The sequence below is a fragment of the Fodinibius sp. genome (assembly GCF_034521915.1).
Taxonomy (GTDB): Bacteria; Bacteroidota; Rhodothermia; order Balneolales; family Balneolaceae; genus Fodinibius.
Window position 1 is genome coordinate 1 of sequence record NZ_JAXHLU010000016.1, and the last position, 57,671, is coordinate 57,671.

General features: G+C 43.5%; 58 protein-coding genes and 1 pseudogene (1 of these 59 running past the window's edge). 45 read left to right on the forward strand and 14 right to left on the reverse strand.

Annotated features, from left to right (window positions below; all coding sequences use genetic code 11):
- Window positions 1–437 (forward strand): DUF456 domain-containing protein (locus U5J89_RS11165; RefSeq protein ID WP_322575714.1); only part of this gene is annotated, 437 nt, incomplete at its 5' end.
- A gap of 193 nt (window positions 438–630) precedes the next feature.
- Here the strand turns inward: U5J89_RS11165 and U5J89_RS11170 are convergent.
- Together U5J89_RS11170 and U5J89_RS11175 are read right to left on the reverse strand one after the other, a co-directional pair.
- Window positions 631–1,020 carry a VOC family protein gene (locus tag U5J89_RS11170; RefSeq protein ID WP_322575715.1) on the reverse strand — a complete coding sequence of 130 codons (390 nt, stop codon included), beginning with the start codon at window positions 1,018–1,020 and terminating at the stop codon, window positions 631–633.
- A gap of 42 nt (window positions 1,021–1,062) precedes the next feature.
- A complete protein-coding gene (locus U5J89_RS11175; RefSeq protein WP_322575716.1) occupies window positions 1,063–1,722 on the reverse strand; it encodes a class I SAM-dependent methyltransferase in 660 nt (219 codons plus the stop codon).
- A gap of 120 nt (window positions 1,723–1,842) precedes the next feature.
- On the opposite strand from U5J89_RS11175, the gene hutH reads away from it, so the two are divergent.
- Window positions 1,843–3,342, forward strand: coding sequence for a histidine ammonia-lyase (hutH, locus tag U5J89_RS11180; protein WP_322575717.1), 1,500 nt, complete (start codon window positions 1,843–1,845; stop codon window positions 3,340–3,342).
- A gap of 44 nt (window positions 3,343–3,386) precedes the next feature.
- On the opposite strand, the gene U5J89_RS11185 is transcribed toward hutH, so the two are convergent.
- Window positions 3,387–4,625, reverse strand: a complete 1,239-nt coding sequence (locus tag U5J89_RS11185) for a hypothetical protein (protein ID WP_322575718.1) — start codon at window positions 4,623–4,625, stop codon at window positions 3,387–3,389.
- A gap of 194 nt (window positions 4,626–4,819) precedes the next feature.
- On the opposite strand from U5J89_RS11185, the gene hutI reads away from it, so the two are divergent.
- Window positions 4,820–6,034 (forward strand): imidazolonepropionase, encoded by a 1,215-nt coding sequence (gene hutI, locus U5J89_RS11190; RefSeq protein ID WP_322575719.1) that lies wholly within the window; start codon window positions 4,820–4,822, stop codon window positions 6,032–6,034.
- A gap of 81 nt (window positions 6,035–6,115) precedes the next feature.
- Here the strand turns inward: hutI and U5J89_RS11195 are convergent, their stop codons facing one another.
- Window positions 6,116–7,198, reverse strand: a complete 1,083-nt coding sequence (locus U5J89_RS11195) for a hypothetical protein (RefSeq protein WP_322575720.1) — start codon at window positions 7,196–7,198, stop codon at window positions 6,116–6,118.
- A gap of 257 nt (window positions 7,199–7,455) precedes the next feature.
- On the opposite strand from U5J89_RS11195, the gene U5J89_RS11200 reads away from it, so the two are divergent.
- The 4 genes from U5J89_RS11200 to U5J89_RS11215 all read left to right on the forward strand — a co-directional run bounded on the left by U5J89_RS11200 (window position 7,456) and on the right by U5J89_RS11215 (window position 10,598).
- Window positions 7,456–7,854, forward strand: coding sequence for a VOC family protein (locus U5J89_RS11200; RefSeq protein WP_322575721.1), 399 nt, complete (start codon window positions 7,456–7,458; stop codon window positions 7,852–7,854).
- Window positions 7,855–7,974: 120 nt separating this feature from the next.
- On the forward strand, window positions 7,975–9,054 hold the full coding sequence (locus U5J89_RS11205; RefSeq protein WP_322575722.1) for a calcium/sodium antiporter: 1,080 nt from the start codon (window positions 7,975–7,977) through the stop codon (window positions 9,052–9,054).
- Between the two features lies 1 nt (window position 9,055).
- Window positions 9,056–9,991, forward strand: a complete 936-nt coding sequence (locus U5J89_RS11210; protein WP_322575723.1) for a formimidoylglutamase — start codon at window positions 9,056–9,058, stop codon at window positions 9,989–9,991.
- A 151-nt stretch (window positions 9,992–10,142) separates the two neighbouring features.
- Window positions 10,143–10,598, forward strand: coding sequence for an SRPBCC family protein (locus U5J89_RS11215; protein ID WP_322575724.1), 456 nt, complete (start codon window positions 10,143–10,145; stop codon window positions 10,596–10,598).
- Between the two features lie 158 nt (window positions 10,599–10,756).
- On the opposite strand, the gene U5J89_RS11220 is transcribed toward U5J89_RS11215, so the two are convergent.
- Window positions 10,757–11,911, reverse strand: coding sequence for an Mrp/NBP35 family ATP-binding protein (locus U5J89_RS11220; protein ID WP_322575725.1), 1,155 nt, complete (start codon window positions 11,909–11,911; stop codon window positions 10,757–10,759).
- Between the two features lie 457 nt (window positions 11,912–12,368).
- Here U5J89_RS11220 and gcvT point away from each other — a divergent pair, with 457 nt between their 5' ends.
- The 15 genes and pseudogenes from gcvT to U5J89_RS11295 all read left to right on the forward strand — a co-directional run bounded on the left by gcvT (window position 12,369) and on the right by U5J89_RS11295 (window position 25,571).
- On the forward strand, window positions 12,369–13,463 hold the full coding sequence (gene gcvT / locus U5J89_RS11225) for a glycine cleavage system aminomethyltransferase GcvT (protein ID WP_322575726.1): 1,095 nt from the start codon (window positions 12,369–12,371) through the stop codon (window positions 13,461–13,463).
- A gap of 78 nt (window positions 13,464–13,541) precedes the next feature.
- Window positions 13,542–14,273, forward strand: coding sequence for a 2-phosphosulfolactate phosphatase (locus tag U5J89_RS11230; RefSeq protein WP_322575727.1), 732 nt, complete (start codon window positions 13,542–13,544; stop codon window positions 14,271–14,273).
- Window positions 14,266–15,447: a DNA translocase FtsK 4TM domain-containing protein gene (locus U5J89_RS11235; protein ID WP_322575728.1), complete on the forward strand. Its 1,182-nt coding sequence runs from the start codon at window positions 14,266–14,268 to the stop codon at window positions 15,445–15,447. The genes U5J89_RS11230 and U5J89_RS11235 overlap by 8 nt, the downstream gene beginning before the upstream one ends.
- A 19-nt stretch (window positions 15,448–15,466) precedes the next feature.
- Entirely contained in the window at window positions 15,467–16,813 is a 1,347-nt protein-coding gene (locus tag U5J89_RS11240; RefSeq protein WP_322575956.1) for a DNA translocase FtsK, read from the forward strand.
- Window positions 16,788–17,423: an outer membrane lipoprotein carrier protein LolA gene (locus U5J89_RS11245; protein WP_322575729.1), complete on the forward strand. Its 636-nt coding sequence runs from the start codon at window positions 16,788–16,790 to the stop codon at window positions 17,421–17,423. The genes U5J89_RS11240 and U5J89_RS11245 overlap by 26 nt, the downstream gene beginning before the upstream one ends.
- A 17-nt stretch (window positions 17,424–17,440) precedes the next feature.
- Entirely contained in the window at window positions 17,441–18,472 is a 1,032-nt protein-coding gene (locus U5J89_RS11250; protein WP_322575730.1) for a lysylphosphatidylglycerol synthase transmembrane domain-containing protein, read from the forward strand.
- A gap of 194 nt (window positions 18,473–18,666) precedes the next feature.
- Window positions 18,667–19,947 carry a hypothetical protein gene (locus U5J89_RS11255; protein ID WP_322575731.1) on the forward strand — a complete coding sequence of 427 codons (1,281 nt, stop codon included), beginning with the start codon at window positions 18,667–18,669 and terminating at the stop codon, window positions 19,945–19,947.
- Window positions 19,940–20,371 (forward strand): hypothetical protein, encoded by a 432-nt coding sequence (locus tag U5J89_RS11260; protein ID WP_322575732.1) that lies wholly within the window; start codon window positions 19,940–19,942, stop codon window positions 20,369–20,371. The genes U5J89_RS11255 and U5J89_RS11260 overlap by 8 nt, the downstream gene beginning before the upstream one ends.
- A 5-nt stretch (window positions 20,372–20,376) precedes the next feature.
- Window positions 20,377–20,568 (forward strand): HU family DNA-binding protein, encoded by a 192-nt coding sequence (locus U5J89_RS11265; protein ID WP_322575733.1) that lies wholly within the window; start codon window positions 20,377–20,379, stop codon window positions 20,566–20,568.
- Window positions 20,569–20,576: 8 nt separating this feature from the next.
- The gene (locus U5J89_RS11270; RefSeq protein WP_322575734.1) at window positions 20,577–21,731 is read left to right on the forward strand and encodes an SPOR domain-containing protein; all 1,155 of its coding nucleotides are present in this window, start codon (window positions 20,577–20,579) and stop codon (window positions 21,729–21,731) included.
- 23 nt (window positions 21,732–21,754) lie between these two features.
- Window positions 21,755–22,489, forward strand: a complete 735-nt coding sequence (locus U5J89_RS11275; RefSeq protein WP_322575735.1) for a MotA/TolQ/ExbB proton channel family protein — start codon at window positions 21,755–21,757, stop codon at window positions 22,487–22,489.
- 26 nt (window positions 22,490–22,515) lie between these two features.
- Window positions 22,516–22,590: pseudogene (locus U5J89_RS11280) on the forward strand (biopolymer transporter ExbD); the annotation flags it as partial.
- 10 nt (window positions 22,591–22,600) lie between these two features.
- Window positions 22,601–22,900 (forward strand): biopolymer transporter ExbD, encoded by a 300-nt coding sequence (locus U5J89_RS11285; protein WP_322575736.1) that lies wholly within the window; start codon window positions 22,601–22,603, stop codon window positions 22,898–22,900.
- Between the two features lie 54 nt (window positions 22,901–22,954).
- On the forward strand, window positions 22,955–23,743 hold the full coding sequence (locus U5J89_RS11290; RefSeq protein WP_322575737.1) for an energy transducer TonB family protein: 789 nt from the start codon (window positions 22,955–22,957) through the stop codon (window positions 23,741–23,743).
- Between the two features lie 136 nt (window positions 23,744–23,879).
- The gene (locus U5J89_RS11295) at window positions 23,880–25,571 is read left to right on the forward strand and encodes a potassium channel family protein (protein WP_322575738.1); all 1,692 of its coding nucleotides are present in this window, start codon (window positions 23,880–23,882) and stop codon (window positions 25,569–25,571) included.
- A gap of 153 nt (window positions 25,572–25,724) precedes the next feature.
- Here the strand turns inward: U5J89_RS11295 and U5J89_RS11300 are convergent, their stop codons facing one another.
- Window positions 25,725–25,913, reverse strand: coding sequence for a winged helix-turn-helix transcriptional regulator (locus U5J89_RS11300; protein WP_095605425.1), 189 nt, complete (start codon window positions 25,911–25,913; stop codon window positions 25,725–25,727).
- Window positions 25,914–26,003: 90 nt separating this feature from the next.
- On the opposite strand from U5J89_RS11300, the gene U5J89_RS11305 reads away from it, so the two are divergent.
- The 11 genes from U5J89_RS11305 (at window position 26,004) to U5J89_RS11355 (ending at window position 36,171) form a co-directional block, all read left to right on the forward strand.
- Complete coding sequence (locus U5J89_RS11305) at window positions 26,004–26,618, forward strand: LexA family transcriptional regulator (RefSeq protein WP_322575739.1); 615 nt, start codon at window positions 26,004–26,006, stop codon at window positions 26,616–26,618.
- 148 nt (window positions 26,619–26,766) lie between these two features.
- Window positions 26,767–28,083, forward strand: coding sequence for a choice-of-anchor B family protein (locus tag U5J89_RS11310; protein WP_322575740.1), 1,317 nt, complete (start codon window positions 26,767–26,769; stop codon window positions 28,081–28,083).
- 24 nt (window positions 28,084–28,107) lie between these two features.
- On the forward strand, window positions 28,108–28,716 hold the full coding sequence (locus U5J89_RS11315; protein ID WP_322575741.1) for a hypothetical protein: 609 nt from the start codon (window positions 28,108–28,110) through the stop codon (window positions 28,714–28,716).
- Window positions 28,717–28,903: 187 nt separating this feature from the next.
- Window positions 28,904–29,656 (forward strand): CsgE family curli-type amyloid fiber assembly protein, encoded by a 753-nt coding sequence (locus tag U5J89_RS11320; RefSeq protein WP_322575742.1) that lies wholly within the window; start codon window positions 28,904–28,906, stop codon window positions 29,654–29,656.
- Between the two features lie 2 nt (window positions 29,657–29,658).
- The gene (locus U5J89_RS11325) at window positions 29,659–30,117 is read left to right on the forward strand and encodes a curli assembly protein CsgF (protein ID WP_322575743.1); all 459 of its coding nucleotides are present in this window, start codon (window positions 29,659–29,661) and stop codon (window positions 30,115–30,117) included.
- Window positions 30,118–30,444: 327 nt separating this feature from the next.
- Window positions 30,445–31,296 carry a hypothetical protein gene (locus U5J89_RS11330; protein WP_322575744.1) on the forward strand — a complete coding sequence of 284 codons (852 nt, stop codon included), beginning with the start codon at window positions 30,445–30,447 and terminating at the stop codon, window positions 31,294–31,296.
- Window positions 31,297–31,428: 132 nt separating this feature from the next.
- On the forward strand, window positions 31,429–32,325 hold the full coding sequence (locus U5J89_RS11335; protein ID WP_322575745.1) for a curlin repeat-containing protein: 897 nt from the start codon (window positions 31,429–31,431) through the stop codon (window positions 32,323–32,325).
- Between the two features lie 107 nt (window positions 32,326–32,432).
- The gene (locus U5J89_RS11340) at window positions 32,433–33,803 is read left to right on the forward strand and encodes a CsgG/HfaB family protein (protein ID WP_322575746.1); all 1,371 of its coding nucleotides are present in this window, start codon (window positions 32,433–32,435) and stop codon (window positions 33,801–33,803) included.
- Between the two features lie 63 nt (window positions 33,804–33,866).
- Entirely contained in the window at window positions 33,867–34,292 is a 426-nt protein-coding gene (locus U5J89_RS11345; protein WP_322575747.1) for a hypothetical protein, read from the forward strand.
- A gap of 170 nt (window positions 34,293–34,462) precedes the next feature.
- Window positions 34,463–35,101 (forward strand): carboxypeptidase regulatory-like domain-containing protein, encoded by a 639-nt coding sequence (locus U5J89_RS11350; RefSeq protein WP_322575748.1) that lies wholly within the window; start codon window positions 34,463–34,465, stop codon window positions 35,099–35,101.
- Window positions 35,102–35,355: 254 nt separating this feature from the next.
- The gene (locus U5J89_RS11355; RefSeq protein WP_322575749.1) at window positions 35,356–36,171 is read left to right on the forward strand and encodes a curlin repeat-containing protein; all 816 of its coding nucleotides are present in this window, start codon (window positions 35,356–35,358) and stop codon (window positions 36,169–36,171) included.
- Window positions 36,172–36,226: 55 nt separating this feature from the next.
- On the opposite strand, the gene U5J89_RS11360 is transcribed toward U5J89_RS11355, so the two are convergent.
- On the reverse strand, window positions 36,227–37,198 hold the full coding sequence (locus U5J89_RS11360) for a DUF4097 family beta strand repeat-containing protein (protein ID WP_322575750.1): 972 nt from the start codon (window positions 37,196–37,198) through the stop codon (window positions 36,227–36,229).
- 163 nt (window positions 37,199–37,361) lie between these two features.
- Here U5J89_RS11360 and U5J89_RS11365 point away from each other — a divergent pair, with 163 nt between their 5' ends.
- The 6 genes from U5J89_RS11365 (at window position 37,362) to U5J89_RS11390 (ending at window position 43,731) form a co-directional block, all read left to right on the forward strand.
- Entirely contained in the window at window positions 37,362–38,213 is an 852-nt protein-coding gene (locus U5J89_RS11365) for a proline dehydrogenase family protein (protein ID WP_322575751.1), read from the forward strand.
- 6 nt (window positions 38,214–38,219) lie between these two features.
- Window positions 38,220–38,594: a MauE/DoxX family redox-associated membrane protein gene (locus U5J89_RS11370; protein WP_322575752.1), complete on the forward strand. Its 375-nt coding sequence runs from the start codon at window positions 38,220–38,222 to the stop codon at window positions 38,592–38,594.
- An 81-nt stretch (window positions 38,595–38,675) separates the two neighbouring features.
- Window positions 38,676–40,829, forward strand: a complete 2,154-nt coding sequence (locus U5J89_RS11375; RefSeq protein ID WP_322575753.1) for a hypothetical protein — start codon at window positions 38,676–38,678, stop codon at window positions 40,827–40,829.
- A gap of 48 nt (window positions 40,830–40,877) precedes the next feature.
- On the forward strand, window positions 40,878–41,435 hold the full coding sequence (locus tag U5J89_RS11380; protein ID WP_322575754.1) for a DUF3267 domain-containing protein: 558 nt from the start codon (window positions 40,878–40,880) through the stop codon (window positions 41,433–41,435).
- Complete coding sequence (locus U5J89_RS11385) at window positions 41,432–42,100, forward strand: nitroreductase family protein (RefSeq protein ID WP_322575755.1); 669 nt, start codon at window positions 41,432–41,434, stop codon at window positions 42,098–42,100. Before U5J89_RS11380 ends, U5J89_RS11385 begins: the two co-directional genes overlap by 4 nt.
- A 128-nt stretch (window positions 42,101–42,228) precedes the next feature.
- Window positions 42,229–43,731: a sensor histidine kinase gene (locus tag U5J89_RS11390; protein WP_322575756.1), complete on the forward strand. Its 1,503-nt coding sequence runs from the start codon at window positions 42,229–42,231 to the stop codon at window positions 43,729–43,731.
- A 4-nt stretch (window positions 43,732–43,735) separates the two neighbouring features.
- On the opposite strand, the gene tyrA is transcribed toward U5J89_RS11390, so the two are convergent.
- Entirely contained in the window at window positions 43,736–44,869 is a 1,134-nt protein-coding gene (tyrA, locus tag U5J89_RS11395; protein WP_322575757.1) for a bifunctional chorismate mutase/prephenate dehydrogenase, read from the reverse strand.
- A gap of 313 nt (window positions 44,870–45,182) precedes the next feature.
- On the opposite strand from tyrA, the gene uvrB reads away from it, so the two are divergent.
- The 3 genes from uvrB (at window position 45,183) to U5J89_RS11410 (ending at window position 47,863) form a co-directional block, all read left to right on the forward strand.
- On the forward strand, window positions 45,183–47,234 hold the full coding sequence (gene uvrB, locus U5J89_RS11400) for an excinuclease ABC subunit UvrB (protein ID WP_322575758.1): 2,052 nt from the start codon (window positions 45,183–45,185) through the stop codon (window positions 47,232–47,234).
- A 76-nt stretch (window positions 47,235–47,310) separates the two neighbouring features.
- On the forward strand, window positions 47,311–47,703 hold the full coding sequence (locus tag U5J89_RS11405; RefSeq protein WP_322575759.1) for a hypothetical protein: 393 nt from the start codon (window positions 47,311–47,313) through the stop codon (window positions 47,701–47,703).
- On the forward strand, window positions 47,672–47,863 hold the full coding sequence (locus tag U5J89_RS11410) for a hypothetical protein (protein ID WP_322575760.1): 192 nt from the start codon (window positions 47,672–47,674) through the stop codon (window positions 47,861–47,863). Before U5J89_RS11405 ends, U5J89_RS11410 begins: the two co-directional genes overlap by 32 nt.
- Before the next feature lie 278 nt (window positions 47,864–48,141).
- Here the strand turns inward: U5J89_RS11410 and rplS are convergent, their stop codons facing one another.
- The 5 genes from rplS to ffh all read right to left on the reverse strand — a co-directional run bounded on the left by rplS (window position 48,142) and on the right by ffh (window position 52,271).
- On the reverse strand, window positions 48,142–48,576 hold the full coding sequence (gene rplS / locus U5J89_RS11415; protein ID WP_416208523.1) for a 50S ribosomal protein L19: 435 nt from the start codon (window positions 48,574–48,576) through the stop codon (window positions 48,142–48,144).
- Window positions 48,577–48,588: 12 nt separating this feature from the next.
- Window positions 48,589–49,284 (reverse strand): tRNA (guanosine(37)-N1)-methyltransferase TrmD, encoded by a 696-nt coding sequence (gene trmD, locus U5J89_RS11420; RefSeq protein ID WP_416208526.1) that lies wholly within the window; start codon window positions 49,282–49,284, stop codon window positions 48,589–48,591.
- A 3-nt stretch (window positions 49,285–49,287) separates the two neighbouring features.
- Window positions 49,288–49,827: a ribosome maturation factor RimM gene (gene rimM, locus U5J89_RS11425; RefSeq protein WP_322575762.1), complete on the reverse strand. Its 540-nt coding sequence runs from the start codon at window positions 49,825–49,827 to the stop codon at window positions 49,288–49,290.
- Window positions 49,828–49,879: 52 nt separating this feature from the next.
- Window positions 49,880–50,791: a 30S ribosomal protein S16 gene (rpsP, locus tag U5J89_RS11430; RefSeq protein ID WP_322575763.1), complete on the reverse strand. Its 912-nt coding sequence runs from the start codon at window positions 50,789–50,791 to the stop codon at window positions 49,880–49,882.
- Window positions 50,792–50,915: 124 nt separating this feature from the next.
- Window positions 50,916–52,271, reverse strand: a complete 1,356-nt coding sequence (gene ffh / locus U5J89_RS11435) for a signal recognition particle protein (RefSeq protein ID WP_322575764.1) — start codon at window positions 52,269–52,271, stop codon at window positions 50,916–50,918.
- A gap of 223 nt (window positions 52,272–52,494) precedes the next feature.
- On the opposite strand from ffh, the gene U5J89_RS11440 reads away from it, so the two are divergent.
- From U5J89_RS11440 to aat, 3 genes are all read left to right on the forward strand, one after another.
- Complete coding sequence (locus tag U5J89_RS11440) at window positions 52,495–53,340, forward strand: enoyl-ACP reductase (RefSeq protein ID WP_322575765.1); 846 nt, start codon at window positions 52,495–52,497, stop codon at window positions 53,338–53,340.
- A 338-nt stretch (window positions 53,341–53,678) separates the two neighbouring features.
- Window positions 53,679–56,147 carry a zinc-dependent metalloprotease gene (locus tag U5J89_RS11445; protein ID WP_322575766.1) on the forward strand — a complete coding sequence of 823 codons (2,469 nt, stop codon included), beginning with the start codon at window positions 53,679–53,681 and terminating at the stop codon, window positions 56,145–56,147.
- Window positions 56,144–56,737 carry a leucyl/phenylalanyl-tRNA--protein transferase gene (aat, locus tag U5J89_RS11450; protein ID WP_322575767.1) on the forward strand — a complete coding sequence of 198 codons (594 nt, stop codon included), beginning with the start codon at window positions 56,144–56,146 and terminating at the stop codon, window positions 56,735–56,737. Before U5J89_RS11445 ends, aat begins: the two co-directional genes overlap by 4 nt.
- A 59-nt stretch (window positions 56,738–56,796) precedes the next feature.
- Here the strand turns inward: aat and U5J89_RS11455 are convergent, their stop codons facing one another.
- Window positions 56,797–57,671, reverse strand: partial view of a hypothetical protein gene (locus U5J89_RS11455; RefSeq protein ID WP_322575768.1) — the 3' portion only. The gene runs 319 nt beyond the window's last position; 875 of the gene's 1,194 nt are visible here — the last part of the coding sequence; its start codon lies beyond the right edge, outside the window; it ends in the stop codon at window positions 56,797–56,799.

Genomic DNA, 57,671 nt, shown 5'->3' on the forward strand with positions numbered 1-57,671 from the left:
TTGTTGCCGGATTTCTGGGCTCATTTCTGCCCGTGTTGCCCGGCACGCCCATTACCTACTGCGGATTGTTAGTGCTGCAGTTGGCCTCTCAGCCATTTACCGCCACCTTTCTTATTGTGTGGGCGCTTATTGTCGGTGCGATTATGCTGCTGGATAACGTGATTCCCGCCTACGGCACAAAAAAATTCGGCGGTTCAGCTTACGGTATCTGGGGTAGTTTGGTAGGATTGTTTATCGGGGTCTTTTTCTTTCCACCTTTCGGCATGATTATCGGACCGCTTGCTGGCGCGTTTGCGGGAGAGCTCGTCGGTGGAAAAACCTCGGATCGTGCGCTGAGATCTGCCCTTGGATCATTCGCCGGACTGCTGGTCAATACGGTGATGAAAGTGATCGCCAGCGGAGTGATGGGGTATTATTTTGTAGTGAATGTGTTCTAAATCATCAGTAGGTGTCATCCGGAACTTGCCGGAACCCGATTTTCTGGATTTCAGGAACTGTCACCTTCAGCAGAAGGAAAGAATTGTTTTTTTTGGAGGTTTACTAATCCTTTGAATCAAATTTTGCTTACGCCAGTAACATGATCGGGATATATCTGAAGCAAACCGTATGCTGTTTGTAGGGTTACGAATGTTAAAGTATGCACGCCTCATTGACCTCAATCCAGTAGCCATCGGGATCGGGGAAATAGACTTGGCGAATGCCGTCGGCCCGGGTGGTAATACTTTCGGGTTTACCCTTTGAATTATGAGGAGTAACGCCGTGTGATTTCAGCTGATCGATAAAAGCGTCAATATCAGACAGCTTAAGGGCCAGATGTACGCCAACGTTGGTCTGTATTTGTTCCGTTGGTCCCTCTACCACGTGGAGTTCACAACCGTTGCCCAGGGAAAACCACCGGATATGGGGCTTTTCCGTACGATTTTTAATTTCATTCAGACCGAGCACATCGCTATAGAAAGAAGCACTTGTTTTAAGATCCGCTACTTTAATGGTGTAGTGATCAAAAGATAAGTCAGGCATAATAGAGATGAATATCTTTGAGTATTAAAAGCAATAACAATCTTATTCAGGTTTCTGAAAAATAATTACCCGGTCAGCGGGAAAATCGACCGAGGCATTCCAGTGATCGGCCAGCCAGCGAAAGGTCTCTTTGGTATAAAAAGTAACGTGTGTGATATCCAGCCGGTAATGCCAGTCGGCAAAGAAATCGATGTCGTCTTCTGCAATTTTGGTCATAATGCCCAGGTAGCCGCCGGGACGCAGGCATCCCCACAGCCGATCTAATTCTTGGCCCGGATTAAACAGGTGCTCAACAACTTCGGTGGCAGTAATAAAATCATAGGTTTCCTCAAATACAGAAGGATCATCATCATAAAACGAGTCGTAAATGCGCATCTGGTGCCCGGCTTCCTCAAACATAATATTGAGCGTGGGACCCGGACCCGACCCGAAATCGAGTCCATAGCTTTCCGGTTCCAGCAAGTTATTTAAGGGATCAAAAAGCTGGCTCAGAAAATTGCGATAGCCTTCGTCTTCGGGATCGTTTTCATGCGTTTCGTAGCGGGCAAATTCTTCATTGCGGTCGGGGCGATCTTTGGGCGGGGCAAAAATAAGTCGGCAATTTTGGCACTGGTAGTAATCTGAGGCATAGTGTTCGGAAGTGTCCTCATAGAAATGTGTAATGTCAGAACTGTTGCAAAGTATGCAGGTGTCGGGTAACAAGGGGCAGAATGTTGTTTTAACTGTTGAAATTTTAAACTAAAGATACAAAAATTGCAGTTGGGATGAGGTTACAGACCTCGTATTTTTAGCTAAATTACCGGGAAAGAAAATCTCAGCACAGTGAAAATAGAGATAGCCAATTTATATAACGACCTTTCTAATAGTATCGCCCATCTAAAAGAGGATAAGTCTCCCATTCAAGGTGCAAGATCAATAGTTGATAAGGCACTCAACCGCGATGAGCCGATGTATGGTATTAATACCGGCTTTGGGGCTCTAGCTAATAAGCGAGTGAGTGGTGAAAAGCTCAAGCAGCTGCAGCGTAATTTAGTGCTATCGCATTCGGTGGGCGTTGGAGAACTTATCCCTAAAGATATTTCACGGTTAATGCTACAGCTTAAAATCCATGCGTTGGGATTGGGCAACTCCGGAATCTCTGAAGAAACCTTCGACCGGCTCATTTACTTTTCCGATCACAACCTGATACCCGCCATGCCTGAAAAAGGGAGCGTGGGCGCATCGGGCGATCTGGCTCCACTGGCTCATATGTCGCTTCCGCTGCTGGGATACGGATTATTTTGGAATGAGGAAGGCACCGACACTATTGCCGCCGAAGAAGTCTTGAACGAGCATGACCTGGAACCTATCGATCTACAGCCGAAGGATGGCTTGTCGCTGATCAATGGTACGCAGCAGATGGGAGCGTATGGAGCTTATGTGCTCGAGAAATCAATCAGTTTGTTGAAGAGCGCTGATTTGATTGCGGCGATGAGTTTGGAGGCGCTACAGGGAAGTATCAAGCCGTTTGATGAGCGCATTCACGAAATTCGTCCACATAAAGGACAGCAGGAAGTGGCCCAAAATGTGCGCAATCTGCTGGTTGAGAGCGAAATTTTGGAATCGCACCGCGATTGTGGGAAAGTACAGGATCCGTACTGTCTGCGCTGTGTGCCTCAGGTGCATGGCGCCAGCCGCGATGGTTTGCGCTATTGCCAAAAAACAGTTGAAACAGAGTTGAATTCGGTAACGGATAACCCGCTGGTTTTTGAAAACGGGGATATCATCAGCGGGGGAAATTTCCACGGTCAGCCGCTGGCATTGGCACTTGATCACGCAAAGATTGCGCTGGCAGAACTGGCCAGTATTTCTGAGCGACGAACATATTTGCTGCTCGAAGGTCATGATGGATTGCCGGAATTGCTAATGGAGGAGACAGGTATCAACTCTGGATTTATGATTCCGCAATACACTTCGGCGTCATTGGTATCAGAAAATAAGGTGCTGTGTCACCCTTCGTCGGTGGACTCTATTCCCACCAGTCTCGGACAGGAAGATCACGTAAGTATGGGCAGTATCAGCGCGTTGAAGCTGCTGGAAGTGTATCAAAATGTGGAGCAGGTGCTGGCGATTGAGTTATTTACGGCGGCGCAGGCGCTTGACTTTCGCAAGCCGCTAAGGCCGGGTAAGGGTGTAGAGATTGCCCATAAATTTATTCGCGATGCTATACCGCATGCCGAGGAGGATCATTATTTTAAGGATGACATCAGCAAGGCGGTAGAGTTGCTGGAGAACCGAAGTATGGTTGAGGAAGTAGAAACGAAGCTTGCACAACTGTCGTAAATAACTAAGTAAAAAAGGATACGGATCACCGTATCATTTTAAGATTAGTGCACCACCTTCAAATCCTCAAAATCAATATGTAGATTAACCGGCCGTGGAAAGGAAATTATATAGGCATCTTCGTGAAAGTCGGTCATGATTTGCTGGATGTTTGACGCATCACTGAATTCGGTTAAGACGCCAATTAAAACCTCGTAATACTGTTTTCGCTTGATGATGAAAATCTTTTCTTCGACATCTTGTAGGGAGTTATCCAGTCGATCTATTGCATAATTTCTAACCCGTTGCGCAATCGGCAAGTGATAGGTGGCAAATATTTGCACGTAATGTCCGGCCGGGAGGAGCTCAGCCAAACCGGTTTTCTGGTCTACTGTAATGGGATTAATTTGTCCCTGTATTTTGGAAAGAGCCATTTCAAGATCAGCTAACCGTAGCTCGAGTCGGTCCATACGAATTTTCAGAGAATCAATTTCTGATCTATTTTTGTCGATAGCAATATCGAATTGTTGATGGTTTTCCTTGTTTTGCTTGTCTATTTCATCAACTTTGTTACTCAATGCCTTAATACGATCGCCCTGTGCCATGATAGCCGTATAATCCGAACGGCTTAAATCCATTGGGAACGGTTTCCATGATGGATGAATAGCATTCGGCTTTCCAAAGTTAATACGAATGCCTCCGGTCAGTGAATTAATTAGATCAGATCCCCAGCCTTCGGTTTCGTTATCCATTTCATTTGATCCAATATGAAAATCGTAGTGAGTAAACAGATCTATGGTATTCGATATTTTATATGCGATCCCGGCTCCAAGATTATAGCTTGAGTTATGGTAATAAATTTTCTCATTGGGATTTCGGTAGTTATACAGGTCGTATCCCACACCGGCCGTTAAAAAGGGATTTATGCGCTCGGTAATTAAGTTAATTAACAGCAGTTGATTGAGATTAATAATATTTTTAAATGAGATCATATTCATCTGCGTCTCAAAAGGGGTATCTAACCCTTTAATATTCGTCCGTTGATAACCGAGTTCGAGTGACCAAGCCGGAGTTAAGGCATATTGAAGGGCGCCTCCAAATGAGTAAGTGTCTTTTGTATTTGTGCTGAAATTACTCGACAAGAAGTATTCGTTTCTATTGGTATCTCCCAGACTTGCACCACCGTTAAAAGTGAGGCTGAAATTTCGAAATTCATATCCGGGATAATTTTGCGAATAACCTAAGATTGGAATAAAAGCTATGATGAATAGAAATAGGAACCTCTTGCTGATTAAATAAGTCATAATATTCTCACTCCTTAAAAGCCGCTTATAATATTTTTGTGTTACCCTCTCTTTGTTATATAACAAACTATAATAGATAAGCTACATAGAAAGCGAGATATAGTCATGTTTGAATCTTCTAATAAATGGGACTATTTGTTATTATCATGACAGTGATTTAGAAATAAAAAATTTGGCTAACGAATCAGAAAAATATGCCTGTATTAACAAACATCGGGTTTTTAGCAACTTGTAAAGATGAAGGGCAGCAGGGGGAGATCCATCCAATAAAAGAGGCGGCTATTGCCTGGCAAAATGATACCATTTCGTGGGTAGGGCAGGAATCGGATCTACCTTCAGAATTTAAGAATGAAGATGCGTTTGATGCCGATGGGAAAATGGTGGTTCCCGGTCTCATTGATTGTCACACGCATCTTGCATTTGGGGGATGGCGTCCCAATGAGTTTGCGATGCGCGTGCAGGGTAAAAGCTATCTCGAAATTGCTAAAGCAGGTGGTGGAATCCTGTCGACGGTTAGGGAGACACGAAAGGCCAGTGAAGATGAACTCTATGAAAAAGCATCCGGATTTTTAAAAGAAATGGCTAAGCTTGGGGTTACCACCGTTGAGTGCAAGAGTGGCTATGGGTTGTCGGTGGAGGATGAGCTAAAAACGCTGCGCGTATATCAACGATTGGGCGAAGATCAACCGATGCATATTATTCCCACTTTTTTGGGAGCACATACGATACCCCCGGAATACAAAGATAATCGTCAGGCGTATATCGATTTGGTGATTGAGGAGATGATCCCGAGGGTGGCCGAGGAAGGTGTAGCTGAGTTTTGCGATATTTTTACCGAGGAGTCTGCTTTTACGATTGATGAGTCGCGACGTATTCTTAGGACTGCAAAAGCAGCGGGACTAACGCCCAAGCTGCATGCCGATCAGCTAACCTCGTGTGGAGGAGCTGAACTGGCCGCGGAGCTGGAGGCTGCCAGTGCGGATCACCTCGAAAAGATCTCGGATAAAGGAATCGAGGCTATGGCAGAAGCCGGTGTTGTAGGCGTGACGCTGCCGCTGGCATCTCTCTATACGCAGGAGGAGTTTTTGGATTGTCGCCGATTGGTTGAAGGCGGTGTAGATGTGGCGGTGGCTACGGATTTTAATCCCGGCTCGGCGCCCAGCTATGATCTTCCGCTGGCAATGATGTTGACCTGTAATCTGGGACGACTTAGTCCTGCAGAAGTGCTAAAGGGAGCTACAATCTATGCAGCCAAGGCGATTAATAGGGATGTTAACCTTGGGTCTATCGAAAAAGGAAAATCTGCTGATTTTGCAATTATTGATGCTCCCGATCCCGACTTTTGGATGTATCATTACAAGGGGGCGAATTGTACAGGAGCCTTTGGGAAAGGAGAGAAAATATATTAATGCTTAAACCCTGAAAGGGTTCAGAACCCTTTCAGGGTTTAAAGACCAATCCTAATCCCGAATACCCTGTCTATCGGTTCTTTATTGGGATGAGCAGGCCGGTGCACCTTCGCCGGCGCTGTTGTTGTACTGATCGACAAAATTTTCCAGCAGTTCTGGCATTCGTCCCACATCTTGATTCTTGTCTTTGGCCTTGCCCATCATACTTCGGGTGTTGTTAATAATATCACACGCCTTGTCGAAATTGGCAACTTCTAAATAGGCTTCGAATAGCCAGCGATAAGAGTGGAAGTCGCGGTTTTTGAGCGGACGATCGGTCTTTGTTTGCCAGTCCACGGAGGCCTGCCAAGCGCTTATATTCGACTTGATAACGCGATCCCACATTTCGAGTTGTTTGTAAATATGGCTGGGCATGTGAATGGCATGGGATGAGGAATAAGCGACATTCGCATAGTCGTGGGCGGGACGTAAGCCGAGTTCGGCAAATTTCTCATTATCATACAAGTGGATCAGGTAGTGCATGCCCCCGGGATGCTCGGGATTTCGCTGGTAAAGTTGCTCGAGTTTTGAAGCGATAGGAACTACATCACGCACATCGGGATTGCTATAATTATGGCTGGGAACGGTCATCGATGCCAAGGCCGCAAATGCCAGCGTTTCGTCACTGGGATATTGTTTATACAGCTGTTTCATCGCCTGTGCATATTTTTTCCGACGTTCATCCATACTGAGCTCATTATTATAGAGAATACGAATAGCCTCGATGTACGCCTGTTTACGACCCGACCATTTAATATCTTCGTTTTTAATTTCCCGATCCAGCTGTTGTAATACTTTAAGGCCGGCTTCTTGGTTATGCTGTTTCCAGATCGGATGGTCGTGGGTCATCGCTTCACCCCAATAAGCCATGGCAAAATGGGGGTCCAGTTCCCGCGCCCGCTGAAAGTGCGTACGAGCTTCGGGATACCAGAAACTGTGTAGCGCCAGTACTCCCGTCAGAAATTCTTGCTGGGCTTTGCCGCTTGCAGACGTAGGAAAATTGATAGAGCCCAGGGAGAGATCCTCGGGACTCGTGGATTGCTGCTGGGCAGTTGCGCTGCTGAATCCCAAAAATAACAGTGTGCAAAGTACAGTGGGAAAGAAGCCGGAATTAGATAAATGCATGACTGAATATGTTGAATAGAAAAAGTGTATTGTTTAAGGTAAAATAATTTTAACCAGATGAACACAAAAAACATTGACCAACAACGCCTAACAGGTTTTATGTTTGTATCCCTAAAAAAACAGTGATTTATTCGTCACATTTTGGTAGTGGGTGATCGCAATTTGTTGTAATATCGGGTTTGATTGTGTATGAAAGTGATCAATAAAAGTTATGATTGTACATACAATATGCAATTAACCTAAAAGAGGAGAGTATTATGGCACCCAAAACAATGAGAAAGATGAAGAACGCTGTTGCTTGGTTTGAAATTCCTGCCAAGAAATTGAGCAGAGCAAAGAAGTTCTATGAGTCTATCTTTGATATTAAGATGGAAGATATGGAGATGGATAATGATCTGAAGATGACCATGTTTCCTGTTCAGGAAGGAGGAGTGGGTGGAGCAATATGTGAACACAAGGAGTTTTATAAACCCAGCCATAAAGGTACACTCGTATATATCAGTGCTAATCCAGATCTACAAAAAGTCTTAGATAAAGTACAAGAAAGTGGTGGTAATGTGCTTCAGAAAAAGACCCTAATAACCGATGACTATGGTTATATGGCTATTATCGAGGATACAGAAGGTAATCGCATAGCCCTACATTCTGAGCATTAGTTAACAAAAGTAAATTGCTGAGTATAAAAAATGCTGCCGGCAAAAAGTTGGCAGCATTTTTTTGTTAAAGAAATAGTATCGTTAGTATTAACGGAATCATTAGCTATAAGAACGTTTGTTGTGATTACTACGATACTCTTTTTCGTTGCTGGACTTTTATCACTAATTGGCGGAGCCGAACTGCTGGTCCGTGGTGCATCCGCGCTGGCTGGTCGCTTGGGTATGACCCCACTCGTTATTGGATTAACGGTGGTAGCTTTTGGTACCAGCGCTCCGGAACTTGCCATCAGTTTGCAGTCGGGGATTGCCGGAGAAGATGCTCTGCTGTTAGGCAATGTGATTGGCAGCAATATTTTTAATGTGCTGTTTATCTTAGGGATCTCAGCTATACTTGCTCCATTAATCATATCAAAGAATCTAATTAAGCTTGATGTTCCACTGATGATTGGGGCTTCAATCCTGCTTTATTTTTTCGCTTGGAATGGAGCAATAAGCCCGGTTGAAGGGGGGATCCTGTTTATTTCCCTATTAACATATATTGGGTTTTTGATTTATGACGCTCGAAAACAGCACAATGCCCAATTAAAAGATGAAAATACCCAAACCGACGCATCAAAAAGTCGCTATTGGCTTTGGGATGTAGGATTTGTTTTTGCCGGCTTTGTCCTCTTAGTAATTGGAGCCCGATGGCTGGTTAACGGTGCCGTAACTTTTGCTGAATATCTGGGAGTGAGCAGTCTTGTTATTGGTTTAACGATCGTTGCCGCAGGAACCTCTCTGCCCGAGATTGCCACATCGATACTGGCAAGTATAAAAGGAGAACGTGATTTAGCCGTCGGTAATATCGTGGGCAGCAATTTATTTAATATTATGTGCATAATTGGTTTAACCGCCATAGTGCTGCCCGGTGGCATCGCGGTGCAGCCGGGGGTAGTTGGATTTGATATCCCCGTGATGATTGCAGCCTCTCTTGTATGTTTGCCTATTTTTATTACGGGCAGTTTGATCAGCCGCTGGGAGGGTATCTTCTTCTTGGGATACTATATTGCTTTTACGGTATATTTGGTTTTAACAGCTACCGAACATCATTTGCTGCCTTATTTTAATGCTGCTATGGGATGGTTTGTATTGCCCATGACATTAATTACGGGGCTTTTTATGTTGGTCAGAGAATGGAAAAACGGAACAAAGGTTTCTTAAAATGTCACTATTAAAAGAAGTATCTATAAATATCCCTAAAACAGCAGATAACGATCCGAGAATTGGTCAATTAATTGAATCGAATCTCGGAAAGAATGATACGCCCCGGGCAGTTATTATTGGTTTCCCATCGGATAAAGGGGTAACCATAAATGGAGGTCGTGCTGGCGCTGCGGATGCCCCCGAGGTTATTCGGGAGCTGTTATATAAGCTCACGCCCAATCCGGATAACTATAGTACCTTTGTAGATTTAATTGGTGCCACCAAAGATATAGGGGATATAAATATTCGTTACGAAGTGGAGGAGGATCAGCGAAATCTGGGTAAGGTTGTAGCAAGATGTTTAGAGCAGGGAACAATTCCCATTATACTCGGCGGTGGTCACGAAACTGCTTTTGGTCATTTTTTGGGATATGCTGAAGCAGGGTTAAAAACAGCAATCTTTAATTTAGATGCTCATACAGACGTGCGTCCCCTAAAAGATGGGCAAGCGCATTCCGGATCGCCTTTTCGCCAGGCTATAGAGCATGAAAACGATTGTGAAATGTATTTGGTAGCGGGATTGCAACCCCAATCTGTAGCACAATCTCATCTGCAGTATATAAAAGAGAGCGGCGGCGAATATATGTTAAGAGATGAAACCAATATCACCTCCATTTCGGGATTATTTCATCAACACGAGAGCGAGCGGTTGATGGTCACTTTTGATATGGATGCCGTTGATCAGTCTCAGGCGCCGGGCGTAAGTGCCCCTTGCGTAAATGGTTTGCCTTCCGATTTATGGTTGACCGCCGCGTATTTGGCCGGACGAAACGAGCAGGTCACCTCCTTTGATTTGTCGGAAGTAAATCCGCGTCACGACCGTGATACGCAAACGGCAAAGCTGGCTGCGGTCACGATCTGGAATTTTTTGCTGGGATTAAGCGAGCGGGAATAGAACACGTAGAATAAATTTATGTCTTAGATAAGGTCCCCGGAGTTTTGGAAATTCCGGAGACCTACTTATTCATCTTTGAATGGAACCTTTGGTTAGGGATAATCGGTTTGTACTTATCTCTCAGATGATCCCAATCATATAAAAGATTTTCATGTACACATTACGGCAAGAGCAGATCCTGAATATTTCTGCGGAAGAACTATGGCAATTTATATCCCATCCGGCAAATCTTAATACAATTACTCCTCCGGAACTCGACTTTACGATCATCAGCGACATTCCGGATAAGATGTATAATGGTTTGCTGGTAGAATATGATGTAAAACTACCTTTGTTAGGACATTCGGAATGGGTAACCGAAATTAAGCATATTGTTCCGGGCAAAGAGTTTGTCGATGAGCAGCGGATAGGCCCGTACCGATTTTGGTATCACCACCATAAAATTGAGGAGATGGAATCGGGAGTAAGGATGATTGATGAGGTAAATTACGTGCCTCCTTACGGGATACTGGGTAGAATTGTGAATAAATTGCTGATCAGAAATAAGCTGCGGGATATTTTTGAATACCGAAAGCAGGTGCTGAATAAGCGTTATAATGAAAATTAAAAACGCTGTGTCATGCTGAACTTGTTTCAGCATCTATAATTTATGATGCTGGAATAAGTTTTTTCATTATCACGGATAAATCCGGGGACTAAATGATATTGGAAGCTCGTTTAAACGAGCTTATTATTATTTTAGCCTGCTGATTCATCTTCAGGCTATTACGGCCTAATTTTAATATCAATTTTTTCCGTGGGATCCTGCTCTTGGTTGCGAATTGCAAGCTGCTGAATCACATTGTTGGAGAGTTCTACAAATTTTTGAGCTGATTTCGTTTGCATATCCCCCAAAACAATAGGTTTGCCTTCATCACTGCTTTCGCGCACTTTTTGCTCCAGCGGGATTTCGCCAAGAAAATTCGCCCCCATGCGCTTAGCTAAATTGCGAACACCGTGTTTGCCAAAGATGTAATATTTCTTTTCCGGCATATCCTCGGGAATGAAGTACGCCATATTTTCAACCATGCCTAATACAGGCACATTTACTTTTTTGAACATAGCCACTCCTTTTCGGGCATCATCAAGCGCAACATCTTGTGGGGTAGATACGATAACAGCACCGGTCAACGGAACGGTCTGTACCAGTGTCAATTGAATATCGCCCGTTCCGGGAGGGAGATCGAGTACCATATAATCCAGCTCGCCCCACTCCACCTCGTTCATAAATTGTTTGACCGCACTTGTTACCATCGGTCCGCGCCAGATCATCGCCTGGTCGGGATCAACAAGCATGCCCATCGATAGAAAGCGGACGCCGTATTTTTCTTTGGGGATGAGTTTCTTTTGGGTTGTTATATTGGGTCGGCCGTGAGCATCCATCATGGTAGGAATGCTGGGACCGTAGATATCAGTATCTAGTAAGCCAACTTTGGCGCCGGTGCGTGCCAATCCACAAGCGAGGTTTACGGCTACGGTAGATTTCCCAACGCCGCCCTTGCCCGACGCAACTGCGATAATATTCTTAACGCCTGAAAGGACTTCCTCATCCTGATCTTGCTGCTGCTCTTTTTTCTTTCGATGATCTTGTCCCGGGAATTCGCCCTTGTCCTCGTTATTTCGAAACTTTGAGATATTTACGGCCGTCGTTATATCAAGAACAGCATCTTTATCCACGAATTTACGAATCGCATCTTCGCACATATCCTTAAGCTTGGATTCCAGCTTAGGATCTTTTTCAGGAAGATCAATTGTGAAGGTGATAAACGAATCTTGAACAATGATATCCTCGATCATATCAAGGGTGACCAGATCTTTTTCCATCTCAGGATGCATCACGTGGGTAAGTGCTGTACGTACTTGTTGCTTATTAATGGCCATTGAGGTAAAAGGGTTCTGTTTGGGCTAAATTTTTCAGTCCTGAAAGATAAGGATTAAATCACAGATGTTAAACGGTTTCTATGGTAAAAGAATTCGGTTTCAAGGGAGGGATATTATGCGGATTGGTCGATTTAACATCTCGTTCCGATGCTCGGCGTCGGAACGTAAACAACAGCCTGACGATGAATCATCAGGCTAAATGAAGGTACCGTAAGTCCGCTTAAGCGGACTTGATAAATAGTAGTTAGACCACGGATTTATCCGTGGGATTAGGTTTATTGAAATATTAATGGGAGGTGAAGTTGCAACGCTGAGCGAAGAGTGTAATTTGCGTTCTATTTTATTCTCTATTCTATTGCGAAATCCGTATTTTGGTCGACTGGAAATTGATGTGTAATACAGTAAAGCTATCATCAGCCAAAAGAAGTCTGGAATCGCACTAAAACAAAAGTAATCGATGTTAAAACGAACGCCCTTTTACGATATCCACGAACAAGCCGGAGCAAAGATCATAGACTTTGGCGGATTTGATATGCCTGTGCAGTACGACAGTATTCGCAAAGAACACAATGCCGTGCGCGAAAAAGTGGGGATGTTTGACGTATCGCACATGGGCGAATTTTACGTGACGGGTGATGAGTCACTGGATTTGATTCAGCATGTGACGATTAACGACGCCTCAAAATTAGTGTCCGGGAAAGCACAGTATTCGGCTATGTGTTACGAAGATGGCGGTATCGTTGATGACCTTTTGGTATATATGCTGGGAGAGAATGAATATATCCTGGTGGTGAATGCATCCAATATCGAGAAAGATTTTGAGTGGATTGCCGAGAACAATTCGTTTGATGCGGAGCTGACTAATCTGTCTGATGATACGTGTTTGCTAGCCGTGCAGGGACCTAAATCCGTGGAAACCCTGCAGAAGCTTACCGATACAGACCTTTCGTCCATCAAGTTCTATACTTTCGAACTGGGCACTTTGGCCGGTTATGAAGATGTGACCCTTTCGGCTACCGGTTACACCGGTGAAAAGGGGTTTGAGCTCTATTTCAATAAGGATCATGTGGATCCTGAAGCGATCTGGAATGCAATTATGGAAGCCGGGGAAGAATTCGGTATTGAACCCTGCGGGCTCGGTGCCAGGGACACCCTTCGCTTGGAAAAGGGATTTGCGCTTTATGGCAATGATATCACAAAAGATACGCATCCGCTCGAAGCACGAATGGGCTGGCTCACCAAGTTAGACAAAGGCGACTTTATAGGTCGTGATGCGCTTGTTAAGGCCAAGGAAGAAGGACTTTCACGAAAATTGGTGGGCCTTACTATTGATGATAAGCGTTCTATCCCGCGCAAGGGATACGCGATTTTTGATGAGGAGGATAATGAGATAGGTTTTGTAACCAGCGGCTCTCGCTCTATCACGCTGGGTACTAATATTGCTATGGGATATGTGGATATTAACCACGGTGATGAGGGATCATCAGTTTTTGTAGAGATCCGAAACAAAAAAGCCGAGGCTGCAGTAACAAAGCCACCATTTGTAAAATAAAAAGTGGTTGCAGAAGGGAATAGTTACTAATATATCAACTGGGATAAACAGAGATTACGACATTATTATTTATAGCATATGATAAATCAAATTGATGTGTTTTCGTCGGCTCACTCTTTTAAGGAAGAAGATATTCGTGATAAAATAGTGGTGATGATTGATGTATTGCGGGCCAGTTCAACGATGGTTACGGCATTGCAAAATGGTGCAAAAGGCGTTATTGCGGTTGAGGATATGGACGATGCCAGCAAAATTTCGCATAACCTGGATGCGGAAAGCTTTTTGATGAGTGGCGAAAAAAATGGAATAACCATTGATGGATATGATCTGGGGAATTCGCCGCTGGAACATACCAGGGAAGTGGTAAATGGCAAGACGATCATCCTCAATACCACGAATGGCACAAAAGCAATTCGGCGTTGCAGTTTGGCCGACCAAATTATTGTAGGTTCTTTTTTAAACCTGAATGCCATCGTTAAACATTTGCAGAATCTTAATGAGGAGGTGTTGCTGGTGTGTGCGGGGTGGCGTGGCCGACTTTCGCTGGAGGATATACTTTGTGCCGGGAATATTATTTACGAACTTTGTGAAGGTGATTTACCAAATGAGGCCAGAGACGGAGCAAAAGTTGCTTTTGGTCTTTATGAAAAATTTAGTGATGATATAGAAACAAGCATCAAATCATCGAATTATGCGGTACGGCTCAAGGATATTGTAAGTGAAAAGGATCTTGAATATTGCTGTCAACGCAGTATTACGGATATATTACCGGCACTTAATGAAGGAATCATTACAGATATAAATGGCTAAGAAAAGTAGTTCAGATAGTTTTTTGGGAGGCCTTTCGGAATCCCGAAAAATGGAAATACTGGGAATTTTGGTGATGGCCGTCGGCGGCCTGCTTGGGTTTAGTATAGTTACCTATAACCCGGCAGATTATACGCTTATCCAATCGCTGTCAACCGATAGTTTATTTGCGCTTGATCAGGGTCCGGCCCTCCGCATCCAAAATGGGTTGGGTGTTGTTGGAGCTTATTTAGCGCACTTTTTTGTCCACCTGCTGTTTGGATATATGAGTATCATTATGCCGCTTATCATTGTAGGATACGGGTGGTTTATTTTCAGAAATCGAGATATAGGTCTAATGCTGTGGCCTACGGCATATGGCATTTGGAGTATGGTATTGTTGTCGACTATTTTGGGATGGCTGAATACCAATTATGAATGGGTTGAGTCGGTATGGAATGGCTCGGCCGGGTTTTATATAGCGCGGATCCTGCAAAATATTACGGGTATTGGTTCAATTATTATCCTGTCGGTATTGCTGCTAACTACCTTGCTGGCACTGCTCGATCGCGATCTCCAGAACACGGTAGAGCGAGTAAAAGAATGGATTGAAAATATTAAAGCTTCGTATGCAGACTGGAAGGAACGTCGCCGCCAGAAAAAAGAGGAGAAAAGAAAACAGAAACAGCAGGAAGCTGAGCAAAAAGAGATTGAAAAGCAGCGGCAGGCTGAACAGCAGATGCGGAAGAAATCGCAGCAATCAGAGCAACGGCAGGCCAAGACCCAGACAGAAACGAAGGCGGAACCTGAAGAAGAGGAGCCGGAACCCCGTTCTATTGATGATATTGTAGAGGAATCACAGAAGCGCGATCGTGAGCGAATGCGTAAGCAAAAAGAAGAAGTGAAGTCACTTGATCAGCGTCCGCGTGCCGATATTGAAAAGAAGAAGATTGCCGAAGAAGAGGAAGACGATGTCGATATTTCGGTGTATGTGGGTGAAGGGGATGAGCAGGCCGATGAGAAAGAGTTGGATGAGCAGAATAAGGGTAAAGCCAAAGAAGTACCCAAGGTTCGCTACAAGTTCCCGACGATAGATCTGCTTGATTCGCCACCGAATGAAGGTAATGATGTTGATCTTGAGGAGATCAAGGAAAACAAACGCATCATCCTCGATAAGCTGAAAACGGCACAATATTGAAATTCGCAGCATCAATGCCATTGTCGGTCCCACGGTTACGCTTTATGAGCTTGATCCCGCACCGGATGTCAAAATCAGTAAGATAGAGAGCTATGCCAACGATTTGAAAATGGCTACAGCGGCGAAAGGATTGCGTATTATGGCTCCCATTCCCGGCCGATCGGCTGTAGGAATTGAGGTACCCAACGGATCGCGCGAAATAGTGTTTATTAAGTCGGTCATCAATACGAAGAAATTTGTGGAAAGTGATTATGAGCTGCCGGTGGCATTTGGGAAGACCATCGAGAACGAAGTGTTTATGGTGGATCTGACGAAGATGCCGCACTTGCTTATTGCCGGTGCTACGGGATCGGGTAAAACGGTGGGGATTAATACGATTATTACGTGTCTGCTGTATAAGTGCCACCCCGATGATCTGAAATTTGTGATGATTGATCCCAAGAAGATTGAGCTGTCGCTGTTTCAGAAAATTGAAAAACACTTTTTAGCTACGCTGCCCGGCGCGGAAGAACCCATTATTACGGATACTTCTGCGGCGAAGGAAACGCTCGAGAGCCTGACTAAAGAGATGGACGAGCGCTACGACTTGCTCAAGGATGGTATGGTTCGTGATATTCGGGCTTATAACGAAAAGTTTGATAACGGTGAGCTTGATGAGGACGAAGGGCACCGCCATCTGCCTTATATTGTAGTGCTCATTGATGAGCTGGCTGATTTAATGATGACAGCCGGCAAAGAAATTGAGGAGCCGATTGCCCGTCTTGCGCAGCTGGCCCGTGCGGTAGGTATTCACTTGGTGGTGGCAACACAGCGCCCGTCGGTGAATGTGGTTACCGGAACGATAAAGGCTAACTTCCCCGCACGTATTGCTTACCAGGTGGCTTCAAAAGTGGATTCCCGTACAATTCTTGATACCGGCGGTGCCGACCAGCTTATTGGTCGCGGTGATATGTTATTTACCAACGGTGGCGGCATGACCCGGATCCAAAATGCTTTTGTATCGACCGAAGAGGTAGAAAAGATTACTGATTTCATTGGAAACCAACGGGGATACAATAATAAGTACGAATTGCCTGTTTTAGAAGATGAAACCTCATCAAGTGGTGATATTCCTGATCCACTTGAGGATATTGATGAACTTTTTGAAGCGGCGGCCAAAGTTATTGTATTGCATCAGCAGGGATCGGTGTCACTGCTGCAGCGTAAACTTAAAATTGGCTATAATCGTGCCGGTCGAATTGTTGATCAGCTCTATAACGCCGGCATTGTTGGTCCTTATCAGGGCAGTACGGCGCGTGACGTGTTAGTTGACGATGAAGAAGAATTAGAAGAATTATTAGATGATCTGGAAGAATTTGAACGATAGTTTAAGTGTATTTCTTATTGTATTAGTTATTGGTTTGGGGTTGCCTTCGTTGGCTCTGGGACAGCAGACCTATTTTTCAGACTTAAAACAGACATTTGAAGAGGGATCTATTTTTAAGGCTGAATTTTATCATCAAACCGTAGACTCTTACACCCAGGATACTGTTGCCAGCAGTGGACGTATTTGGGTTGGAGCTCAAAAGTATAGGGTGGAGGCCGATAATAAATCAGTGGTAGTGGATGGACAGACCTCTAAGGTGTATGATGAGGATAGGAACCGGGTTATCATTAGTAAATACGAGCCGGAAGATGACGATTTCGCCCCCTCGAGAATCTTGAATGGTGTTGATTCAACATTTACGGTTCAGACCCAGGAAAAGCGACAGGGCGAAATTTATATATTATTGTCTTCTGATGATCCCTTTGCGATATATCAGAAAGTCGAAATATATCTTTCAAATAGTCTGGTACCGAAAAAGATTGAAGCTGTTGATCCGGCCGATAATGTCATTACCACCACCTTTACTGACGGCGAATTTATGGAACCGGAGGAAGCAATGTTTAAGCTCAGCTATCCCGAGAGTGCCGAAATAGTGGACATGCGAAACTAACATATTGTTAGAAGTTAATGTATAAAAAAGTAATTAAGATCGGGCTCGCACTATCGCTGGGAGCCCTTTTTCTGTGGTTGGCTTTTCGAAATGTGCGGCTGCAAGAAGTGTGGGAATATTCGAAGAATATCCAGTTTGGATGGTTATTACCTTTCGCAATTACGGCGCTGTCCAGTCATATTTTTAGAGCAGAACGCTGGCGCCTTTTTATTGAAAAGGACAAGGAAGAGCTTGACCGCATCACCTTGATTTCGGGGGTATTGGTTGGATACATGATGAATCTCGTTGGTCCGCGTTTTGGAGAGGTTTCCCGTCCGGTGTATGTGGGTAAAAAGGAGGGATTGAGCAGTTCTAAATTGATGGGCACAATCGTATTGGAGCGTGTCATTGATGTTGCCGTGATGGCATTTCTGATGGTGGTGGTGTCGGTGTATGTTATTGCCGACCTGAATTTGCTCCGACAGATATTTGGGGATGAAACTATTAATTTTCTCACGAATGAGTCGAGCTTGCTTACCTATTTATGGGTTGCGTTTTTGCTGGCAGCTGTTATCGGTATCGGCTTATTGTTGATCAAGCTTGTAGTCTATCTTGGCTCCAGGTTTGAAGTTCTGCGGAGGTGGATTTTCAAGGCTAAAAGGGCCTACATTATGTTTAAGAATGGACTGCTGGCAGCACGCGATGTAGAACGGTGGTGGTTATTTATTCTTTATACCGTTTTAATCTGGTTTTGCTACACCTTGATGACCTATATTCCATTCTGGATGTTTGATATGCAGGAGGCTTATAATCTGGATATGCTGGATGCACTTGTGATTACCGTTATTTCTGCCATCGGTATTGCTATTCCGTCGCCTGGTGGATTGGGCACCTATCATTATTTTGTAAAACAGTCGCTATTGGTATTATTTGCCGTACCCGCGGTTACCGGTATTGCTTATGCAACGGTTACTCACGGAGTAATGGTGCTATTTGTTTCAAGTATAACGCCTATATTTTTGTTTATTGATAAGCTTCGATCGACCAAGGCGGGAGAGCCGGTTGTTTAACTTTATCCTAAGGATATTTTCAGGACATTTTTGCTACAAGTTGGGCTTTGTTGCAATTCTCTCATTCTTTTTTCGTTATTCGAAACAGACCGACCAGAACCGGGTATAAAATTGCCTTAATTGAGACATTAATCGTTGCTAAAAAATTAGTACCTTTAACACTGATTTTAGAGCATCATAGCAGTAAAATTTTTATGAAAGGGATATCAGCAATAGCATTTATTATCGTAACAGTTTTGGCGGCTAATCCCATAGCTGCACAACAGCAGCAGGATGCTGAATCGTCTATGCTGCCGGAGATCGATCCACAAGACATTGAAATACGCAGTCAGTTTCAGGCGCGGTTTCCCGGATTGCGCCGACAGCCCATCCTGGGTTTTGATCCCAATCCACGAGTCTATCAGATTGATCCCAATCGGATGCCCTTTATGGAAACCCCTGAGCAGGTTGTTGCCAATCTTCCGGTAAGTGAGCTGTCTCGTCCCAATCCACCGGCCTACATGGTATATCCCTATTCTTCGGTACAAAACGTATTTAGTCGGATTGGCTTTGGAAGTTATGTGACTCCCGAATCACAATTTTGGGGTGTAAAGCGCCTCAATAACAAAAGTTACATCGGCGGCGATTTTGACTACTCTTCCTCTGATGGACACCTGGATAACCAAAACAGTAGCTTTCGCTTTTTTGATGCCAACGCAGAATACGCAACGAAACTAAGTGAAAAAAGTCAGCTTTCGGTAAATGGGGGATTCAAAACCAGTTTTAATAACATGTTTGATTTGCCTGCTACTACTATACCGGATGGTGCTCGAAAAGAGTATAATGGCATTAATTTAGGAGCCGAGTTTCGTCATTTTAAAAATGCTATTACCGGCTGGAAAGCAGATGCTAACATTCGGTATTACAATATTGATCTAAAAAATGCGGATGCATTGACAGGGAAGAGTGAGGAGCGGGTGTATAATGTTTCTGTAGCCAAACGATGGGCCGGTGGAAATACCGACGAGACTTTTACTGTAAAAGCAGGGGCAAAGGGTGGAAATTATGAAAATGCCATAGCACAAGATTCCTGGCTCACCGCCCAGGGTGGAGTGGTGTATGAGCGCCAGTTTAATTATGCTACCGATATTAAGGTAGATGCCAGCGTCTATTATGCGCAAAATAATATTGATGATAAGATATATTTGGGTCCGGAAGTTAAAGTAGAACATCCACTGCTGGATATGCTGACATTAAAAGTTACGGCCGGAGCCCAGCCCTATGTAAAAACATTGGAGCAGCGACACACAGAGAACCGATTTTTAACGGTGGAGAATACACTCCGGCATACCTATCGGATGTACGGGAAAGGAGAAGCCAGTGTAGAATATGCGGATCAGGGGGAGTTTAGCTTTGGATTGCAATACGAGGATATGTCGGACTATCCGATTTTTTTGCGCTCTGATAACGGGCAACCTGGAAATCCAGTTGTATGAATTTTATGAGATACAGTATCGGGATGCTTATAAAGTATCTGCCTATGCGAGCGTAGCGCATCAAATTATTCCCGAGAAATTACGAGTGAATGGTAAAGTTTACTTGCGTTCTCCCAAACTTAAAGGTGGTGGACGTATTCCGTTTGAGGAAAAAATAGGAGTTAACTCTGGCCTCACAGTGCAGCCTTTTGATAGAATTACTTTCGAAGCATGGGCTGATTATGTAGGTTCACGAAGAACCTTTCAAACGAATGAAAAGCTGGATAGCTTTATATTACTTGGGGGTCAGTTGGATGTGGAGGTTACAGAACGATTTGGAGCCTATATAAAATTGGTGAATATCTTAAATCAGGATTACGAAGTTTGGCAAGGGTATAATGAGCGACCGTTTCAGGCATATGGCGGGGTAACAGTAAAATTATAATGGCGATGGATAAAGAGTTTATCAAAGCTTTTTCTGAGGTTATACGTGAAGAGATAGCCCGGAAAAATGATGTATATCTCGAAGGCGTTGGGCGATTCGAATTTGAACATCAAAAACAATTTCAAAAACAGTTTGACAGCGGCCGGGTTGTGATGATGCCGCCCAAGGATACCATCACTTTTATTCCGGAAAACTAACTGGGGATATGACTATCGATAAGGAACAACTGATATCACTTCTTGAAGAAAAAACGGGACTGGAGCGCGAAAAGGTTGAGACGCAGCTCTCAGAATTGATAAGCCGAATACAAAAGGCGGCTAAGGAGGATAAAACGTTTGAAGTTGAAGGGTTCGGTACTTTTAGTATGGAGGAGGGAAGCCTGCAGTTTGAGCCCGGCGATATCCTCGAAACCGAAATCAACAACAAGTATGCGGGGATGAAACCCATAGAGCTTATTGGCGCGTTTAAGGAGCCCGAAAGTGAGGAGGAAGTTCCCGATGTGGATATGGCTGAGTCTGAGCCCGGTGGAGTAGATTCAGAGAATAAGTGGGCTTTTGATTCTGATGTTACCGAAGGAGAGAAAGAAGAACAGGAAACAGAAGAAATTGAGGCTGAACCTGAGCCGGAGTACGAAGAGCCTGAAACGGAGAAGGTCACAGAATCAGAAGATATAGAAGAGGATCAACAAGAAGCAGAAGAAGTTTTTGATGCTGTTTTTGGTACAACAGGTGAAGAACCGAAAGAAACGGAAACCCAAGAAGTTCCTGAGCCCAGAGAGCCTGTTGCAGAAACGAAAAATGAAAAGCAGGGAGATACTATTGGAACTGTTATAGTTGCTGTGGTAGTAATATTGATTGTAGGAATTGGCGGATGGATGATTTATGACTTTGGTTTTTCCGGGACAAGCAGTACTGAAATGTCAACGACATCGCCCCAACCCACAGAAACGGTAGACCCTGCTGATGGCAATACACAATCAGAAGAACAACTTGGTCAAGATGAAGAGGTCGTGGAACCTGAGCAGCCCTCAGCAGTATCAACAGAGGAAGAAGATACGGGCACAGAATCGCCCAACCAGCAGCAAGATCGTTATGGATTGATGGGGGAACCCAATCAAGCTATTGCCAATGGTTATACTATTGTAGTCCATTCTCTGCGCGATCGGCAGCAAGCAGAGCAAAATCGTCAGCAACTACAGGAGGCTGGTTATCGGGCCTTGATAAGTCAGGCTCAAGTAGAGGGAACCACCTACTATCGTGTGGGTATTGGCCAGTTTGAAACGGTCAGTGATGCTCAACAGGCGATTGATGATGCCCCGGAACGGTACCGAGACAATAATTTCATAAAAAGAATTCAATAATAGACTCGTAACTATATAAAATTATGCAAGCGTTATTCTTTTTGTTTTTACAAGCCCAGACTGATACTACAGCCGCTGATACACTAAGTATGGCTGCACAACAGGAACAAATGTCGATGTTAGAACTGCTGGCTGAAGGCGGGGTGCTGATGATCCCGTTATTTATCCTGTCGATTGTAGCCATATATGTTATTGCCGAGCGCTGGCGCTCGTTAAATAATGCGCGAATAGAAATCGACGGTTTCCTGCGAACCGTTGAAAGCATGTTAAAAGATGGTGATCGTCAACGTGCGCTAACTTATTGCGATGGCATAGATAAGCCTTTGGCGCGTATCCTCAAGGCAGGTATCCGCAGGCTGGGGCGACCTATACGAGATATTGAGGATGCCATCGGTAATGCGGGTAAGAAAGAGATTTATCATTTGGAAAAACGGATGAATTGGCTGGCTACCATAGCCGGTGTCGCTCCGCTAGTTGGATTTACGGGAACGGTTACCGGTATGATTGAGGCTTTCATGGATATACAATCGCTTCAGGGAAATGTGAACCCAAGTGTGTTGGCCGGTGGTATTTGGGAGGCGTTAATTACAACGGCAACCGGATTGATCGTAGGTATTATTGCCTATGGATTTTACAACTTCTTGTTGGGCAAAATCAACCGCATGGTTCACGAGCTGGAAAATGCATCAGCAGACTTTATTGACTTGCTGCAGGCACCATCAAACAAGAAAGAAAAAGAGCGTGAGAAGGTAGGATAATGGACTTTAGAAAAGATGATGACCGAATGGAGCCTCTGACGCTGTTTTCACAGTCGTCGCTGACAGATATCGTATTGTTGCTCCTGATTTTCTTCCTGTTGACCTCATCGTTTGTCACCAACTTTGGGATCAAGGTGGATATTCCCGAAGGCGGAAACCGGTGCACAGACGGAGGCCCAGTTTATTACCGTTGCTGTAACCAAGGATGGGCAATTTTATGTTGATGGAGAGCCAACCAGCAGCGGCATGCTGGCCTCGGCGCTTCGAAAAGCCAAAGGAAACAAAACGCAGGCTACCCTTGTTTTAAGAGCAGATAAGGATGCGATTATCGATAATGCGGTGCGCGTAATGAATATTGCCAAGGCGCTGGATTTAAGGATTGTGATGGCAACAGAGCAGGCATCCAGGTAAGGTGGAAATAAAATTTTATGGAGCAACCTGTATTTAATAACGAAGAAGATCGATTTGCCCTTGCTGTTACGGGAGGGAGTACACGTAGCTCTGGTTATTGTTTTTTTACTTTATACCTTCTCGATCGAGTCGAATGTACGTCCCTCTTATATTGAGGTGGAGTTTGGAGAGTTCCAGACGGGAACGCCTGCAGAATACGCCGAGCAGCAAGCTGAGCAGGTAGCCACGCGTCCCAATCCTTCTGAGACAAAACCTGATAACCCGGAGCCCGAAGAACCGAAACCGGTTGAAGAGCAGCAGGAGTCCACAGAAGAAACAACAAAACCGGTAGATGCGCCCGATCAAAAAGAAGAAATTGAGGAAGAACCGATCGAAACACCGGAAACGGATAAGGTAGATCCGCAGGAGGAGGCCGAAACCGATGAGCCTAAAGAGGTAACTATTCCTCCTAAAACAGAGGAAGACGAAGTGCAACAAGAGGGCGCTGAAAACAGTGGCGATGAGCAGGGAAATACCGGAGAACTTAATGCCGATCAGGGGACCGGTAATGAGCAGGAGAAATCGGCACCGTATGAACTTAACTGGGAGGGTGATATTGAGAGGACTGCAATGGTACAACCGCTGCCCGATAATACGACCGATGCCGAAGCAACAATAACTATTCGATTTGAGGTAAAGCCGGACGGTTCTATCGGACGGATTGTGCCGCTCAAAAAAATGAATCCGGAATTGGAACGTGAAGTAATGAAAACATTGAGCAACTGGCGTTTTAGAAAACTTCCGGCAGGTGTACCACAGCAATCGCAGTATGGTACTGTTACCTTCCGATTTGTATTAGAATAAGCAGTTGCTTTAGTATTACGTTGGGGTATTAAGCTAAGATCTAGAGTTTAAGAAAGAGATTCCTTTAAGCATCAAAAAAATTAATAAATTGAACGGATGCTGTTCGGTTTTGTTCAGTTCGGATTATTAAAAGATTATGAAATTTTTTACTTCGCAAATTAGCTACTTCCTCTCCAGCCGTAATACCAAAGTAAATATAAAGCGGCTTCTTAGGTTCTTGGCAGCGCTTTCGGCTTTGATTATTGCGTACAGCGTTATTTTTCACTTCATCATGCTGTATGAGGGACAAGAGCACAGCTGGGTAACCGGATTTTATTGGACACTCACGGTTATGTCCACGCTTGGCTTTGGTGATATTACCTTTACCAGCGATTTGGGCAGGGCGTTTTCGGTTGTTGTTTTAATGTCTGGCATGATATCTCTTCTGATACTATTACCCTTTACCTTTATTGAATTTTTCTATGCCCCCTGGCTCGAAGCACAATCGAAAGCAAGGGCGCCTCGTGAATTGCCCGAGGATACTAAAAATCATGTAATCATCACGCATCTCGATCCCATAACAAGGTCGCTGATCGAGAAGTTGGATCAATATAATTATGAATATGTCCTGCTGGTTACCGATTTACGCAAGGCTTTAGAGTTATACGATGAAGGCTACCGGGTTGTGTTTGGGGAGTTGGATGATCCCGAAACCTACAAGCGCCTCCGTGTAAAAAATGCTGCCATGGTGGTTTCAATTGGCACGGATATGGTTAATTCTAATATCAGTAATACGGTTCGGGAACTGGATGAGAAAGTGACAATTGTAACTACGGCGAACTCCACTGATTCTGTGGATCTGCTGAAAATGGCCGGTGCAGATCATGTTATTCAGCTGGGACAAATGATGGGAAAATCAATCTCACGAAGAACCATAAGCCAGGATTCACGTGTGCACGTGGTAGGGCGTTTTGAAGAGTTGGTGATAGCAGAAGCTACAGCCGATGGTACCCCCTTGGTTGGGAAAACGATAGCTGAAAGTAATTTACGCGAAAAGTTAAATATTAATATTGTGGGCGTGTGGGAGCGCGGCAAATTTATTAAGCCAACACCGGATACGTTAATCAATAAAGAAAGCGTATTGCTTTTGGCAGGTTCAGTGGATCAATTGCGTAATTATGATGAACACATGGCAATTTATGGATCCAATGAAAAACCCGTCATCATTGTAGGTGCCGGACGAGTGGGACGCGGTACGGCCGAAGCCTTTGAAGAGCGGGGTATGGATTACAGGGTTATAGAAAAAAATCCCGAACGTGTTCTTGATAATGAAAAATATATATTGGGAGGCGGCGAAGAACTTGATATTCTGAAAAAAGCAGGTATTGAAGAAGCCCCCTGTATTATTATGACGACCCACGATGACGACATGAATGTCTATCTGACAATTTATGCCCGTCATCTTCGTCCCGATATTCAAATCATCGGTCGGGCCACCCTGCAGCGCAATGTCTCAACATTGCACCGAGCCGGGGCTGACTTTGTAATGTCGTACGCCACGATGGGAGCAAATGCAATATTTAATATCCTTGAGCGTAACGATGTTGTTATGATTGCAGAAGGACTTAATGTATTTAACCTGGAAACTCCAAAGTTATTGGCAGGCAAAACCCTGAAAGAATCCAATATTCGAAAAGATACCGGATGCAGCGTGTTATCTATAAAGCAGAATGGACAACAGGAAATTAATCCCCATCCGGATACAAAACTAAATCCCGAAAGCGAGTTAGTTATAATTGGAAATGTAGAACAGGAAAGCCAGTTTATGAATCTTTACTTCGAAGAATGATACCTAATAAGCCATCTAATATTATCCAAATATCAAGAGATCTTCGATTTTCAGGTAGTAATTCTAAGTGACCTTCCGAAGCTGGTTAAATTTTTCAATCCTTTCTTTTTAATAGAAACAATAACCGTAATTCGCACTCAGTCCTTTTTTGCTTTACGAACGGTTTTCTTTTAATTCCTCAATAGCCTTGATTAAGGGATCGACACTGCCTCGTTTAAGACGATTATTTACAGCTTGTGGAGTAATATCAAGATGTTTGGCAATCATTTTTTGAGTGATATCAGCATCGATCATCATTTTCATGACCTCCTTCTCAGCCTCATTGCGCTTTCTGTTTTGCATTTGTTATCGGTTTAAAAGTTGTTTATTTATAAATTGAATATTTGTTAATTCACATAATGTGAAATTATAAAATGTAGGCATTAATACAAAGTGAATGAAATATTAGAACGTATCAAAGAGGCGTATCATTTCAAGACTGACGCAGAGGTTGCAGATTTTTTAGATATCAATCCCAGTACCCTAAGTATGCAAAAGAACAGGGGAAGGTTGGATCTAAAGAGAATAATTGAAAGATGCAATGACTTAAATAAAAACTGGTTGCTGGATGGCAAAGGCGAAAAAAGAGCTGTCGATGGAACTAAAGATCAACCGCCCATCCCTGTTTATAGTTCCCTGAATATAAAAAATAAGAAGCCGGATTTTAGTACCAGTCCTAAGGCCGGGAATATTTATGCCGATTTTTCCAATGAGATTGATGGATTTCCGGCCTCTGACAGATTAATAGGATATGTGAATTCCGGGGATGGAATGGCGCCAACAGTAAAAGAAAACGACATCGCTGTTATTAACCTCGACGTGGACCCCGCCCATGATGGTATCTTTCTTATCGCTTCATCGCAGGAAGTTTCATTGCGGCGTCTTCAAAAGGAACAAGAGAAGCTAATTGCCCAATCAATGAATGGGAAGGATAGTCCGATCGAAATTAGTGTAAGTGAAACTTATCACTGTATTGGGGAATTGATTTGGATATTGCGAAGGGTGTAGGGATATCTTAAGTTTAAAAAATGATGGGCTTGGGAATAGTAGGTTGAGGAAGATTCCCCAGTTCTAAAAGGGCACATCTTTAGGCAAGAACCAAAAGGAAAATTTGTAGCTCTTGCATAGTTAATAATTTTAAACAGCCCTGATTCTTATGAAATTACCTTTTTACTCTCTATGGTTTATCGTTGCGATATTAGTTGTAGGTTGCAGCGATAATTCAACCAATGTTGGCGATCCGATTGATGCTATTGATATTCCCGCAGAACTTGAATGTGTGGACGGGCTATCAAATGACAGGTATGGATGCAATAACATTGATTTGGTAGCTACGGTATCACCCGAGAATTTGTTAGCCGAGCCGTTGGATGATGGTCAGGCTTTAAATGATATCTGGGGATGGACGGATCCGGAAACGGGTACCGAATATGCGCTGGTAGGTCTCGTAGGTGGTGTTGCATTTGTAGATCTTTCCACTCCATCCGAACCGCAGGTTGTTGGAAAGCTGGAAGAGCCCGAATCGGTTTCGGGTACATCCGGCAAAACAGGTAGAGGTGCTGAGCTAATGCATGAAGAAAAATCGTCATGGCGCGACTTCAAGGTGTATCAAAACTACTTATATGTGGTTAGTGATGCCCAGCCCCACGGCATGCAGGTGTTCGATTTATCCCGGCTCAGAGGAGTAGAAAATCCGCCGGTGATATTCGAGGAAGATTATCATTACAAAGGTTTTGAAAATGCCCACAACATTGCCATCAATAAAGAAACCGGTTATGGATATGTTGGAGGTTCGGACACCTACGGCGGAGGACTACATATTGTCGATCTCCGGAATCCACTCGAACCTCAGTTTGCAGGATTCCACAGTGACAGTACCGTCGGTTTCGATTCAACGGGATATGTACATGATACGCAATGTGTTGTGTACGATGGTCCTGATGCGGATTACCAGGGGGATGAAATTTGCATGAATTCCAGTGAAACTCATTTGGTGATAGCAAACGTAACCGACAAGGAGAAAACCGAGACCATCGCAAAATCGGACTATCAAAATAACGGCTATGCCCATCAGGGATGGTTAACGGAAGATCATCGCTACTTTTTACTCGATGATGAATTTGATGAAGCACAAAACGGAATCAATACCCAAACCTACATCTGGGATGTGCAAGATCTTGATAATCCTGAGCTGATTGGGGTACACGAGGCAAATACACCGTCCATCGATCATAATCAGTATATCAAGGGCAACTATACCTATCAGGCTAACTATACGGCGGGACTTCGAATATTAAGTCTCGAAAATATTGAGGATGGGGAGCTCGAGGAAGTAGCTTACTTTGATACCTTTCCCGATAATGATAATAAAATTTTTGACGGGGCCTGGAGTAACTACCCATTTTTTGAAAGCGGGATTATTATTGTTAGTGATATTACAAATGGTTTGTTTATACTTCATCCCACGTTATAACTGCTCAATTAAAAGCATCATATTGTGAACAGTACTAATATCTTTATTCTCATTTTTGCAAGTATATTTCTGTTTGGTACATCCGTTGTTTATGCACAGACGGATACGCTGAGTAAAGAAGATCAGATAAAAGCCGCTGTTAGTCCTGCACCTGATGGCATGAAGAAAGGAGCCAGGGTTTTAGGATATAATGATGACGGGGAGCTGACTACTCTGCGAGATGGATCAAACCAGTTGATTTGTATTGCAGATGATCCCGACCAGGATAATTTTCATGTGGCGTGCTATCACGAGGACTTGGAGCCATTTATGAAAAGAGGGAGAGAATTAAAAGCCAAGGGTTTGTCACGAGAGAAGGTGGATAGTATTCGCTATAAAGAAATTGAAGAGGGAAAAATTGCGTTGCCCCGAAAACCGATGGCCCTTTACTCAATTACGGGATCTGCTAAAAGCTTTGATTACACAACGGGAATGGTGAAAAATGCTTCACCGCTGTATGTGATTTACATTCCGTATGCTACTGAAGAGTCCACCGGCTTATCGAAAAAACCTGCCAGTAAGGGAGCCCCCTGGATTATGGAGCCGGGCACGCCCTGGGCACATATCATGGTCATGACAGGTCGGGATATATAGCATATTGTATTAAAAAGAACGTCCCATCTTTTAATAGTTCGAACTTATTTAGGCCTGCTAAAAAACTATTAGATATTTCTAAAGTGCTTGATTTTAAAAGCTAATATCGTGATGATTGGTATGTGTTAGAAGCAGTCAAGGAGAAGGAGAGACAATATAAAATTTAGTTTTAGGTAAGTAGGCTAGTATGGATCAATGGTTCACAAGATATGCTACTTGTATATTATTTGTGCTTTCGTGCTTTTTCCTTCTCGGAGGTACAGATTATGATCCCGAACCATTTACTTATGAAGTGAAGCCCGGTGATACTCTTTACGAAATTGCTTCCCAATTCGGCAATTTTATGTGGTGGGTTGATATCTATGAAGTGAATGAAGAGAAGATTGAAAACCCCAATTTAATCTATCCCGGCCAAAAGTTGAAAATTCCCGCCTTTATTGTCCAAAAATTTCGAGTTCCTGTAACGATGGATCACGTTGACCGGGTGTTAGCCATGAGTAGTCAATTTGAGCGTCAGGCGAAGGAAGCAAAGGATAAAAAGAAGCTTAAAAAATTCCGAGAAGCATTCAATAAATTAGTTGAGAAGAAAGAGAAGAAAATTCAAAAAGAATCAAAAGTAGATGATTATGAGGGACTGGGTCTGGGCGGTTTGATACTGGATGAAACTCGCAGCAAAATGGGCAGCAACTTCTATTCGGTATTCTACAAGCACTGGGAGGATCCCAAGAACGTACAGAATTTTACGATTACTGTCTCGGAGCAACCAATGCCCTCTCGGGGAACGCTGGTACAGGTTGAAATTGATAACCAGCTTGTTTTCAGGAATCGCCTTGAGCCGCGCTATTATAAAACGGAACAGGCGGCTAAACAGGCAGTGAAAATTTGCCAGCGCAGGCTCCAGCGAATTGCAGCAACACAAAATGAAATGGCAGGATATTAATTATGAAAAGATTAGTCACTACGTTTTTTGCAACAGCTGTTCTGGCCGGCTTTATGTTTGTAATTCCCGGGCAGGTAGAAGCACAGGACTTTGTTTATCAGCCGAAGAATCCCGCTTTTGGGGGGACATATGCCAACTACAGCTGGATGCTGAACTCGGCAAACCAGCAGAATAAATTTCAAGGAAGTAGTTCTAGGTTTCGTCGCGATCCATTAAAGAATTTTGAACAGTCATTACAGCGACAGGTTCTGTCACAGCTGACGCGACAAATTGTTGGTAATCGCTTTGGGGAAGGAAATATTGATTTGAGCAAGCAAAGCAATTTTGAATTTGGAGAATTTAATATCAGCATTAATCCCGGACCGGATGGAGTCAGTATTCAAATCCAGAATATATTGTCCGGGGAATCGACGACCGTAACCATTCCGTCGGGCTTTGGCGGAAGTTTTGGAGGAAACTAAGGTGAAGTTATAAATACAAGAGATGTATTAGAAATGGAATTGCACGAAGCATTTAGGAGCTAAATCAAATAAAGAAGGCAGCACCAGGGATCTTCTCCAAACCAAAAGGGAAGGAGAAGGGAGGACCTCTGATGCCGCCCATTGAAGAATATTAATAAATTTTAATATAAACATAAGTTTATGCTTCTTCAATGGCAGGCCTTCTGTACTGTTCGCTCCTATGTGATTCGGGAGATAAGCCCCCGAATCCTATTCCGATAATCGGAATAACAAGTTGGCTTGTTAATTCACAAATAAATACAAATAAAAACATAGGGGTAACCTATTATGAAGAAGCTAACAACACTACTTTTTGTTCTGGTATTCGCCAGTTCTATGGCGTTTGCACAGGATAATACTGCAACGGTAGGCCAAACAGGAGATGATAATGATGCCACAGTTACACAAACTGGCGCCAATAACTCTGGGGATATAACTCAGAATGCGACTGCCGGAAATGGTAACTTTGCCACCATTGATCAATTAACTTCTGACAATGACGCAACTATTGGCCAGGTAGGAAATAGTGATGCCGAAATTACGCAAATGGGTGGTAGTGGTAACTCTGCTGATATCAGCCAAGACGGGACTTTCGACAGAACATACAATTCTTATGGCCAAACGATACGTAACTACTATGGCATAATTACTCAAGATGGTGCTTTAAACGACGCTGATATCACCCAAGTGGGGGGTAGTGGTAGAGTTGAGATTACCCAAACGGGTGATGAGAATATTGCTGTTCATGATCAAGGGACTGACGGATATGGTAAAACATATATCAGTGCCACGATAGATCAGGATGGACTTTCTAATGAAGCCTATCAAGATAAGCAATCAACAGGTGGTGTTAACACCATGAATATCACCCAGACAGGAGATGATAATGTTGCTAATCAAGATCTAAGCCAAGACCGTTATCTTCAAGGTAACGATATGCATGTAACACAGAACGGTAACCTAAACGAAGCAACTCAGACGGTATCAAGTCTTGATGCCTGGGGTGTTAGTGGAAATACCTTCACAATCACACAAACAGGAGATTCAAATATTGCAGAACAAACTGCCAATACTGCAGGAAATATGAGTACTGTAACTCAGAATGGTTCTAATAATGTTGCAACAACAACGCAACAGTAATATTGCAAATGTTTTGCAAAACTAATCTACTTAAATAAGTTCTCAATTTAATCACTGGGAGGTTTTACCTTCCAGTGATTATAATTGATTAAATAGTAAATGGGGTACAATCTTTAATTAAACTTATTGCTTATGAAGAAACTATTTGCAATTACATTTATGGTTCTGTTCTCGGTTACGATGACCTATGGGCAGAATGATGCTGAAACTGAACAAATCGGTGATAACAACGAAGTAACCGTTGCTCAGGTTGGCAGTAATAACGCTACGGCATATCAAGGGACTCAAAAATATTCATCCAGTCCTGTAGCAGTAGCGGAAGGTAATAAGGCTGCAATTACTCAGGATGGTTCATTTGAAGCATTTGTTATTCAGGGTGATGCCGGGACTGCTCTTAATTCTAACAGTTCAATAGATCAGTCGGGAATTGATGGTTATGCAGCCATTTTACAAGGAGTATATAACGGTGGTACTGCTGTATCTACAAATGCCTCAGTTGTACAAGAAGAGAGTGGAAATATCGCTCAAATTCGCCAAGGTCTTGGAGGTACTACCGAAGGAGGTAGTGCATCTATGACTCAAACCGGTTCAGGCAATACCGGAATAATCTATCAAGGTGTTCAAGCTCAATCATCCTCTTTAGATAATACGGCTACGCTAACTCAAAATGGTAACAATAATTCGTCTACGACCATCTTTCAGGGATCAATGATGTCCCTTGCAGGTCCTGGTTCAGGAGCAGGAACCGCCGAGGATAACACAGGTACTATTATTCAAAATGGTAATAGTAATGGTACCAACGGTGACGGTGTACGTATAAATCAAGGCATTAATGGTGGTTCTGCATTTAATAACACCGGATATATTTTGCAGGATGGAGATTTAAATAATGCGATTGTCAATCAAGGCGTCGGTAACAACATGCTGTCGGAAGACAGTGATGCTTCTATTTACCAATACTCAGATAGCAATGTTGCATCAGTCGATCAAGCTGGCAATAATAATTCTGCAACCATAACACAAAACTAACAACTCAATTATTCAACCGACCGGAGAGGATGGAAGACTCCTCTCCCGGTTTTCTTTAAGCAGCTATTTATAATTGAACAAACAGTAATTTTACTCAATCAGATTTGATGCATAGTAAAGCAGTTACGATCTGCAGCATACTTTTAGCGGCATTACTTTTAGGTTCTTGCACGTCAGCCCTGCACCCGCTTGAAACTGAGCGGGTAAAGCCGGGCATTCAAAGCAAGGTACATAAGGAATTAACCCAAATGCCGGAGCCGCAAAGCAAAGTAGTAGCGGCCGTGTATCGGTTTCGCGATCAAACCGGCCAATATAAGCCTTCGAACCGGGGGGCCAGCTGGTCGACGGCCGTAACGCAGGGGGCGACGTCCATACTTATTAAATCGATGGAAGATTCGGGCTGGTTTACGCCCATTGAGCGAGCGGGCGTTTCGAACCTGCTTAACGAGCGACAGATTATCCAGAAGACGCGCCAGCAAAATAATCAAAGCGGAAAGCTGCCGCCCATGTTGTTTGCGGGCGTCATCCTGGAAGGCGGCATTATCGGCTATGATACGAACGTAATTACCGGAGGCGGGGGCGCTCGTCTGCTTGGTACCGGTGTTTCGGGTCAGTATCGCAAAGACCAGGTTACCATTTACCTGCGGGCCGTTTCCACCAAAACAGGTAAAGTGCTTGAAACCGTGCATACAACCAAGTCCATTATATCGCAGGAGCTGCAAAGCGGAGCGTTTCGCTACATCGATACCAATCGCCTGCTCGAGGCCGAAGCCGGATTTACCTATAACGAACCGCCGGTTATGGCTGTAACCGAAGCCATTGATGAAGCGGTGAAATTGCTGATTATTAATGGCGAAAAACAGGGACTTTGGAGTGCTCGGGATACGACTGCATTCAACCAGTATGTTAATAAATTTGAGCAGAAAAAAGAGTGGGAACAGCGTGCACAGACCAATTATTTTGGATTGAACAGTAACGAAAAATTTCGATCGGGTTTAGATATCTCTGCAAACGTTATGTTTGGAAGTCACATAGGCAGTTATCCTGTTGCAAATAACGAGATAGGGGCAGCGTTAAAGGCCGAATACTTTTTAAGTCGGCAGCTTTCGTTAAAAGGAAATATAGAACGGTCGAGAGTGGGAGCACAAAAGGCATTTTCAAAACCTTATACCGCCTTTGATTTAACGGTAAACGGATACTTTACCCCTGACTCAAAGCTTTCGCCATTTGTTGGATTAGGGGCCGGAAATATTACCTATGACCGTAAACCTCAATTTTCGAACAGGGGATATTTTCCAACGGTAACGGCCGAAGCAGGATTGGATTACCGGATATCAGAACGATTAGGTGTCCATATCGGCTTTAACTATCGCTATTTGATTGAGGATGGACTTGATGGAATAAGCAAGGGTACAATACATGATCAAAAGTGGAATGTTAGTACCGGCATAAGTTATTCACCAAAGTTTTTGCAATAATTTATAAGAAGGATATGATTACCATTTTTAATAGGAATAATTATAAATGAACGGAGTCTCGCTATGAAGTTACGTAAACTATGGTTATCGGTTTTTGTGGTGCTGTTTATTGGATGTGGAACAGTTGTTGCACAAGAGGTGGAAGGGCCTTTTGATACGGAAGATATCAATAATCCCGGTATCGAATATAATGAAGCTCAGAAAAGCTTTGGGATCATGCAGTTTCTAACATCCAGTGTGGACAGCCCGAGTGATATATCTGAGAATACCAATAATGTGGCTATCATTGAGCAGGTAGGCAGCAATAATAAAGCTTATCTTGATCAACAGGGTAGCAATATTTACGGAGCGATTTTACAGGATGGTACTGGTAATGTGGCAGATGTTTGGCAGCAAGGAAGCAACTTGGAATCTGTGATTAACATGCAGGGCAATAATAACTTTCTGAAGTTTGATCAGATTGCAAACGGATCGCAATGCTTATTTTAAATTTGAGGGTGACATGATGGAATATAATGCTAAACAAACAAATACCGGCTTTACGCTCACTCCTAAAAGCTCTACCCAACCTGTTTTAGAGATTTCAAGTAATACTCAAACAATACCGCTTATTATCAGCAATAACTAAATAGCTAAGACTTACTTTAGATAGTACTTTTATGAATATTAAGTATTCAATTATCGCTTTACTTTGTATGACAGCTCTCTGGGGCTGTTCCAAAGAAACGATCACTCCCGAAACCTTTGGCAATATTAATGGTCAGGTATTGAACAGTGAGACCGAAGAGGGAGTGGGCGGGGTCAATATTACTACCTCACCGGCCACAAACTCAATAATAACCAATCAGGACGGTAGTTTTACCCTCAACGAAGTTACTACCGGTAACTACAATATTACGGCCAGCAAGTCCGACTTTGAGTCAGCAACAGTAAGTGTGAAAGTTCGTGAAGGCAAGACAGCAACGGCACAGATTTATCTTGATCCTGAAGATGGAAACGGGGAGAAAAGTTTAACAGCTCAAGTTACCGCCTGGAACGAGAGAAGGGTTAATGTTGACAGCACGGGAAGCGACAGCACATTTGCGGATGTAGAGTACGAAGTGACCAACAGCAGTGATGATACCGATATTGACGAGTACGAAGTTTATTTTAAAATATATACCACCGGGGAAACCTTTTCCAGGGAAGAAGCAGATACAGCTCTTGCCGCCGGTGAAAGGAATATTGCTGAGTTTTCAAAATATGTCCACCAAACTACCATAGATTCTGTGGTGGTAAGCGGTACATACGTAGAATAAGTGGCTGTGTGATTTCTATTTTATACGACGATATGAGGAGTGGTAATATTATTTCTGAGATATGGAAAATTCACGTCAAAAATATTGGGCCTATTGGCTTGTTTCTCTTGTTATACTGGTAGTACTGGTATATGTGTTTAAACATGATTTGAACCGAACTTTTAATCCTCTTCCTTCCTCTCCTTCTACGGAATCACAGCAGGTAACTCCACCGGATATAAATTTATTCTCTCCTAATATTACTTTTCCTGTTGATGGTATATTCAAGCGATTTAGATTATACCGATAAACCGACGGTCCCATTATATCAATCCTCGAAAATTGTTGAACCGAATATTCAAAAGAATCTTGATACCTCGGGAATGAAGGTTGAAAAGATTAAGCTTAAAAAATCTGAGGAAAGTGATGAGGAATCCGAGTCGGTTCAACAAGGGCAATCAGCAACGGATATATTTTTTGATCTGCCTGAATTTACAAATAACATTGGTTTCAGCTGGGTAGCTAATAATCAAAGGGGAGCAACAAGCTTGAATGTACAACAGCAAAATAATCGTCAGCGGTTACCAAATATTGCTCAAATAAACAATAACATGGATTATACCGATGTTGGGCAGAATAATGAGCTTGATGATGAAATAATAGGTGGTTTTGGAAACAGGCGAATAGTTACCCACATTGGAGATTTTAATTATACGAATCAAACTCTATACAATACGTACCATTCTGATTTTGTCGTCCGCTCGATAGGAGATTACAATACGACTATTCAAAATGTTTTTAATGCATATAATGCCCAGTTGACTGTAACTCAAAACGGATTATATAACAGTGTAAGACAAGATGTGTATTCAAAAACCGCAATAGGCATTTTTGACAGAACTATAAATGAGCTTCGGCAAATGGGGAGCTATAATTTGTTCAGTTCGCAGCAGGCTGGTATATCAAATAGTATCGAGACCATACAGCTTGGTAATTTTAACAGTGTGGAAATTACCCAGAAAGGGAATAATAACTCCGCGGAAGTGCGTCAGTCTGGTACGGGAAATACAGTGACAATTGATCAGAATTAAAATCCATAAAAGGGAAACAGAATTATTCCCTCAAAAACATTTTAATCAAACTAAACTAATTAAACGAAAGTCTTACGGTTCCACCGGAAGTACGGGCCGTCACCTTTGGTCCGCCGCCATTCAGCTTGCCCTCCACTTCGTTATTTTCCATTTCTCCTGAAAAGTTATTGAGTTTACCGTGGACAAAAGTGCCCTTTAGCCGTAAGTCTACCCCAATATTGTCGGGGATCGAAAGGTCTACATTGCCGCCGCTGGTTTTTAAATCAACAAATTGATCTATCTTATTTAAATTAGCCGTAATGCTGCCTCCGCTTGTTGCGGCTTCAATGCTTCCGCTTATATCCAAAAGTTTGATATGTCCCCCGCTGGTTTTCGCTTGCAGCGTTCCGGCAACGGTGTTGGCACTAATGTGTCCACCGCTTGTTCGAACATCGGTGTCTCCTTCAATATTTGAGAGATCTATATGTCCGCCAGAGGTTTTGGCTTCAATTTTTCCTTTTAGATTAGCCAGATTTAGATGTCCTCCGCTTGTGGTTATCGTTTGATCTCCTTCAAGATTCTTAGCCTCAATATGACCTCCGCTTGTTTTGAGATCAGAACTTATCTCTTTTGGGGTATATACTACAAATGAAATAGAAGGCCGATCGTTATTCCATGACGACCAGTTGTTGTTTGCTTTGTGCCTGGCAATGGCTTTGACTGAATTTCCGGATTGTGAAATATCAATCTCCCATTTATCAAGGTTGGTATCGCTTGGTGTAAGATTTTTGCCATCCTTGCGTACGTACATCTCCACACGAACTGTGTTGGAGTTTGAACCCTCAACGGTAATGTGTCCGCCTGAAGTACGAACCTGAAGCTCTCCGGGAGCATTAATAGCAAATTCTTCTGTGCGGTACGGATCATCTTGATCGAGTGATCCGGGGTTAACTGAAGCAACGGAAGTGCTTATTAAAAGAAGGCTTAAAATGAGTGAAAATGTCAGTGCAACTAAAACTTTGGTTAAGTATGAATTTCGGGTAGTCATAAGTTCTCCTCGTTATATTGATGAAATTTCAGTTTTCCTATACGCTAATAAATGTAAAGAGTTTCACAGATTATAGAATTGATAAAGAGTTTGGAGGTAGGAGAGCTGCTGTCAATTCATTATTTTCAGACAGCTAAGAAATAGGATAAAATGAAAGTTACTTATGAAGTTACCGTTTGTACTTGCCAAGCGATTTGTGGCGGGAGAATCATTTGATCAGGCCAAGTCCAAAGTTAAAGCGCTGAATGAAAAAGGAATAAAGATAACGCTCGATTTGCTGGGCGAAAATGTAGAAGACCGGCAAACAGCAGATGAGACCGTCGAGAACTATATACAGCTACTTAATGATATCAATGAATCGGAGTTAGATAGCACGATATCAATCAAGCTTACCATGATAGGGCTGGATATAGACCGCAATTACTGCAAAGAGAATCTGTTTAGATTGCTCGATGTTGCCCGTGAGAACGATCAGTTTGTCCGCATTGACATGGAAGGGTCTGATTATACTCAAGAGACCATCGACCTGTTTAAGGAAGCTTTTCAAGAATATGGCAAGCATGTAGGTATTGTGATTCAGGCCTATCTGCATCGCACTAAAAAAGATATCGACGAGCTGGCCGAAATTGGTGCCGATGTACGACTTTGCAAGGGGGCCTACAAAGAGCCCAAAGATATTGCTCTGCAAAAAATGGATGACATTCGCGAGGCATTTAAAGAATACGCTAAAGTGTTACTGAATAATACTCCTTATCCGCGCATTGCCACGCATGATGACGAGTTGATAAATTGGACCAAAGAGTATACCCGGGAAAACGATATAGGGAAATCTCGATTTGAGTTTCAGATGCTTTATGGATTACGCCAGGAAACGATGGAAGAGTTTGCTGCCAATGGGTACAATGCCCGCATTTACGTGCCCTTTGGTACCATGTGGTTTCCCTATTTTAAGCGCCGCCTGTTGGAGCGCAAAGAAAACTTTTGGTTTGTCCTTACTACGCTATTCCAAAAATAATAGCCCATGGGTATTCCCCCAGAAATACATCGATATATTATTGCCGGACTGTTTGTAATTACGGGGATACTCCATTTTCTAAAGCCAAAATTCTTTACTGGCATTATGCCTGATTATATTCCCTATCACCTTGCAATGGTGTATGCCAGTGGGGCGGCAGAAATGCTTGGCGGATTGGGCATCCTATTTGAGAAAACTCAAGTATGGGCGGGCTGGGGCCTTATTCTTCTGCTGATTGCCGTATTCCCCGCCAATATCAATATGACGGTCGAATCAATTCAGAAATCGGGATATACTTCCTTATTCAGCATAGCAACCATTGTTCGGCTGCCTCTACAATTTGTCTTAATCTACTGGGTTTATTGGGCGTGTTTACGTTGAGTGAGATGGCAAATGTAAAAAGTGAAAAGGGTTTTATGTTTCACTTTTGCCGTCTCACTTCTGCCTATTACATTACGTTTTATGAATGAATGGACGCCGTACAAGTACTCAAAAGTTTTTATACCAATTGGCGTTGGAATTATTTTCCTCTTCCTTCCCCTGCTCGGCGATTTCCATATCGAGTCTGCCATACTGGTTTCTTTAGTGGGATGTTTCTGGGGCGGAATTCGGGCAAATAGTCCATCAACAGAAAGAGATTTTTATGCTGCCCTTAGAATTGTCGGTTATTTGTTTTTAGTGGGTTTACCATTGCTTGTAAAAGCCCTGTTTACGGGCTGTTTCAGCATTCACGGGCTGGCATTTTGGCTGCTATTTCCCCTACCCAGCGTTTTCTTTGGTTATGCAATCGGTCGACTCATCCGCAGTCTAAAATTACCTTATGCAAAGGCGATAACAGTTGGGATTCTGTTATTTATAGGAGTTGGCTTTCTTTTGATTGAATTACTGATCTATCCCCAGGTCTACTTTTTTAATCACGTTTGGGGTGGCTGGCCGGGACCCATTTATGATGAGGTTGTGAGAATAAATGGAGCCACTGTCTTTTTCCGAATGTTGACATTGTTGTGGGCTGTTCTTCTCTGGCATATCCCTGTTTTGGATAAAGATCGATATACTAAATGGATTGTGGGATTCTCGGCGGTTGCAATTTTGATCAGTTATACCCAGCTAACGGAGTTTGGCATCAACTCTCCACGATCTTATCTGCAAAAGGTTTTGGGCGGACATCAGTCCACAGAGCACTTCGAGTTGTATTACGATAAACGACTTTACAGCGATTATGAAATCGATTTGATAGCACAAGAGCACGAGTTTTATTTTGATCAGATTTCCAGTCAGCTTGCACTGGCAGATAGAGATACAGCGGATAAAATAGAAAGCTACTTATACGGACATCCTTGGCAGAAAAAAAAGTTAGTGGGGGCCAAGTTTACCAGTTATGTGCCGGTGTGGCTGGAGCAGGATCAGCTGCATATTGCCAAAGAGCAGCTTGACAGCAGTCTTAAACATGAGCTGGTTCACGTAATGGCCAAACAATTTGGCAACTGGTTTAATGCCAGCTGGAGTATCGGTTTAATTGAAGGCGTTGCTGTAGCTATTGACGGAGGTTCCTCATCAACTTCAACGATTCATCAAATAGTGGTATCCGAAAAGCCATATCCCTCGGCCAAAGAACTGGAAAGGGCGTTTTCGTTTTGGGGATTTTACGGTGGACGTTCGGGCGTTAATTATACTACCAGCGGGTCGTTTGTTCGCGTTTTGATGCAAAACTATCCTATAGATTATTTGAAGGAAGCGTATCGGACCGGAAATTTAGAACAGGCGTATCAATCGGATTGGCAAAAATTAGCGAATGAGTGGCATGCAGTGCTGGATACGGTGGAGGTAGATTCTATAGATCAACAGGTTGCGCGGCGTATTTTTGGGATGCAATCGCTGTTTGAGAAAAAGTGTCCGCACGTAGTTTCTGATTTTGCTGCTGCGCATGATAATTATCGTTTTTCTTTGGCAAATCGGGATACCGCACAGGCATTACAATTTTTAGATCGGGCGTTGGTGGAAACGGATAGCGCAGAACCGATAAAAACAGAATGGAGCTATCGTAATTTGTTAACGGGGTATTCCGAAAAAATACGTCAGGCGGCAACACTCAGTGATACCACCGTAGATTTGCAGCTTCTGTATGCAGATGCATTTGCCATGACTGATAACTGGCAACAGGCGGAGAGGCATCGTTCGAAAGGGCAGAAGTTATTTGCCGAAAATCCTGATTCAGTGCTAAAACCGGCTTTGGAAACACGATCGGATCGCAGGCAGTGGGAGATTTATCGACAGATGACGTATGACCGTATTTTGCCTGATTCTGCTGCGTTTGAGATATCGCTACACCGAACAAAGGTTCGAAGTGTACGCAAGGCAATCGAACAGGAACGCTGGCAAGAAGTAAGAATGTATGCTGATCAGTTATCGGAGGAATCGCTAAAGCAGAAATTTTTTGACGATTACCAGCGGCTGATTCATCACTTGGCCTTTCAAAATAAAATGAGTTTAGCTGAGCAACTTATGGAACAATTAAAGGAACTGCCGCTGCGAAATCGCTATCGCGAGCGATTGCAACAAGAAGGAGTGTGGATACAATTTTTGGAAACTGAAAAAGTTATTGGAAACTATGATTAAAATGTTACTAATTTGGCATTAACGAAAACATTTGAGAAATATTAAGCAATGAGAGAATACACGCTGTCATTTTTGGAAGCCAATATTTATTCCCTGGTAGTATACGCACCCATTATTGCCGGATATTTTGTGCCTTATGGATTACTATATGGATGGTCGGCATTTGGGACGGATATTGTGCAGGCACTTAATAATCCGCTATTATTTTTAGCAGCCATATTTATTGGAATTGCGGTGCATGAGTTTATTCACGGGATAAGCTGGTGGTGGCTGGATGATATTCCGTGGGAGAATATTCACTTTGGCTTTAAGTGGGCGGTTTTGACGCCGTATGTGCACTGCCCTGAGCCCATAGAAGTAAGCAATTATCGCTGGGGTGTAGCTATGCCCGGTATTATATTAGGAGTTTTGCCCTATTTGATTGCGTTGATATTACAGAATGGCTGGTTGCTGGCCTTTGGGTTATTTTTTACCCTTACCGCCAGCGGAGACATCTTAATTCTTTGGTTATTGCGTAATGTAAGAGGCGGTAAAAAAGTACAAGATCATCCAGACTTAGTCGGTTGTCGCGTTGTTGATGAAAATTTAAATATTACCACACCATGAGTGAAGAAAAGTTTATTCCTCATTCTGATTACCAAGAATATCCGGTAGAGGAGATGCGAGAGCGAGCCCGTTCGTTTTATGAAGAGATGAAACGACGTCGGACGGTTCGTGAATTTTCGGATCGTGAGGTGCCGAGAGAGATTATTAAAGATTGCATTCGGGCGGCCGGTACGGCTCCCAATGGAGCTAATAAACAGCCATGGCATTTCGCGGTTGTTAGCGATCCTGATGTTAAAAAGGAAATTCGTAAAGCGGCCGAAGAAGAGGAGAAAGAATTTTACGAGCGCAGAGCTACTGATGAATGGCTGGAGGCGTTAGCCCCTCTTGGTACCGATGCCGATAAACCTTTTCTGGAAGAGGCACCCTATCTAATTGCCATTTTTTCTGAGAGTTACGGTATCAAAGAGAACGGAGAAAAAGAAACGCATTATTACGTTAAGGAGTCGGTTGGGATTGCTACAGGTATGTTAATTACGGCTATCCACAATGCCGGATTGGTCTCTCTTACACATACCCCCAGTCCTATGGGATTTCTGAACGAAATATTAGATCGTCCGGAAAATGAACGCCCGTTTTTATTGCTGGTCGTGGGGTATCCAAAAGAGGATGTAAAAGTGCCGGATATCAGTAAAAAGTCGCTGGATGAAATTACCAGTTTTATATAATTATCTGCGTTATGTGAGGTAGTTGTTTTATTGTTAATGCAGAAATGTTTTATTATTAGAGCATTTAGGTTTTAGGTTCAGCATTTTTATCACAAGTATTTTTTAGGGATAACTATATGGGAGACAAAATGAGTAGTAGTAATCGTTTAAAGCGATATGAGTTGGCTATCGAGGGGTCAGATATTTGTATCTGGGATTGGATGGATGTTGAAAATAAAGAACAGTGGTGGTCGCCCGGATTTTATGATAAGCTGGGATACCAAGAGGATGAAATTGATGCAAATATTGATAATTTCAAGTCGCTGCTTCATCCTGATGATGTAGACAAAGTATTTGGTGCTTTGAATGATCATTTTAACACTGGAGAGCCCCTCTCGTTAGAATATCGATTGCAGACCAAATCAGGGGAATACAAGTGGTTCCGGGGTTCGGCTAAAGCTACCTTTGATGCCGATGGCAATCCCACAAGTGTGGCAGGAAGCATTATCGATATTGATGATCGTAAAGAGGTAGAACTGAAATTAGAAAAGGACCATAATCTGCTGCGTACTATAATTGATAACATTCCGGCCTGTGTTTATGTAAAAGATCTGGATGGACGCAAGGTACTGGCGAATCGTTCCGAGTATGAATTATGGGGCTTTGACCGGGAGGAACAGATCCTCGGAAAGAGGGATGCCGACTTAAGCAAGGAGGGAATTGCAGCACTTTCGGAAAATGAAGACCAAGAGGTTCTGGAAACGGGTGAGCCTATAATTGATAAAGATGCATACACCGAGATTGATGGCAAGGAATATGTTCTGCTGGTTTCCAAGCTCCCTTTAAAAGATAGCAATGGAAACATAGTGGGACTGGTTGGTATCAGTAATGATATTACCGAGCGCAAAAAAATGGAGAATAAACTGCGCGAACGGAATCAGCAGCTTGAAAAGCTTAACAATATGACGAATAAAATTTATTCGGTTGTTGGTCACGATCTTAAGACTCCGCTGTCATCTATTTTGGGTTTATCTGACTTGTTGCTTAGTGACATAGACTCCGAGGATGAGGAGGACTTAAAAGACAATCTGAGTATTATCCGCCAATCGGCGCTAAAGATGTCAGACTTGTTAGGTGATCTGCTGAACTGGGCACGTATCCAAACAGGTGATTTATCGCTGAATAAAACGGAGTTTTCAATATCCGAAACCGTTCGGGATACTATTGATTTACTTGCCATTACGGCCGAGCAGAAGGGTATTAGCTTACAGTTTGAAAATGAAGAATCATTTCAGGTGTATGCTGACAAGCAATTAATTGCCACGATCATTCGAAACTTCATCTCCAATGCCCTTAAGTTTTCTGATGAAGGGGATACTGTGGCAGTGAGTGTGCATCGTGATGAGAAGCATTGGCACCTGTCGGTTGAGGATGAAGGGGTGGGGATGTCTGAGGAAAACATTGAGCGGCTTTTTGATAATCGTAAGCATCCCCAAAAAGAGGGCACCCAAAACGAAAAGGGCAGTGGTATTGGATTACGGCTTTGCAAGGAACTTGCAGAGCGGCACGGTGGACAAATATCGGTTGAAAGTGAACTCGGGAAAGGCTCAACATTTACATTAAGCATTCCCATTAATCAGGGCTCAGAGTAGGAAACTATGCAAAACGATCTGCCAGCCGGTTAATAAGGTAGCCGCTTTCTTCAAGTGCCTGGGATGCAAACTTGCCAAAGAAATCGGTGACGGATTCAAATTCGTTTATAAAGCCTTCCTTGTCATCGTTTTTGACCATTTGTGCCAGCTTGTTGTTGTGCTCGATAAATTTGAGCAGTAGCTCACGACGTTCTTCATTGGCGAAAACGATATCCGCATAGAGTTCGGCGCTTTGAGCAAAAATACGTCCCGTCATCATCAACTCGGCGCGGTAGATAGGTGAAGAATAATCCAGTATATCCTGTGGTTTTAGGTCGTAGGTTTTCATAAACGAGCCGTGAGTGAGTGCCACAAAGTGACGAAGTCCCTGTACCATATGCATAACGTGATCATGTTTTTCGGCGTCAGCTTCTACTAAGCGCATGCCCCAGAGCTTAGACTGTTCCACCACCCATTTTGAAGCTTCCTTGTCACGCACCGGACATACGACCATCAGCTGCTTGGAAAGGTTATCTACATCGGGCCCATGCATGGGATGGAGACCCAAAACAGGTCCGTCGTGCACTTCTTTCATGGCCTCAATAGGTTCGGATTTATTACTGGTGAAATCTGCAAGAATAGTTTCGGAAGATAGCTTGGGTGCCAATCGCTCAATAACCTTCACTGTTACGTTAATGGGGACGGAGACAATGGCAAGATCGAGTTTGGGGGCTATTTCTTCGAGTTCGTGCCAATTATGCTTGTCGATTTTGTAAACATGATGACCGGTTTGCTCGATAATGCGCGCGTAAAGACTCCCCATGCCGCCTTTGGCTCCGACAATAAGGATCTGTTTGGGTTCTTCGGTAGCACGTGGAAACTTGTTTGAAGATTGGCTTGCTCGGGACGAAGCCATAATCATCCGAAGAAAATCCTCGGCCCAGTCGGGATCGAGATCATGGTCAGCAGCCATTTTGCGAAATTTGTCCGTCTTTTCATCTTCCCGTTTGGGAGCAAAAATGGGCAACTGATTTTCAATTTTTTTGTCGATGACCTCGTGAACAATCTCCCTTCGCTCGGCCAGAAGTTCGAGGAGCTTGGAATCAATTTCATCAATGCGATTACGTTGTGGCCCGAGTTTCTTTTCTTTTGGTGTCATAAACTGTTGATCTGAAAACTACAATATTGTGCTGAATGTATTTCAGCAGCTAAGCCGGCTAAAATACAAATTTATTGACCGTGAAATAAATTTATCGATCGATTTAACAACGAGCCGGGCGCTGGAAATTAAATGGAAGCTTTGCTGTCAATTCCCCGAAAAATATGGGATTTTAACAGAATGATTCAGCGCTATTTTCGTTTTATAAATATGTAGTTAAGACCCCCGGGGTTTTACAGCGAATAGTAATTAAACCCATAGGGTTATATCTTGTTAAACCCCGGGGTCTAAAATAAAGGTAATAATATTTTATATGTCCCATTTTGATTTACAGTCTCCCTGGCCGCCGGCCGGAGATCAGCCCGAAGCTATTGAACAGCTGGTAGAGGGTGTTGAAAACGGCGATAAGTATCAGACCTTACTTGGAATTACCGGTTCCGGGAAAACCCGTACCATATCCGGTGTAATTGATGAAGTTGAGCGACCAACGCTGGTGATGAGTCACAACAAAACGCTGGCCGCCCAGCTGTATCGCGAGCTCAGTGACTTTTTCCCTAATAACAGGGTGGAATTTTTCATCTCCTATTATGATTACTATCAGCCGGAGGCGTACCTCTCCTCGCAGGATAAATACATTGAAAAGGATCTGTCGATAAATGATGAAATTCAGCGGCTTCGGCTTCGGGCCACCAGTTCGCTGCTTTCGGGTCGACGAGATGTGATCATCGTCTCTTCGGTAAGTTGTATTTATGGTATTGGTTCGCCCTCTGAGTATGAAAAGCTGATTATCAACCTGGAAACAGGTACGGAAGTCCCCCGAAATAAGTTGCTGTATGATTTGGTAGACTTGCACTATACGCGGAACGATCGTGAATTTGAGCGTGGGACATTCCGGGTGCGGGGTGATGTTGTGGATCTGTATCCCGCTTATGCGGAACACGGATTGCGCATCTCGTTCTGGGGTGATGAAATCGAAAAAATGGAGATCGTCGATCCGGAAAGCGGTGATGTGTTGGATACAGTAGATGAGTTTAGGATTTATCCTGCATCGCACTATGTAACGACCGAAGATCGACTCCAGGAGGCCATCGAACAAATTCGTGATGAGCTGCACTGGCGCGTAGGGACTCTTAACGATGAGGGAAAACATCTCGAGGCCAAACGCCTGGAGCAGCGAACGCTGTTCGACATCGAGATGATGCAGGAGATTGGCTACTGTTCCGGCATTGAAAATTACTCTCGTTATCTGAGTAATCGTAAGCCGGGCGAACGTCCGTACTGCCTGTTCGATTATTTTCCGGATGACTTTCTGCTGGTTGTGGATGAGAGCCACCAGACGGTACCGCAAATTTCTGCCATGTACGGTGGTGACCGATCCCGAAAGGTTGAACTTGTGGAGCACGGTTTTCGCCTGCCATCAGCCATGGATAATCGTCCGCTTACCTTTGAAGAATGGGAAGAGGTAACAAATCAGGCCATTTTTGTAAGTGCTACCCCAAGTGATTACGAACTTGAAAAGAGTGGCGGCGCGGTTGTAGAACAAATTGTACGTCCTACCGGATTGATGGAGCCCGAAATTGAAGTGCGTCCCCTCGATAATCAGATTGACGACCTACTTGAGCAGATTCAGGAACGTATTGCTAAAGGAGATCGGGTACTTTGTATTACGCTGACCAAGCGATTGAGTGAAGAGCTTAGTGAATATCTCAAAAGCGTAGGTATTTCGGCCGCTTATATGCACAGCGAGCTCAATGCTATGGAACGTGTTGAAGTACTTTTTAAATTTCGCCGCGGTGATTTTGATGTACTCGTTGGCATTAACCTGCTGCGAGAGGGAATCGACATTCCCGAGCTTAGTTTGGTGGCTATTTTAGATGCGGACAAAGAAGGATTCCTTCGCTCCGAAACAGCGCTCTTCCAGATTATTGGCCGAGCTGCCCGAAATGTAGAAGGAAAAGCCATCCTCTACGCCGATAAAATCACCGACAGTATGCGGACTGTAATTGATGAGACCGAGCGACGTCGTAAGATCCAGAAAGAGTATAACGAGGAGCACGGTATTACGCCGAAGACCATCGAAAAAGAACTCAAACCGCTCGTAGATCCTGCATTAATTTCGAATAAAGATTTCGATCTGGATGAGAAAGATGGGGACGGTGAAGATCCGCTTGAAGTCGTAAAAGTGGCTGACGAGGGTATCAAGTACAAGGCCAATCCGGCGATGAACGAAGTAACCTTTGATGATAAAGAGGAATTTCTGGAGTATCTTCGGGATTCGATGTACACAGCTGCACAGAACATGGAGTTTGAGGAGGCGGCCCGCATTCGCGATCAAATAGAACAATTAGAAAACGAATTAGACTGATAAGTTAATAGTTGTTGGTTAATGGTTATTTGGCAACATGTCCCATTAACTAATAACAGATAACCAATAACTAAATATGAGTACCTTAGCATATCTCAAGAGTTTTTTTAAGGATAAAGATGTGGCTTCGGTGACGCCCACCTCACGATTTTGTGTGCGTACCGTCTGTCAGCCGATCGACTTTTCGAAAGATATAATTATAGTTGAATACGGCGCCGGCGCTGGGGTATTTTCTCACTATTTGCTTGATCATATGACGCCCAATTCTCAACTGCATCTTTTTGAAACCAATGAGATTTTGTTTGAGAAACTACAGCAGATCGAGGATTCCCGGGCATTGTTTTACGATCAGAGCGTTGAATTTGTAAACGAATTACTGCCCGAAGATATCATCGGTAAAGTCGACTTTATAATCTCAGGTATTCCCTTTTTCTTTTTTGGATGCGGAAGTCAAATCGTCCATTCTTGACCAAAGCTATGAGCTGTTGCGCGATGGCGGGGAGTTCCTGGCCTACCAAACATCGGGACATCTCGAGGACCCACTGCGGGAAACCTTCGGAAACGTAAAAACCTCTTGGGAGTGGCGAAATATACCCCCGATGACGGTGTATCAATCCATCAAAAAATAGGATAAGTAGAACTGTCAGGTAGCTGCTTGGATTTCGAATTAATTAAAGATTTCTCCCATTGGTCGAAATGACAGCTACTTAACATTAAAATCCTTTGATATCTTGAACGCAGTGAGAGATCTTTGTTTACAAAAAAAAAGAATGATTTACCAAGATGCTCTATTAGAAATTAAAACAAAAAAGCCATTCCATCCGCAATTTTGGGATAGAATGGCTTAATTTTTTTCTGACTATCAATAGATCAGACCAATAAAGTCAACGCAAAAGTCGAAGAAAATTTATTCTTCTTCGGCAGCGTTCTGAGCTTCTTCCTTGGCAGCAGCTTTTGCTTCTGCCTCACGGTTAAGTTCACGTACGTTATCTTGGTTTTGGTCTTTCTCTTTAACTCGCGCAGATTTTCCTTGTCGCTTACGAAGGTAATAGAGCTTGGAGCGCTTAATATCACCTTGTCGTTTTAGCTCAATTTTAGCGATAAAGGGAGAGTAAAGCGGGAAAATACGCTCAACGCCAATATTTCCTGCGGAAACTTTACGAACCATAAAAGTCTGATTGGCACCGCTTCCGCGTCGAGAGATTACAAGTCCCTCAAACTTCTGAATTCGCTCCTTGTCGCCTTCGCGAACGCGATAGTGAACAACAACGGTATCGCCGGTTTTAAACTCGGGATACTCATCGTCAATTAATGTCTGTTCTGCTAATTTTAACTTATCCATAATGTTACCTTACTACTGTTCGTTTCGAAATTTCTTGTAAATATCCGGACGTACTTTCTTTGTACGCTCAAGCGACTGTTGACGTCGCCATTCCTTCACTTTTTGATGATCACCTGATCGCAGCACTTTTGGTACTTTCATCCCCTTAAATTCAGCGGGACGCGTATAAACAGGTCCTTCCAGCAAGTTCTCATTTTGGAAAGAGTCCGTAAGTGCACTTTCGGAGTCGCCTAAAACACCTGGTAATACCCGCACGATGGAATCAACCATCACGAGGGCCGGCAGTTCACCGCCCGAAAGCACATAATCGCCAATGCTGTATGTTTTGGTGATTAATGAATCTATGACACGCTGATCGACGCCTTTGTAGTGACCGCAAAGAAAAATGAGATTTTGATCAGTCGACAGTCTGTTGGCATCTTCCTGTTCAAATGGCGTTCCATTTGGAGCCGTAAAAATGATCTCATCATAATCCCGCTGACTTTGCAGGTGCTCAATACAAGAAAAAATCGGCTGTGGTGTTAACACCATGCCGGCACCGCCACCGTAGGGATAATCGTCTACCTTGTTATGCTTGTCCTCGGTATAGTCACGCAGATCATGGGTATGGATTTCAACCAATCCCTCATCCTGTGCATTGCCCACAATACTGTGTTTCAGAGGGCTCTCCAAGAGCTGTGGTACGGCCGATATGATATCAATGCGCATCATCTATAATCCTGTAAGTTGGTTCAGATTTTTGCATTGAATTTGTTTTGCTTCTTCGTCAATATCGACAACATACTCATCCACAAGAGGGATGAGCAACTGCTCTTGTTTATCTGTGACTACCTGAAGTATTGGATGTGCCGGGTTTTCCAGCATTTCTTCTACCTCACCAATGGATTGTCCATCGCTTACTATGGCGAAGGATGTCAGATCCAGCGGCAGTGCATCCGTATCAAGCAGAGATTCAACGATCTCGCGATCGGCAAAGACCGAAGAATTTTTAAGATTTTCGGCCTGCGTGCGATCCGTTACGTGTTCAAATTTTACAAAGAACGAAAGCCGATTATTTTTTTCCTGCACCCGAACCGACTCAATCCGAGCGGGGACTAAATCCCCTCTGGCCGTTTCAATACGGACCAGATCAAGAGCATCAAAAAGTGTTGGCGCGTAAATATCGGGAATAATCAATACTTCTCCCTGTACGCCGTGTGATCGGGAAATATACCCGATCTTTTCATACTGGTTTTCAATAGGTTCCAGCATCTGCTTATCCAGATTTACTAAACTTCTAAAGTTTAGTAAATCTATTAGCTAATTAGCTATTTTCTTTCTTATCATCCCAGGCACGCTGAACGGTAACCCGATCTTCGTCATCAGGGACAAAGCCTTCAAGCTCATCAAGAGGTGTATTTTCGATATGTTCGATAGCCTCTTTGGCTAACATATCAGTAGATACTTGTGCTTCGGACTCTTCATCTTCATCCGCAACATCTTCAGTATCTTCGTCTTCTTCCTCTTCATCATCAGAAGCTTCAACCTTTTCTTCTTCGGTATCTTCTTCCTTGGCTTCGGCTTCCTCTTCGGCAGATTCGTCCTCGTCAGACTCCTCTTCCTGAGCTTCAGCTTCGACCTCTTCAGTTTCCTCTTTCTCAGCGGCCTCTTCTTTCACTTCCTCATCGGCAGTTTCTTCTTTTGCCTCAGCTTCTTGCTGCTTTTCCTCTTCAGCGGCCTCAACTTCTTCAGCATCTTCTTCGTCTTCATCCTCGTCAGACGCCAATGCTTCCTGTTTGGCTTTTTCTTTGGCAGCTTCTTCAGCTTTCTTCTTAAGCTGCTTCTGGAATTCTTTTTCTTCGGCTTCCAAGAGTGCCTGCTGACGTTCTTTGCGCGTAGGAACTTCTTTTTCCTTTTCCTCGCGACGTTCACGCCATTCAGCAAGAGCTTCTTCAATTTCTTCTTCCGACTTACCCCAGCGAATCAGGTGCATTTCGTACATGATACCTTCATCCTTGAAAATAGAACGAACGGTATCGGTGGGCTGGGCTCCCTGCTTTAACCAGTGAAGCGCACGCTCACGATTTAAATCAAGCTGATTTTTAGGGGTTACGTTATCAAAACGACCTAAATCTTCAATAATACGGCCATCTCTGGGTTTGCGGTTATCCGCAACGACAATGTGATGGATCGGTCGCTTCTTTCGACCTCTACGTTGTAATCTTATTCTTAACAATGGATTATTTCTTAGTTATAAATTTAAATTTGCGTTGATTTCAAATAGAGGATATTGTCGGAATCTTGCGCAATATATTTTTATAAAAATGCCGGACTGGGCTAAACAGTCGGCATCAATGGTGTTAACCAAATGGTAAATTTCCTCTCATACCCTTCATGCCTTGCATTAATTTACCCATCTTGCCCATGCCGGAGAACGACTTCATCATCTTCTTCATCTGCTCAAACTGCTTCAACAGATCGTTGATATCCGAAACGCGTGTTCCGGATCCCTTGGCGATGCGTCGTTTTCGTGTGGCATTTAGAATATCCGGATTGTGTTTCTCTTCCGGGGTCATTGAGCAAATAATGGCTTCAATGGGCTTGAAGGAATCTTCATCAATTTCTTTGTCAGATTCTTGCAGGGCTTTGCCGGCTCCCGGAATCATTCCAACGAGATCCGAAATGTTACCCATGCTTTTCACTTGCTGTAGCTGCTGGTAAAAGTCGTCGAGATCAAACTCATCAGACTTAATCTTTTTCTGCAGCTTTTGTGCTTCTTCTTCATCAAATTCTTTTTGTGCTTTCTCCACGAGTGATACCACATCACCCATACCGAGAATACGTTTCGACATTCGCTCGGGATAGAAGGGAGCAAGTGCATCCAGCTTTTCGCCGGTGCTTACAAACTTGATCGGTTTTTGGACCACCTTCTTAATTGAAAGGGCCGCCCCGCCGCGGGTATCACCGTCAAGCTTGGTTAATACTACGCCATCGTAATTGATGACCTCGTTAAATTCTTTTGCGGTATTTACTGCATCTTGTCCCGTCATGGAGTCAACGATGAACAGTGTTTCATGTGGCTCAACAGCTTCTTTAATCTCAGCCACTTCGTTCATCATCTTCTCATCCACGTGCATGCGCCCGGCCGTATCTATAATAACAGTATCAAGCGCCAGGCTTTTGGCCATTGAAACGGCCTCCTTGGCAGCACGAACAGCGTCCTTTTGGTCAATCGAGTAGACGGGAACGTCAATTTGATTGGCCAGTGTTTTAAGCTGATCAATTGCAGCCGGACGATAAACGTCGGCGGCTGCTAAAATAGGATTGCGATTGTTTTCCTGTTTCAAGTACCGAGCCAGCTTGGCGCTGAAGGTTGTTTTACCGGAACCCTGGAGGCCGGCAATCAAAATAACCGTGGGCGGTGTGTGAGCAACAGAGATATCCACACGCTCTTGACCTAAGATATCGGTTAGCTCATCGTGTACAATTTTGGTAAACTGCTGCCCGGGATTGACGGCCTTAAGCACGTCTTCGCCCATTGCGCGCTCTTTAACCTTGTTCGTGAACTCTTTGGCTACCTCATAGTTCACATCGGCATCAAGCAGGGCGCGACGTATTTCTCTCACCGTCTCCGCAATATTGACGTCGGTAATCTTAGCTTCGCCTTTCAGCTTCTGAAAGGCGCTATCTAATTTTGATGAGAGATCTTGAAACATGAATTATTAACTATCTAATCTTTAAAACTATATATGTATTCCCGAATAGAGCATGGGAATAAGAGTCCCGCAAAATAAGGACATTTTTTTGTGTTATCAACAGAATTATTTGTTATAAATATTGGCAAGGATTCGAGAAAATGTGTAATCATAGTTTTTATGATTCTTTTATTATCTTCCGACAGAAATCTGTTGAATTTTAAGAAATTGAGGATACTTTTTTATGGCTGATCAACAAGGATATGGACTGCTTAAGGGAAAGAAGGGATTGATTTTTGGTGCACTGGATGAGCGCAGTATAGCGTGGAGAATCGCTTTAGCCTGTAAACGAGAGGGGGCCGAATTCTCATTATCCAATGCGCCGGTGGCCTTACGTTTTGGTGATCTGGATGAGCTTGCCGAAGAAACGGGATCGGAAGTGTTTCCTTGTGACGTTACCAACGAAGATGAAATTGAAGAGCTGATGGAGAATGTAAAAGAGCAGCACGGTCAAATCGACTTCATGCTTCACGCTATCGGGATGTCACCTAATGTGCGCAAAAAACAAGATTACAAAGAACTGAACTACCAGTGGATGCAGCAGACGATGGATATTTCAGCCATTTCGCTGCATAAGGTCATTCGCTATGCAGATGAAGCTGATATTTTGGCCGACGGAGGGAGTATCGTGGCGCTCTCATATATTGGTGCGCATCGCATATTTTCCAAGTATAGTGATATGAATGACGCCAAGGCCCTGCTTGAAAGTATTGCTCGAAATTATGGTAGTCGCTTGGCCGATCGCGGTATTCGTGTAAATACGGTTTCACAGGCTCCGACCAAAACCTCTGCAGGAAAAGGGATTAAGGGATTTGACGGGATGTACACTTTTGCTGATAAGTTAGCCCCAATGGGCAATCCTACGGCAGATGAGTGTGCGGATTACTGCGTAACGCTTTTTTCTGATTTAACGCGCAAAGTAACCATGCAGAATCTCTATCATGATGGTGGATTTGTCACGGCAGGAATCAACGAAGAGATGATTAACGATCTCGCAGAAATGTATGCCGATGATAAAGGAGATGAGTAGTAAATAATCTTATTTTAGAGCTTTCATCTTAAAAATTTAATTGAGATGCCCGGCACTTTCAAAGTGCCGGGCATTTTTTTGTTAACCCCTCTTACATCTCGTCTTATATAAGGGGAGAATTCTTGTTGCTCGTGGATAAATTCTGGTAATAGTAACATAATCCGCTCCTTAAGAAAAGGAGGAGTTGAGGTGATTGGTATTGATTATTAGGTGTCCTACACTTTGGAAGTGTGGGACACCTTGTTAATCTTAAAGGACTTGTATCCTGATTTTAATCTTTCTAAGAAAACCAGTTACTTACCAACGGTTTCAAAAACTCATAACAAAACAGTGCACCGATGAAGCGACTTATCCTCATAGTTACAGCATTTTTAATTATGGCAACAACGGCCATATCACAAGATCTTCCGTCCATCAGCGAAAAAACACAGGGAATGGAGCAGGAAGAAGGCTACTTTACCTATTATTGGGATGAGTCGGCCGGAAAAATTTGGTTGCAAATCGATCGATTTGATACCGAGTTTCTTTACGTCAATTCACTTACGGCAGGAGTTGGTTCAAACGATATTGGACTCGATCGCAATCAGCTGGGCGATGATCGCATCGTAAAATTTGAGCGTCGCGGTCCCAAGGTTCTGTTGGTGCAGCCAAATTATTCGTACCGGGCAATTACGGATAATCCCAAAGAAAGAGAATCGGTGCGCGATGCTTTTGCGCAGTCAGTGTTATGGGGATTTGAAATTGCTGCTCAAAATGAGAGTGCGGTGCTCGTTGATGCAACAGATTTTTTGATCCGTGATGCACATGGGGTGAGTGAGCGATTGAAACAGAGCAACGAAGGCAGTTTCAGTGTAGATAAAAGCCGCTCGGCGCTGTATCGCGAGGCCACGATGAACTTCCCCGAAAATACCGAGGTTGAGGCGACCCTTACCTTTACGGGTAGTAATCCCGGTGGACAAGTACGTTCGGTGACGCCTACTTCAGATGCGATTACGGTTCGACAGCACCACTCCTTTGTAAAGTTACCGGATGATGATTTTGAGCCCCGAAAATTTGATCCCAGGGCAGGATATTATGGTATAAGTTATCAGGATTACAGTACGCCCATTGGAGAGCCTATTACGAAACGATTTATTACGAAGCATCGACTTAAAAAGAAGTATCCGGATTCAGCGATGAGTGAGCCGGTAGAGCCAATTGTCTATTATCTGGATCCGGGAACGCCGGAGCCGGTTCGCAGTGCGCTGCTTGATGGCGCTCGCTGGTGGAATGAAGCGTTTGAGGCAGCAGGATATAAAGATGCGTTTCGCGTTGAAGTGCTTCCCGACAGTGCTCATCCGATGGACGTACGTTATAATATGATCAATTGGGTGCATCGCTCTACGCGCGGCTGGTCATATGGGACATCAGTGGTAGACCCTCGGACTGGAGAAATAATTAAAGGTCATGTGCTATTGGGCTCGCTGCGCGTGCGCCAGGATTATTTAATCGCCGAGGGACTGTTATCCCCATATGAAGAGGGAGTAAATTTTAAAGAAGACGATCCGATGCTGGAGATGGCGCTGGCGCGAATCCGTCAGCTTTCGGCGCATGAAGTAGGGCACACGATAGGTTTAGCTCATAACTTTGCTGCCAGTACGAACGATCGTGCTTCGGTGATGGATTATCCTGCTCCTAAGGTAAATATCAAACAAGACAGTACTCTGGATTTGTCTAACGCATACGATACCGGTATCGGCGAATGGGATAAGGTAGCTGTTAAATATGGGTATAAAGATGTGTCGAATTTGCCCGATAAAGAAGTTGCATTAAATAACGTGATAAAAAATGCAATAGATGAGGGGTTACTATTCATCTCGGATAGGGATGCACGGCCGGAAGGCGGAGCACATCCAAAAGCTCATCTGTGGGACAATGGTAAAGATGCAGTGGATCAGCTCCACCATATTATGGATGTCAGGAAGATTGCCCTGCAGAACTTTTCGGAGTCGAATATTCCGCAAGGTACACCTATGGCCGAGCTCGAAGACGCACTGGTGCCTATCTATTTGTATCATCGCTATCAGATCGAAGGGACGGTAAAACTTATCGGCGGACAGGATTACAATTATAATCTTCGTGGAGATGGTCAGCCAGGACCGGAACTCATTCCTGATTCAACCCAGCGCGAAGCACTCGATGCCATGCTCGAAACGTTATCAGCAGAAAAACTTACGATGCCCGAACGTATTGTAGAGCTGATTCCTCCGCGTCCCATCGGTTATTATGATTCACGCGAACTTTTTGATAGTCATACTGATCCAACCTTTGATCCCTTAGGTGCAGCTGAAACCGCAGCTGCTATGTCAGCGAAATTGCTGTTAAATAGAAATCGCGCTGCCCGGCTAATTGAAGCCGAGGCACGTGATTCTTCGAATCTGGGGCTGGGTGATATGTTGGAGAAAATTATCCGGCGAACGTGGAAGCAGCCGGTTAAGGAAGGATATCAGGGAGCTGTACAGAATGCAATTAATCATGTAGCACTGTACCAGATGATGAATTTGGCGGCTGATGAAGAAGCTTCATCACAGGTGCGTGCTGTGACGAACTTCAAGCTGGAAGCGCTTCGGGAATGGATGCGAGCTGAAGCGGAAAATCGAGCCGAAAAAGAACAGCGAATTGCATCGCTATTATATGGATATCGAACGTTGCAGCAGTTTAAGGACAAAGGTGAGATGTTCATGCCAACGAAGCCCCTAAATCCACCGCCGGGGTCACCTATTGGCAGTGGTGAGGGAATATTTATGCAATGTAGTTTTCATAGATGATTGAACCGAACGAATTACTCAACGCCTATGCCAACGGTATTTTTCCGATGGCCGATTCGCGGGATGATGAGGATGCTAAATGGTATACTTCAAGCCGACGCGGGATAATACCGATTGATAACTTCCATGTTTCTTCGAACGTCCGTCGGATCGTTCGTAATAAGCACTATCATATTAAGTTTGATTACAACTTTCGACAGGTTATGGAAGCCTGTGCTGACCGGGATTCCACATGGATATCGCATGAGATTATTGAATCTTACTGTCGTTTGCATGGGTTGGGATATGCCCATTCGGTAAGTGTTTATAATAATAAGTGGGAGCTTGTTGGCGGTCAGTATGGGGTATCACTGGGAGCAGCTTTTTTTGGAGAGTCGCTTTTCGGCTGGGCCAAAGAAGCCTCAAAGGTAGCTTTGTACTGGACGCATCAAGCGCTGCAGCAGGGCGGCTTTGAGCTTTGGGATACGCAGTTTTGGACGGAGCATCTTGCACAGTTTGGATGCATCGAAATATCAGCTGAGGAGTATGAAAGACGGTTAAAGTCGGCTTTTAAAAAGGAAGCTAAATTTGATAAGATTAAAATACAGTGATCAGTTAAACAGTTAACAGAAAAGCAATTTTTCTGTTAACTGATAACTGTTGAACTGAATTAGTATTCTCGCACGTTTATTTCATTCAATACTTGTTCTGGATTACTGTTTTCCAAAACTGATTTTGACACTTGCAGATGAATGCGTTCTGGAATGTCTTCATGACGACTGTGCAAGTTGACCGTAACCAAAATTTGCTGATTCGATTCAACAGATCGCAACGTTCGACCGTAATCCACTATAGTTGATTTGAGATCCTTTAGAAATGTATTATAGGCTTTAAGTAAATTAGCATTGTGGTCTTTCTGTTTTGCAAAGTCAGTGCTATCAAGGGTCTTTTTAATTTCAACTTTTTCTATTTTCACACTGTCTTTTAGATTAGATAAATCGTTACGAAGTTTCTCCATCTCTTTATTCAGAACAGAAAAATCCCATAAATTCCGTTTACTGTATCGCGCATCAAAAGAAAATAGAATGCCAAAATTGTCCAGTTTTAGAAAATTAACTGGACCTCTAACCTCAAAATTTTCCTCGTCGGTATCTTCAAAGGTAGTTTTTAAGATGCTGGCCATTACTTTTAGATCTTTTTCCTGATTAGCAGAAGCATCGACAGATGTGATGTTCAGTCGATTTCGAAACTGCTCTTCATTGATATTTCCCGCCCGATAGGCTTTAAGATTCTCGGCGTTAGCAACGATTGAAATCGTGGCAATTTCCTGTTCCTTTAATTTTGAATCCTCATCAAGAGAACGGAATATGGCGAAATCGTGATGGGGACGATTGGCTTTATAAATTACCATTACCTTTTGATTGTCCGAAAGTTGTCCAATGGTAGAACCGTAATCCCGTAAAAATTCAACAATCTTATTAGTAATAGATTCTTCAGTAACTTCTTCCCCGTTTGTTTCATCACCGTACTCAAAATTAAATGAAA

Bases quoted from the DNA above. Each gene is read 5' to 3' on its own strand.
- U5J89_RS11360 (WP_322575750.1), bottom strand. From the start codon at position 37,198: ATGACTACCCGAAATTCATACTTAACCAAAGTTTTAGTTGCACTGACA.
- U5J89_RS11390 (WP_322575756.1), top strand. From the start codon at position 42,229: ATGAGTAGTAGTAATCGTTTAAAGCGATATGAGTTGGCTATCGAGGGG.
- U5J89_RS11370 (WP_322575752.1), top strand. From the start codon at position 38,220: ATGGGTATTCCCCCAGAAATACATCGATATATTATTGCCGGACTGTTT.
- U5J89_RS11295 (WP_322575738.1), top strand. From the start codon at position 23,880: ATGAAATTTTTTACTTCGCAAATTAGCTACTTCCTCTCCAGCCGTAAT.
- U5J89_RS11325 (WP_322575743.1), top strand. From the start codon at position 29,659: ATGAAAAGATTAGTCACTACGTTTTTTGCAACAGCTGTTCTGGCCGGC.
- trmD (WP_416208526.1), bottom strand. From the start codon at position 49,284: ATGCGCATTGATATCATATCGGCCGTACCACAGCTCTTGGAGAGCCCT.
- U5J89_RS11445 (WP_322575766.1), top strand. From the start codon at position 53,679: ATGAAGCGACTTATCCTCATAGTTACAGCATTTTTAATTATGGCAACA.
- U5J89_RS11275 (WP_322575735.1), top strand. From the start codon at position 21,755: ATGCAAGCGTTATTCTTTTTGTTTTTACAAGCCCAGACTGATACTACA.
- U5J89_RS11170 (WP_322575715.1), bottom strand. From the start codon at position 1,020: ATGCCTGACTTATCTTTTGATCACTACACCATTAAAGTAGCGGATCTT.
- U5J89_RS11215 (WP_322575724.1), top strand. From the start codon at position 10,143: ATGTACACATTACGGCAAGAGCAGATCCTGAATATTTCTGCGGAAGAA.
- U5J89_RS11330 (WP_322575744.1), top strand. From the start codon at position 30,445: ATGAAGAAGCTAACAACACTACTTTTTGTTCTGGTATTCGCCAGTTCT.
- ffh (WP_322575764.1), bottom strand. From the start codon at position 52,271: ATGTTTCAAGATCTCTCATCAAAATTAGATAGCGCCTTTCAGAAGCTG.
- hutI (WP_322575719.1), top strand. From the start codon at position 4,820: ATGCCTGTATTAACAAACATCGGGTTTTTAGCAACTTGTAAAGATGAA.
- U5J89_RS11200 (WP_322575721.1), top strand. From the start codon at position 7,456: ATGGCACCCAAAACAATGAGAAAGATGAAGAACGCTGTTGCTTGGTTT.
- U5J89_RS11345 (WP_322575747.1), top strand. From the start codon at position 33,867: ATGAAGTTACGTAAACTATGGTTATCGGTTTTTGTGGTGCTGTTTATT.
- tyrA (WP_322575757.1), bottom strand. From the start codon at position 44,869: ATGACACCAAAAGAAAAGAAACTCGGGCCACAACGTAATCGCATTGAT.
- U5J89_RS11355 (WP_322575749.1), top strand. From the start codon at position 35,356: ATGGTATATTCAAGCGATTTAGATTATACCGATAAACCGACGGTCCCA.
- U5J89_RS11300 (WP_095605425.1), bottom strand. From the start codon at position 25,913: ATGCAAAACAGAAAGCGCAATGAGGCTGAGAAGGAGGTCATGAAAATG.
- U5J89_RS11250 (WP_322575730.1), top strand. From the start codon at position 17,441: ATGTATAAAAAAGTAATTAAGATCGGGCTCGCACTATCGCTGGGAGCC.
- U5J89_RS11405 (WP_322575759.1), top strand. From the start codon at position 47,311: ATGAGTACCTTAGCATATCTCAAGAGTTTTTTTAAGGATAAAGATGTG.
- U5J89_RS11245 (WP_322575729.1), top strand. From the start codon at position 16,788: ATGATCTGGAAGAATTTGAACGATAGTTTAAGTGTATTTCTTATTGTA.
- U5J89_RS11350 (WP_322575748.1), top strand. From the start codon at position 34,463: ATGAATATTAAGTATTCAATTATCGCTTTACTTTGTATGACAGCTCTC.
- U5J89_RS11380 (WP_322575754.1), top strand. From the start codon at position 40,878: ATGAGAGAATACACGCTGTCATTTTTGGAAGCCAATATTTATTCCCTG.
- U5J89_RS11220 (WP_322575725.1), bottom strand. From the start codon at position 11,911: ATGGCCATTAATAAGCAACAAGTACGTACAGCACTTACCCACGTGATG.
- uvrB (WP_322575758.1), top strand. From the start codon at position 45,183: ATGTCCCATTTTGATTTACAGTCTCCCTGGCCGCCGGCCGGAGATCAG.
- U5J89_RS11255 (WP_322575731.1), top strand. From the start codon at position 18,667: ATGAAAGGGATATCAGCAATAGCATTTATTATCGTAACAGTTTTGGCG.
- U5J89_RS11310 (WP_322575740.1), top strand. From the start codon at position 26,767: ATGAAATTACCTTTTTACTCTCTATGGTTTATCGTTGCGATATTAGTT.
- rimM (WP_322575762.1), bottom strand. From the start codon at position 49,827: ATGCTGGAACCTATTGAAAACCAGTATGAAAAGATCGGGTATATTTCC.
- aat (WP_322575767.1), top strand. From the start codon at position 56,144: ATGATTGAACCGAACGAATTACTCAACGCCTATGCCAACGGTATTTTT.
- U5J89_RS11365 (WP_322575751.1), top strand. From the start codon at position 37,362: ATGAAGTTACCGTTTGTACTTGCCAAGCGATTTGTGGCGGGAGAATCA.
- U5J89_RS11210 (WP_322575723.1), top strand. From the start codon at position 9,056: ATGTCACTATTAAAAGAAGTATCTATAAATATCCCTAAAACAGCAGAT.
- U5J89_RS11195 (WP_322575720.1), bottom strand. From the start codon at position 7,198: ATGCATTTATCTAATTCCGGCTTCTTTCCCACTGTACTTTGCACACTG.
- U5J89_RS11385 (WP_322575755.1), top strand. From the start codon at position 41,432: ATGAGTGAAGAAAAGTTTATTCCTCATTCTGATTACCAAGAATATCCG.
- U5J89_RS11270 (WP_322575734.1), top strand. From the start codon at position 20,577: ATGACTATCGATAAGGAACAACTGATATCACTTCTTGAAGAAAAAACG.
- U5J89_RS11375 (WP_322575753.1), top strand. From the start codon at position 38,676: ATGAATGAATGGACGCCGTACAAGTACTCAAAAGTTTTTATACCAATT.
- U5J89_RS11440 (WP_322575765.1), top strand. From the start codon at position 52,495: ATGGCTGATCAACAAGGATATGGACTGCTTAAGGGAAAGAAGGGATTG.
- U5J89_RS11335 (WP_322575745.1), top strand. From the start codon at position 31,429: ATGAAGAAACTATTTGCAATTACATTTATGGTTCTGTTCTCGGTTACG.
- U5J89_RS11230 (WP_322575727.1), top strand. From the start codon at position 13,542: ATGATAAATCAAATTGATGTGTTTTCGTCGGCTCACTCTTTTAAGGAA.
- rplS (WP_416208523.1), bottom strand. From the start codon at position 48,576: ATGGATAAGTTAAAATTAGCAGAACAGACATTAATTGACGATGAGTAT.
- U5J89_RS11235 (WP_322575728.1), top strand. From the start codon at position 14,266: ATGGCTAAGAAAAGTAGTTCAGATAGTTTTTTGGGAGGCCTTTCGGAA.
- gcvT (WP_322575726.1), top strand. From the start codon at position 12,369: ATGTTAAAACGAACGCCCTTTTACGATATCCACGAACAAGCCGGAGCA.
- U5J89_RS11265 (WP_322575733.1), top strand. From the start codon at position 20,377: ATGGATAAAGAGTTTATCAAAGCTTTTTCTGAGGTTATACGTGAAGAG.
- U5J89_RS11185 (WP_322575718.1), bottom strand. From the start codon at position 4,625: ATGACTTATTTAATCAGCAAGAGGTTCCTATTTCTATTCATCATAGCT.
- U5J89_RS11340 (WP_322575746.1), top strand. From the start codon at position 32,433: ATGCATAGTAAAGCAGTTACGATCTGCAGCATACTTTTAGCGGCATTA.
- U5J89_RS11320 (WP_322575742.1), top strand. From the start codon at position 28,904: ATGGATCAATGGTTCACAAGATATGCTACTTGTATATTATTTGTGCTT.